This is a genomic window from Achromobacter pestifer (assembly GCF_902859625.1).
Classification (GTDB): Bacteria; Pseudomonadota; Gammaproteobacteria; order Burkholderiales; family Burkholderiaceae_B; genus Achromobacter; species Achromobacter pestifer.
In genome coordinates, this window is the sequence record NZ_CADIJX010000008.1 from 1 (window position 1) to 56584 (window position 56584).

Sequence of the window (56584 nt, forward strand, 5' to 3'; positions counted from 1 at the left end):
GGAAAACATCTGGGTGACGGATTTGGAAGGCGTGGTCTTCGAGGGCCGCACGGTCCTGATGGATCCGGACAAGGCGCGCTTTGCGCAGAAGACCGACGCCCGCAAGCTGGCTGAAGTGATCCAGGGCGCCGACGTGTTCCTGGGCCTGTCGGCCGGTGGCGTGCTGAAGCCTGAAATGGTCGCTGCGATGGGCCCGCGCCCGCTGATCCTGGCGCTGGCCAACCCCACGCCGGAAATCCTGCCGGAAGTGGCGCACGGCGTGCGCGACGACGTGGTCATGGCCACGGGCCGTTCGGACTACCCGAACCAGGTCAACAACGTGCTGTGCTTCCCGTACATCTTCCGTGGCGCGCTGGACGTGGGCGCCACGACCATCACGCGGGAAATGGAAATGGCGGCGGTGCACGCCATCGCCCAGCTGGCGGAAGAAGAGCAGAACGAGGTCGTGGCTGCCGCGTATGGCACCTATGACATTTCGTTCGGGCCGGAATACCTGATTCCGAAGCCGTTCGATCCGCGCCTGATCGTGCGCATCGCGCCGGCCGTGGCCAAGGCGGCGATGGACGGTGGCGTGGCCACGCGCCCGCTGGCTGACCTGGAAGCCTACGAAGAGCAATTGCAGCAGTTCGTGTACCACTCGGGCGCGTTCATGAAGCCGCTGTTCTCGGCAGCCAAGCGCATCGTGCGCAACGGCGGCAAGTCGCGCATTGTCTTCACCGAAGGCGAAGACGAGCGCGTGTTGCGTGCCGTGCAAGTGGTGGTGGACGAAGGCCTGGCGCGCCCCATCCTGGTGGGCCGTCCGGCGGTGCTGTTGTCGCGCATCGAGAAATTCGGCCTGCGCCTGCGCCTGGGCGAAGACGTCGAAGTGACCAATCCCGAATACGACGAACGCTTCCACCAATACTGGACGACGTACTGGGAACTGATGTGCCGTCGCGGCATCACCAAGGAAATGGCGCGCGTGGAAATGCGCCGCCGCCTGACCTTGATCGGCGCGATGATGGTGCACCTGGGCGACGCCGACGGGATGGTTTGCGGCACCGTGGGCGCCTATCACGACCATCTGCGTTTCGTGGATGAAGTCATTGGCCGCCGTCCGGGTCACAACGTGTATGCGGCCATGAACATCCTGCTGCTCAATGAGCGCACGGTGGTGCTGGTGGATACGCATGTGAACGACGAACCCACGGCGGAACAGATCGCGGAATTCACGGTGATGGCGGCGCAGGAAATGGCCCGCATGAACCTGGCGCCGAAGGTGGCGTTGCTGTCGCGGTCGAACTTCGGGTCGGGCAGCTCGGCTTCGGGCGCCAAGATGCGCCGCGCGCTGGAACTGGTGCGCGAAGCCGCGCCGGAAATCGAGATCGACGGCGAAATGCACGGCGACTGCGCGCTGGACGAGGCGCTGCGCATGCGCATCCTGCCGTCCTCCACGCTCAGGGGCGAAGCCAACCTGCTGGTGTGCCCGAACGTGGATGCCGGCAACATCGCCTACAACCTGCTCAAGACGGCAGCGGGCGGCAACGTGGCGGTGGGCCCGTTCCTGCTGGGCGCGAACGCGCCGGTGCACATCCTGACCTCAAGCTCGACGGTGCGCCGCATCATCAACATGGCGGCCATGACCGTGCTGGACGCCAACCGGGTGGACGCAGCCGTCTAAGACCCCGGCAAGCGGCGCGCAACGCGCCCGGCAGGCATCAACGCCCCGACAAGCCGCACCCGCGTGCCGCTTGCCGGGGCGTTTTTTCATGCGCGCGCGGATGCGGCGGGCGCAAGCATTCAGGGCAGGTGGGGCAACAGCCGCTGGGGCAGCGAATAGTTGTCGATATGGTCCCGGAACGCCGTAATGAACAGCTCCTCGGCCGCGCTGCGGTGCGCGTCCCCGTGCCAAAGCAGATGCAGGTCGGCGGCGCACACGCCTTCGCCCGGCGGCAAACGCCACAAGCGGCCTTCCGCAAGATCGGCCTGCACGCTGTGTTCGGGCAGGCAGCCGATGCCGAAGCCCGCCACCAGCAGGCGCTTGACCTCGTCATGCTGCGAGGACGTGGCGATGATGCTGCCCGAGAAGCCGCGCTGATCGCGAAAGATGGTCAAGGGCGACAGGCTGTCGCCCAAGGCGTCGCTGGCGAACGAGACAAAATTCTCGTTCAGCAGGTCTTCCATGCGGATGTCCGTGCGCCCGAACAGCGGATGGTGCTTGCCGCAGAACATGGCGTAGCGCTGTTGCAGGAACAGCTTGTGTTCCAACCGCTTTGGAATCTGCCGGCATAGCGCGATGCCGGCCGTCGCGCCACGCTGTTGCAGCACGTTTGCGATCTCGCTGCTGGGCAGCACGTCCATCTGGACTTCAATGCGTGGGTGTGCGCGATGAAAGCGCACCCAGAACTCGTCATACACCGCCGAATGGATGCGGCTGGCCACCAGCAGGTGGATTCTGCCCACCGTTTCTTCTTCCGCCTGCGCCACGTCACTGACCAGTTGCGACACGTTTCCATGGATGGCCAAGGCGGCCCGGCGCACCTCTTCCCCGGCCGGGGTGATGGCGAATTTGGAGTGATGCCGCTCGATCAGCCTGCGGTCCAGCTGCTGTTCAAGCCGGCGCAACGCCTGGCTGACCGCCGACTGCGTCAGGTGCAGTTTGATAGCAGCACCGCTAATGCTGCGCTCTTGGGCGATCACCAGAAAAGTCCGTAGAAGATTCCAGTCCAGGCGGTCGCCCACGCGCGCAATCGTCGCCGGAGCAATCGATGGTTCCTTCATAACACCTTGATCGATAAAGAATTGATGGGACGGCGGGCGGCCGGCAAGGGCAGTTCCGGCCATCATAGCGCAACATTAATTTAATTTAAGTCGATGATAAGAAATCAGAAATTGACCATGCCCATGGGCGCGGGCGATAAAGCCGCCATCAAATCCAAAAAATCCAAGGAGAAAACATGTCGGCCCCCGCCCCCTCATCCACCGCCAGGCAGCCCGTTCGCGCCGCTGCCGCGGCATTCATCGGAACCACCATCGAGTGGTACGACTTCTACATTTACGCCACGGCCGCCGCGCTGGTGTTCGGCAAGGTGTTCTTTCCCACCGCCGATCCGTTTGTCAGCACGATGGCGTCCTTTGGCACGTTCGCGGCGGGCTTTCTTGCGCGGCCGCTGGGAGGCCTGGTGTTCGGCCATCTGGGCGACCGCGTCGGGCGCAAGAATGCGCTGATGGCCACGTTGATCATCATGGGCGTGGCCACCGTAGGTATCGGCCTGTTGCCCAGCTATGCGCAGGCCGGCATGCTCGCGCCCGCGCTGTTGTTGCTGCTGCGCCTGGCGCAAGGCCTGGCCGTGGGCGGCGAATGGGGCGGCGCAGTGCTGATGGCGGGCGAACACGCCTCGCAGCGCCGGCGCACCTTCGCGGCGTCCTTCGCGCAGCTGGGCAGCCCGGCGGGCTTGATTCTGTCGCTGGTGGCATTCCGCCTGATCACGACCCTGGACGAAGCCGACTTTCTGGCCTGGGGCTGGCGCATCCCGTTCCTGGTCAGCGCTGTGCTGCTGGGGGTGGGCTACTTCATCCGCATCGGGGTCAGCGAATCGCCTGATTTCGCCAAGGTGCTGGCGCAACAGGAAACGTCCGAAGTGCCGGCGCGTGAAGTCCTGCGCACCGCCTGGCGCACGGTGTTGCTGTGCATGGGCGTGTGCACCGTGGCGATCGGCGGCATCTACTTCACCAACACGTTCATGCTGGCCTACACCACGCAGACGCTGGGCCTGGACCGCGCGATGATCCTGGACTGCCTGTTCGCCGTGGCCATCATCCAGCTGATCGTGCAGCCGCTGGCCGCCTGGTTCGCTGAATCGCTGGGCACGTCGCGCGTGTTGATGATCGCGGCGGCGTGCTCGGTATTGGCGCCGTATCCGATGTTCGTGTTGGTCAGCCATGCCACGCCGCTCAGCATCGTTGCCGGCATCGCGATCGTGCTGGTGTTCATGGCGACGATCTATTCGGCCATGGCTGGCTTCATCAGCGCGGCCTTCGAGACCCACGTGCGCTACTCGGGAATTTCGCTGTCGTATCAGCTGTGCGGCGCTGTCGCGGGCGGCTTCACGCCGTTGATCGGCACCTGGCTGTCGCATCAGTATCCCGGCCAATGGCTGCCGCTGGCGCTGTTCTATTCCGCGCTGTCGGCCATCACGCTCGTTTCGATATGGGGCCTGGCCAACCACAAGCCGCGCCAAGCCACTTCCCCTCGCGCCGTGACGCCCGCCGCCTGAGGCCGCGCGCGACGTTCACTTCAAGGAGACATCATGGATACCACTCAACTCCCCGCCGCATTGACGGCCGAACAGACTCGCCGCATCTTGCAGGCGGTGGATGACCGCTTCGATGCGCAGTTGGCTTTCACGCAGGATCTGGTGCGCTTTCCCTCGCTGCGCGAACAGGAGCACACCGCGCAGGACTTCTTGTACGAAGCGATGCGCCAGCGCGGCTTTGCGATGGACCGCTGGAAGATCGACGTCAAGGACATCGAGTCCCATCCGGGCTTTGGTCCCGTCACGGTCTCGTACGAGAACGCTTTCAATGTGGTCGGCACGTACCGGCCCGACGTGCAGACCGGGCGGTCGCTGATCTTGAACGGGCACGTGGACGTGGTGCCCACGGGGCCGCAGGATATGTGGAGCCGTTCACCGTGGGATCCGGCCATCATCGACGGCTGGATGTATGGCCGTGGCGCCGCCGACATGAAAGCGGGCCTAGCCGCCAACCTGTTCGCCTACGACGCCCTGCGCGCGGCGGGCTATGCACCGGCGGCACCCATCTATTTCCAATCGGTGGTCGAAGAGGAATGCACGGGTAACGGCGCGCTGGCCGCGCTGCTGCGCGGTTACAAGGCCGATGCGGTCATCATTCCCGAACCCGAAGAGAACATGCTGGTGCGCGCCAACGTGGGCGTTTTGTGGTTCAAGGTCCGCGTGCAAGGCCACCCCACGCATACACGCGAAATGGCCAACGGTTTCAACGCCATCGACGCCGCCTACGCCACCATCGAAGCGCTGCGCAAGCTGGAAACCAAGTGGAACGGGCAGCATCACTGCCACCGCCATTTCGAACACCTGGACCACCCCATCAACTTCAACATCGGCAAGATCGAAGGCGGCGACTGGCCTTCCACCGTGCCGCCGTGGTGCGAATTCGATGTGCGCGCCGCCATCTACCCCGGCACGACAGCGGACGAAGCGCGCGCCGAGATCGACGCCTGCCTGCAAGACGCCGTATCCGACCCCCGCCTGGGCGGAACGCCACCCGCCGTCACGTACACCGGCTTCTACGCCGAAGGCTACGTGCTGGAAGAAGGCTCCGACGCAGAAAACACGCTACGCGAGTGCCACCGCCAGGCGTTCCAAAGCGAACTGCAAAGCTTCACCACGCCAGGCTATCTGGACGCCCGCGTCTTCGTCATCTATGGCGATATGCCCACCTTGGTCTACGGCCCCAAGTCACTGGACATCCACGGCTTTGACGAGCGGGTGCATCTTGAATCGGTGCGCCTCATCACCAAGACCATCGCGCTGTTCATCGCGCAATGGTGCGGCGTGCAGGATTGAGTCAGGCGGGACGCTTCGTGTGGCCCTTCGCGTTGCCGTAATGAAAATGGCCCCGCTGGGGCCATTTTCCTGGTGAACGCTTCGCGTCAACACTGCATCAATTGCTGCTGGCCTTCCACGTGCCGTCGGGCTGCTTGCAGAACCAGAACTGCCACTTTTCGGTGGTGCTGGTGCGCGCAAAGTCGGCCACCAGGAAGCGACAGACGCGATCGTCCTTGACCTTCGTCGTTTGAGTGGGCGTAAGCCGCACGGTGATCGGCGCGGCCTTCTTGGGTTGTGTCTTGCTGGCCCAATCCGTGGGCTGGCCGTCGGCCGAGCTGTTCAGCGTCTGCGCGATGGCTTCATGGAACGAGGTCCTGTCGCCTTTGGGGATTTGCGTGATGAGCGAATTGTTCAGCATCACCGCAGGCGCGGCGGCCGCCGTCGCCGACATGCCGGCCGCGATGAGCAACGCGGCGAGAACGCGGGTGGTTTTCAAGATGGGCTCCCAGACTGTTGGATCAGATTGTCATGCTTATACCTGAGCCGATAGTACGCGAACCCATCCCTTTTGCAATGCGCCCGGCTTACATGGGGCGGGATTTACCCATGTACGGCGTGGCGTTCGGTTCCACGTTCGATACCTTGCCGGCGGCCTTGGCGGCGGCCAGTTCGGCCTGAACCTGGGCGCGGGTCGGGCCGTCGGACTTGGTGCCGTAGACGCCCTGGAAGGGAACGTTGTTGGGTTCCGTATTGGTCGATGCATAAGCGCTGCCGGCGCCCAGGGCGGCCAAGGACAGGATCACGGTGGTGGCAAAGGTCTTCATGGCGTATCTCCGATTTCAAAAGCGCGGGAGCGAATCCGGCGGCCTATCCGTCGATTTTCGTTGCGGTTTCCCGCAGGCTGACAAGGTGAAGCGACCTGCTGAAAAGTCCTCTGTTGAAGGAGGAACGGGGCGTTGGGCCTTATCTGGACATACGGGCCGCGAGGCCGAATGGATGCAGGGGGATAGCCAACGCCCTTCATCCATGCAAAAAAAAGGCCGCCATATTGCGGGCGGCCAAGGTACAACAAGGGGAGGGTTAAATCGTTACAGGGCAGATCAGTTGCCGTGGTAGACGCCAGCGAAGGGCATGTCGTTGGGTTCAACGTTGGACACCTGGCCTGCGGCCTTGGCGGCGGCTAGTTCGGCTTGCACTTCAGCGCGGGTCTTGCCCGACTGAGGAGCGCCGTAGACGCCTTGGAACGGCACGTTGTTCGGTTCGACGTTGGTCACCAGGCCGGCAGCCTTGGCCGTAGCCAGTTCGGCTTGCACTTGGGCGCGGGTCGGGCCTTCGTACGGGGTGCCGTACACGCCTTGGAACGGTACGTTGTTGGGTTCGATGTTTTGCGATGCGTAGGCGCCTGCGCTCAGGGCGGCCAAGGACAACATCAAAGCGGTAGCAAGGGTCTTCTTCATGGTAAATCTCCGATTTCAAGGGCCTGGGGGGCGAATCCGGCGGCCTATCCGTCGTGGTTCGTTGCTGTTTCCCGATGACTGAATTCTGCGCTAAATGAAGATAGGGATAAACCCGTATATCGGTAAAAGATATTTCCATAAATGGGATATTGATATTGAAAATAGTCAATAGTCCCTATCAATGGAACGGATAGCGCAGTCAATGCCTTGGGGGAGGCGGCATGGAACAGGTCCATCTGACGCATGAAAAGGCCACGCTGCTGATCACGCTGTACGCCAAGGCGGAGGAAAGCCGCTTGCCCGGCTCTCTATTGCAGGACCGCCATGCCGCCGAGGCGGTGACTCGCATTGACTATGACTTTTCCTCGCTGGGCATGCGCCAGGACGAAATGATTGGCCTGGCGATGCGGGCGTACACGCTGGATGCATGGGTGCGGGAGTTCATTGCCGCGCACCGTGGCGCCACTGTGCTGCATCTGGGCTGCGGTCTGGATACCCGGGTGTTCAGGGTGGATCCGCCGCCTGAGGTCAGTTGGTTCGAGGTGGATTATCCCGATGTCATCGAGCTGCGGCGCGCGTTGTATCCCGCGCGGCCGGGGGTTCAGTTGCTGGGTTCCGCGATGTCCAGCCTGGGCTGGCTATCGCAGGTGCCCACCGATAGACCGGCCTTGGTCGTGGCCGAAGGGCTGTTTCTGTATTTGCGCGAAGACGAGGTGCTGTCGTTGCTGCGCACGATTGCCACGCAGTTTCCCAGTGGTGAGATCGCGTTTGACGCCTATAGCCGGATGGGGCTTGCCCTGGCGTCGCGTAATCGCATGTTCAAGGCAACGGGTGCCGTGATGCGCTGGAGCCTGGACAATCCGCAGGATCTGGAAGCTCAGGTGCCCGGATTGCGGCTGCGTGATGAACAATGGCTCTATGAGGAAGACGATGGCAGGCAGTGGGCCAGATATTCCTGGCCCGCGCGGGCGGTGGTCTGGCTGATGCGGCGAATCGCGCCGTTGCGGCGTCTGGGCAGGCTGTTGCGCTACCGGTATTAGCCGCGCCGCGTCAGTAGTGGGGCGGCAGTTCGTCGCGCAGGCTGCGAAAAGGCGCGGCCCCTTCGGGCGCCTGCTGGCGCAGGTCGGCCACTTCGCGCAGCAGCCGGTCTATCTGCTGTTGCTGGCGGACGATGATCTGGTTCAGTTGCTCCAGCAGGTCGTCCGCGAAGCTGGACTTGACCTCTAGTTCGAGCAGGCGGCGTTCGATGTCTTGCATGGGTTCCATGGCGGCTATTAGAACCTATTCCCGCTTTGCGTTTCCAATGGCGATTGCGGGTCGATGGTTTCCACGGGAGATGAATTTGACGATGCAGGTCGGACGGCGTGGCATGACGCGGAAACCAGCGGGGCATTGGAGCCTGCGCTGGGCCGCGCGGGGTTCATTGGCGGCAGGGTTGGCGAACGGCTTGGCGGGGGGCGCCTGGGCGCAGCAGACGGAAGCCACTTTGTCCCCCGTTGTCGTGACGGGGACGCGCCTGGGCACGTCCGTGCTGGAGACGCCCGCTTCGGTGGACGTGGTCGAGGGCGCCATCATGCGCCGGAGACAGCCTGGCATCAATCTGTCCGAGGGGTTGGCTGGCGTGCCGGGTCTACAGATTCAGAACCGGCAGAATTACGCGCAGGACTTGCAGATTTCCAGCCGGGGCTTCGGCGCGCGGTCCACCTTTGGCGTGCGTGGCGTGCGGCTGTACGTGGATGGCATTCCGGCCACCATGCCGGACGGACAAGGGCAGACTTCCAATATCGATATCGGTTCGATCGATCGTGTCGAGGTGCTGCGGGGGCCATTCTCCGCGCTGTACGGGAATTCGTCGGGCGGGGTGATTCAGGTCTACACGGAAGACGGCGCACCGCCGCCCACGCTTTCGGCAAGCGGGTGGGGCGGCAGCGATGGCACCTGGCGCTACGGCGTGAAAGCCAGCGGCGGCCGTACGGACGGATTCGACTATGTGCTGGACGCCACCCGCTTCACAACCGATGGCTACCGCGACCACAGCGCGGCGCGCAAGAACCTGGCCAATGCCAAGCTGGGCCTGCAATGGGATGACGCCAGCCGCTTGACCATCGTGGTCAACAGCGTGGACTTGAAGGCGCAAGACCCGCTGGGCCTGACGTATCAGCAGTTTCAGGACGACCCGCGCGCGGCGCCCTTGGCCGAGCAATACAACACGCGCAAGACGGTGCGGCAGACGCAGGGCGGCGTGGTCTACGAGCGGCAGGTGGACAGCCGCAATACCTTGCGCGTGATGGCGTATGTCGGCCAGCGCGACACGACGCAATACCAGGCGATTCCGCCAGCCGCGCAATTGGCGCCGACGCAGGCAGGCGGCGTCATTGACCTTGCGCGCCAGTACGGCGGCGCGGATGTGCGCTGGACCTCCGAGCAGGATCTGGCCGGCCGGCCGCTGACGCTGATTGGCGGGTTTTCCTACGATTCGATGCGTGAAGACCGCAAGGGTTATCAGAACTTCACCGGCACGGGCGCCGATCAGCGGCTGGGCGTGCAAGGCGCGTTGCGGCGCGACGAAACCAACACCGTCTATAACGCCGATCCCTATGTGCAGTTGTCGTGGAAGGTATCGGCGCGTTGGACGCTGGATGCGGGCTTGCGCTACAGCACGGTCAGTTTTGATTCCAGTGACCACTACATCGTGCCTGGCAATGGCGACGATAGCGGCGATGCACGCTATCGCAAGGCGCTGCCGGTGGCCGCGCTGCGCTACGCGGTCAATCCGGACGTCAGTGTGTATGCCTCGTATGGGCGCGGCTTCGAGACTCCCACGCTGAACGAGATCTCGTATCGGCCGGGCGGTCAGCCGGGGTTGAATTTTGGGCTGGCGCCTTCGCTAAGCACCAATCTTGAAGCCGGCGTGAAGGCGCGCGTAGCGGAGGGTCTGGCGACGGCGGCCGTTTTCCACACGGGCACCGACAACGAGATCGTGTCGGCCGGCAGTTCTGGCGGGCGCACCACCTATCAGAATGCGGGCCGTACGCGGCGCGATGGCGTGGAGTTGAGCTGGTCGGGAGACATCGCTGCGCACTGGCGTACGCAGGTCGCCTATACCTGGTTGAACGCGCGCTATGCGGACGACGGCGCGGGCGCCATACGCGCCGGCAACAAGATTCCCGGTATTGCGCGGCAGGCGGTATTCGCGTCCCTGGCCTGGGCGCCGCCCGAGGGCTGGCAGGCTTCCGTGGAAGGACGCTACCTGAGCAAGATCTACGTGAACGACGCGAACGACCAGGAGGCGCCCGCCTACTTCGTGGCGGCGCTGAGCGCCGGCTATGTGAAGCGCTTGGGCGCATGGGAATTGAATGCGTATGCGCGGGTGGACAACCTGTTCGACAAACGCTATGCGGGGTCCGTGATCGTCAATGAGAGCAACGGCCGTTACTACGAGCCCGCGGCAGGACGTAGCGCCGGATTGGGGGTGGGAGTGGCGTACCGGTTCTAGCGCGCGCAGCCGTCAGTCAGGCGTATCCGGGTAGCAGACGCCGTAGTCTTCGCAAGCGGGGCAGCCGGGGGCGGCCGACGGGGGCAGCCCGGCGTGTTCACAGGCCGAATAGGCCAGGAATTTCTTCCAGCGCAAATTGTTCACGTTGCGTATCACCAGGCTGGGATAGTGGCGTGCCAGCAGGAAAGTCACGTCTTCGCGGCCAGACAGGCCCAGGTCGCGCCAGAGGTGGTCGGGTCGCAGGCAGGCGTGTACCAGCACGCCCGTGACCCAGGGCGTGGTTTCGGGGCCGGGAGCGCGATAGGCGTCCAGCAGCACGCGCAGCAGCAAGGTGAAACCCAGCTGCGGGTCGCCCCGCCCGCTCAGGGCGTACCCCGCGTACTGTTCCCGCAGCGCAGACAGCCGGGCATCGTCCGATGCCAGGGCTCCCGGAAACAGGTGGTTCAGCAAGTGCAGGAGTTCGTCGGGGCAAAGGCCGCTGCGCGCCAGGTCCTGATGCGCCAGGCTGGTGCCGATCACCGTCGCGAAGAAACCCGCGTCGGGATGGCCGGGCGGCGAATGATGCAGCAGGGCGCGAGCAAATCGCTGGGCTGGCGTGCGAGAGTCTGCCGCAGCGGGCGGGGGGGTGAGTACGGCATCCATGGGGGCAGCAGCAGGCGCAGAAGTCGTTCAAATGTTAATGAAAGCGTTATATTGCGGAATATATAACGAAAGTCACGAATGCTCGCGATATTGTGGACAAAGGTGTGTCGGGACTTACCCGGGATGGGGCTTTCCCCAGGGGTATGATCGGTGTCCCTGATTTCCTGGTTTCCGTTCCCGCATGCCGCGCCGCTTCCTTCCCGTAGTCTCCCGCATGTCCGCCGCGATCCTGGTGGCGTTGGCTGGCCTGGCGGCAGCGCCGCCGCCGGCCGTGGCCTCTGACATCGGCGCCGTCATCGAATCCGTTCGTTTGTCGCGCTACCCCTTGCGCGAGCCGGAGCGCCGTGTCTGGGGCACCGAAAATGTCCGCGACGTGGTGCTGGTCGGCCAGATGGAGAACCGCCTGTACCTGTACCGGTACGTGCGCGGAACCGGCAAGGAATTCCGCCTGGACTTCCGCTCGCAGCCGCTGGTGATCGATCCGGCTGCCTGGCAAGCGTCGCGCGAAGAGCGCGTGGCGGTCAGGGTGCCGCGCAATGACGTGCCGCTCTATTGGGTGGGCTATGCCTACAACGACACGGACGCCCCGCGCGCCGACGGCTTTCTGGTGGACGCCACGGGAAATGTCGCTACCGTTCATGCCGAGGCCGGCCTTGCCGTCGTCACTGCCAACCAGCCCTGGGACGAGGCGCGCAAGGCGCAGGCCCTGACCACCTTGCAAGAGGCGCTGAAGAGCTACCCCAGCCGCCTGAAGTCGTTTCCCGCCGAGGTGCGCTTTGAGCATCAGGCGCCGGTGGACGTGACGGCCACGTTCCGTACCTTGCACCAGGTGGCGTTTGCCATCCCGCGCGCCAAGACGGCCCAGTTCGGCCGCGCGCTGGCAGACTTGCGCCGCTTCGTGATGGAACAGGACTATCGCGAGATTGATCCCGGTGGCAAAGATCCTGACATGCTGGCGGCGTTGAATGACTACGGCTTCTGGCTGGCCGAGTCGGGTGATGCCGTGCAGGCCGACCGCATTCTCAGCGACGTGCTGCGGCGTGATCCCTCGCGCACGGCGGCGTATCTGAACCGCGGCGACGCCCGCTGGGCGCAGAGCGTGAAGGGGGGCGACAGGCGCGCTTACTTCGAGGTGCTGGCACGCGAGGACTACCGTCTGTATTGCACCAACCGCCTGGTGGAGAAAGCGCCGATCCCAAGCAATATCGCCAGCCGCATCGGCGCAGCCTTGAACGAGAAGGTACTGAATGCCGATGCCTGCCGGCCCCGGTTGGCGATCTTCAAGGCGATCCAGGCAGACGACCTGGACGCGGTGCGCGCCCAATTGGCGGCCGGACAAGATCCGAATGGCGTGAACGAGAACGGCACGTCGGCGCTGGCCGTGGCGGTGTCGCTCAAGCAGCTGGACACCGTGCGGGTCTTGTTGGCGGCGGGGGCGAAGGCGGACGGGCCCAACAATGGATTCCTGCTGTTGGCCAGCGCGTTGCCGGAGGGTAGCGACACACGACCGGCGGCCGAGCGCTATGCCCTGGCGGATGTCTTGATCGCCGCAGGTGCGCCGTTGGACGCCGGCGACTCCAACGGCACGCCACTGCTGGTGCGGCGCATTTCGTACTACAGCGAAGACAAGGACAATCTGACCTATCTGCTGGCCAAAGGCGCCAATCCGAATGTGCGCGAAAAGAATGGCCGGTCGGCGCTGCATGCCGCGATGGGGTCGCCGAAGCGGTTCTGGTTTGCCGAGCAACTGCTGGCCAAGGGCGCGGACATCAATGCCGCCTATGTCCGCATGTACTACGGCAACCGCGGCATGTGGGAAACCCCATTGCTGGAAGCCCTGCGCGAATCGATCAGCGGCGAATTGACGCCGACGGTGACCTATCCGATCCCCGAGCGCGTGAGCTTCGCGCTGGCCCACGGCGCGGACCCGGCAGTGGGCGGCTACAGCGCCAACAAGACTCCTGAGCGCAACGGTTTGAACGAGGCGTTGAGCCTGGCGGTGCGCACGATGCAGCCCGCGCTGGTGGACCAGTTGGCCAAAGCCGCTGGCCAGCCGCAGATGCCGCTGACGCCGGAATCGCTATCCAGCTTGCTCAGCGTGTGGAATCAGGTCGAGATCCGCGCGGCCATCAAGCAGAACAGTCCGGAATGGGACGGCCAACGCGCCAGGCTGCGCGCGACGGCCGAACGCCTGCTGGCGGCGGGCGTGCCGCTTGTTCGGGCGAATGATGCCACCGGCCTTGCCAACAACGGCATCGCGCCGCTGAGCCTGCCGTGGTTGCCCGATGATCTGTATCTGGCCTGGCTCACGCAGGGGGCGGACGCTTCCGACCGGACGGATCCCAACATCCGCATCCAGGACGTGGCGGACGCCGATGCCTTGCCGCTGGTGACGATGCTGCAACGGGGCAATGAAGCCAAGGCGCAAGCGTTGATGGCGCACGACGCCGGGTTGTATCGCACGCCTTGGCGTTGTGGCATGGCGGTGGCCGATGTGCTGGCCTGGCAACTGAGCAATACCGGGCCGATCAGCCCGACGGGCGCGCGCGCGGTGAGGCAAGTGCTGGAAGGGGCCGAAGCCGCGGCCAGTTGCGACCTGCGCCAGACTGCGCGCGTGCAGCCCTTCGTGGGCCGTTCCGCGATTGACCTGGCCAGGCAGGCGGGTGTCACGCTGACCGTGACGGCGCCGAAGTGACGCCGCCGAAGTGACGCCGCCGAAATAACGTTGCCAAAGCCAGGCCGCCAACGTCGCGCCGCCCCAGCGCATAAAACAAAACAGGCACCCGAAGGTGCCTGTTTTTTTGCATCAACGGCAAGCCGTCTTTACATGGCGTGACCCATGTTCACGTTCATGTTGTACAGCACCCATGCCGAACCGCCGACAATGATGGAGATGATTATCACGGTGAAGACGAAGGCGGCCAGGTTGTCGCGAGCCGACTTCGAGGCGCCCATGTGCAGGAAGTACACCAGTTGCACCAGCAACTGGAGCACGCACAGTGCCACCACGCCGATGATGGTGACGGTGTGGGACAGTGCACCGTGCATCACCAGGCCGAACGAGCCGAAGGTGAGCAACAGCGAAAGCACGAAACCGATGATGTAGGACTTCAGGCTGCCGTGATCGGCGGCGTGATCGTCGTGGCCGTGTGCGGCCGCAGCGGAGTGCGACATCAGATGGCTCCCAAAAGATAGACGAAGGTGAAGACGCAGATCCAGACGATGTCCAGGAAGTGCCAGAACAGGCTCAGGCACGCCAGACGACGCTTGTTGATCGAGTCCAGGCCATGGCGGCGAATCATGTCCAGCAGGACGATGATCCAGATCAGGCCGAAGGTGACGTGCAGGCCGTGCGTGCCGATCAGCGTGAAGAACGCCGACAGGTAAGCACTGCGGCCCGGGCCGGCGCCTTCAGTGATCAGGTGATGGAATTCCCAGACTTCCATCGCGATGAAGCCTGCACCGAACAGGAACGTCACCATCAACCAGCCCATGGCGCGGGACTTGTTGTTGGCGTGGACGTTCAGGTTGGCCATGCCGAAGGTGAAGCTGGAGAACAGCAGCAACAGCGTTTCGACCAGCACGAACTTCAGGTCAAACAGTTCTTTGCCCGTGGGGCCGCCCGCGGTGGCGTTGGACAGCACCGCGAACGTGGCGAACAGGACCGAGAAGATCAGCAAGTCGCTCATCAGATAGACCCAGAAACCGAAAACGGTCTTGGATCCATCGTCATGATGCGCGTGATCGTCGTGACCCGCGTGGGGGTGAGTGGCTACGGCTTGAATCATGGCTCAGGCGGCCTTTTGCATTTTGTCAAAGTGAGCGTTTTCGATACGTTCGACTTCCGCGGCCGGGACCCAGTAGTCGATGTCGCGGTCATAGGCGCGAACAATGAACGAACCGATCATGCCGACGAAACCGACGATCGACAGCCACCAGATGTGCCAGATCAGCGCAAAGCACATGACCAGGCCAAAGGCGCCGATGAACACGCCAACGGCGGTGTTGCGCGGCATATGGATGTCTTCGTACTTGGCGGGGCGCTTGTAGGCCTTGCCGCTTTGCTTGTCTTCCCAGAACTGGTCCAGTTCATCAACGTGAGGAACGTGGGCGAAGTTGTAGAAAGGAGCCGGCGACGAAATCGCCCATTCCAGGGTACGGCCATCCCAGGGATCGCCGGTGACGTCCTGGTTTTGCTTGCGCTGGCGAACCGACACGAACACTTGTTGCAGCAGGAACCAGATGCCCAGCATGATCAGCGCGGCGCCAGCCAGCGCGACCAGCAGGTACGGCTGCCATTCGGGGTTGTCGTAGTGATTCAGGCGGCGCGTCATGCCCTTGAAGCCCAGGATGTACAGGGGCATGAAGGCCATGAAGAAACCGACGAACCAGCAGTAGAACGAGTAGCGGCCCAGACGTTCATTCAGCGTGAAGCCGAACGCCTTCGGGAACCAGTACGTCATGCCCGCGATACAACCGAACACCACGCCACCGATGATGGTGTTGTGGAAGTGGGCGATCAGGAACAAGCTGTTGTGCAGCACGAAGGACACGCCGGGGATGGCCAGCATCACGCCGGTCATGCCGCCGATGACGAAGACGATCATGAAACCCAGCGTCCACAGCACCGGCGTCGTGATGCGCAGGCGGCCGCGGTAGATGGTGAACAGCCAGTTGAAAATCTTGGCCCCGGTCGGGATCGAGATAATCATTGTCGCAATGCCGAAGAAGGCATTGACGTTGGCCCCCGCTCCCATGGTGAAGAAGTGGTGCAGCCAGACCAGGAACGACAGCACGCCGATGGCGGCCGTGGCGTAAACCATGGACTTGTAGCCGAACAGCGTCTTGCGGGCAAAGGTGGCAACAATTTCCGAATACACGCCAAACGCCGGCAGCACCAGAATGTAGACCTCGGGGTGGCCCCAGATCCAGATCAGGTTCACGTACATCATGACGTTGCCGCCCATGTCGTTCGTGAAGAAGTGCGTGCCCAGATAGCGGTCCATGGTCAGCAGCGCGAGCGTGGCGGCCAGGACGGGGAAGGCGGCGACGATCAGCACGTTGGTGACCAGCGAGGTCCACGTGAAAATCGGCATCTTCATCAGGCTCATGCCCGGTGCGCGCATGCGCAGGATGGTCACGATGAAGTTGATGCCGCTAAGCGTTGTGCCCAGCCCGGATATCTGCAATGCCCAGATGTAATAGTCCACCCCGACGCTTGGGCTGTAGTCCAGTCCAGACAGCGGCGGATAGGCCAACCAGCCGGTCGCGGCGAATTCGCCCACGAACAGCGAGATCATCATCAGCGCGACGCCAGCACCGAACAGCCAGAAGCTCAGCGAGTTCAGGAACGGGTAGGCCACGTCGCGGGCGCCGATTTGCAGCGGCACCACGATGTTCATCAGCCCGGTAATGAAGGGCATCGCCATGAAGAAAATCATGATGACGCCGTGGGCGGTGAAGATCTGGTCGTAGTGATGGGGGGGCAGGAAGCCGGCGGAGTCGGCGGACGCGACCGCCAACTGGGTGCGCATCATGATGGCGTCGGCAAAGCCGCGCAGCAGCATGATCAGCGCGACGATGATGTACATCACGCCGATGCGCTTGTGGTCGACCGAGGTCAGCCATTCCGTCCAAAGGTACTTCCACTTGCCGAAGTACGTCACGGCGCCGAAGACCGCTAGGCCTCCCAGGCACACGGCGGCCAACGTAATCATGACGATAGGTTCATGATACGGAATGGCCTCGAGGGTAAGTTTCCCGAGCATTGTTAGTTAATTCCTGCGATCAGATTGTTCGACGTGGTGGTGCACGTGGCGTCGTCCACGCCGGCCATCTTGGACATGGTGCTGCCCAGGACGAAATCAAACATGGCGGGAGGGGCCGAGGAGTACTTGACGACCGGATTGCGCTCGCTGCGCTTGGTCAGCTCTGCATAAACCTCGGGGGTCAGCGCCGTGGGCGAAGCCTTGGCTTCCTTGACCCAGTTGTCGAACCCTTCTTGCGTCGTGGCGATGGCCTTGAAGCGCATGCCGGAGAAACCGGCGCCGCTGTAGTTGGCCGAGATGCCCGCGTAGGTGCCGGCTTCGGTCGCATTCAGGTGCAGCTTCGTTTCCATGCCGGCCATCGAGTAGATCTGGCTACCCAGCTGGGGGATGAAGAACGAGTTCATCACCGATGCCGACGTGATACGGAAGTTGACCGGGACGTCCACGGGGAACGCGATCTCGTTGACCGTGGCGATGTCGTATTCGGGGTAGATGAACAGCCACTTCCAATCCAGCGAAACCACCTCGATGGTGATCGGCTTGTGTTCGGATACGAGCGGCTTGTAGGGATCCAGCGCGTGCGTGGAGCGCCAGGTGATCACGGCAAGAATCGCCACGATGATACAAGGAACGGTCCAGACCACGACTTCGATCGACGTGGAGTGGGCCCACTTGGGCTGGTAGTCGGCTTTGGTATTGGATGCGCGGTATTTCCACGCAAACGCCACAATCATGATCAGCACTGGAATCACGACGATGAGCATGAGCCCCGTTGCCGTGAACAGTAAGGTCTTTTCCTGGGCGCCAATATCTCCCTTGGGGGAGAGGATTTCCATGTTGCAGCCGCCAAGCAGCATGACCGCGCCAACGCCGAAAATGCGCGTAAGGGTCGCAAGGAGGGGGTGTTTCACGTACAGCCTTGGATGGAAGGTTGGAAATGCTGCGAGGCAGCAGACTGGAATGCTGCCAAGCAGCAACGTCCATCCTATCGGCTTGATATCGGTCAAGCATGCGACGAATGGTCGCATTGCCTGGGAGGAATCTGCCCCCAATGGAGCAGATTCAGGGTTTTCCTAGGGGAGCAGATGCCCCGGGGCCAGGGGGTGGGGTGCGACGATATGTCGCACCTGCACATGGGGTGTTGTAAAGATGTGTCGCACCCGCACAATCAATCAACGAGGACTTCGCGTTCCGGCCCCGGTTTCTTGGCCAGCTTGCGCTGCAACGAGCGCCGGTGCATGCCCAGCAGGCGGGCCGCGGCGGACACGTTGCCGCCGGTTTCGTGCAGGGCCTGATGAATGTGTTCCCATTCTAGGCGGTGCAACGGCGTCATGGTCGTTTCGATCGTAACGGATTCTGGCTTCACCAGACCCAGCGTGCGCAGGATCATCGGCGCGGTGGCCGGTTTGGGCAGATAGTCGTCGGCGCCGCGCTTGATGGCTTCCACGGCGGTAGCCACGCTGGCGTAGCCCGTGACCAGCAGGATGCGCATGTCCGCGCGCAACGCGCGCAGGGGGCGGATCAGGGTCAGGCCGGAATCTTCGCCCAGGCGCAGGTCCACCAGGGCGAAGGCGGGGCGGATTTCCTCGGCCACGCGCAGCGCCTCGGCGATGCCCGTGGCGGTTCGGGTTTCCAGGCCGCGACGCGACAGGCTGCGCTGCAAGGTGCGCACATAGAGCTCGTCGTCGTCGATCAGCAGGCCAAGGTCGGTAGGATTCATCACTCTCAAGTTCCGGGGTTGCCCAGGGGCAGGTAAAAGCGGATGCGGGTGCCTCCCCCCACGGCGGCGGTCATGGTCATTTCGCCGCCCAGTTGTTCCACGGTGGCGTGCGACAGCGCCAGGCCCACGCCCAGCCCTCCCGGCTTGCCGCTGTTGAACAGGCTGGTCGCGGGCAGCAGGGTCTGGTCAGGGTCAAAGCCCCGCCCATAGTCCCGGACTTCGCCGCGCAAAGCGCCATAGCCATATTCCAGATGCAGGTCCACGCGGGGCGCCTCGGCGGCTTCGCCGGCATCCGCCGCATTGTTCAAGAGCGCTTGCAGCAGGTGCGCGATTGCCGGATCCACTCGCAGGCTGGTCGGAAGGGCGCCCGAGCGTTGCAGGTCGATCGTTGGCCGGATCAGACGCCATTGCCCCACCACGCGGACCAGATCCACCGCGGTTGGGACCGCCAGATTGCGGATGCGTTCCCGGCATAGGGCCAGTAATTGGCTCAAGGTGGCTACGTCGGCACGCAAGTCTTCGTCTTTGACCTCGGCCGCGATTTCGTCGGCCAGCAGGGTCATGGTGGCCAGCGGGGTATTCAGTTCGTGCGCCATGGCGGCGGCGTGGGTGGCCAGCGCGACGATGCCCTCGTTGCGGGTGAAGCGTTCGCGCAGGCGGGCCAATTCGCGCTCGCGGGCGCGCAGGTCGGATGCGAGGCGGGTGGAGAACACCAGCACGACCACCACGGAAATCAGGAAGTTGGCGCCCAGGCCCCAGAGCAGCAAGGAATGGGTGTCCACGTCGCCGCGCAGGGGCTGGCCGAAGATGCCTGCCGCCGCATAGCCGGAAATGCCCGCCACCGCCGCCGCCAGCGCCCAGTTGCGCGGCAACGCCAGCGCCGCCAGGGCCGTCAGGATCAGGAACATCATGCCGAACGGGTTGCTGATGCCGCCGCTCCAGCCCACCATCCATGACAAGACGGCCATGTCCACGAACAGATGGCCGAAGGCCGTGGCGTGGGAGAGGTCGCGCGGATGGCGCAGGCGCAGGCTGGCGTAAGCGTTGAACCCGATCAGCACGCCGACGCCTATCCAGAGCGGCTCAAGCGGCAGGGCAATGCCCAGCACGCTGCTGGCCAGCAGGATGGTGGCGGCTTGGCCGGCGATGGCGAGCCAGCGCAGGCTGCATAAGGTACGCAGGAATGAAAAGGCGGAACTACCGGGCATATCCAGACACAGAGGTGCCGGCGAGCCCGCCGGCGGGTCAAGCGCCCGGCGGCGCGGAACGCAGGCATCCGGCGCGCGGCGCGAAAGGCCGGCTACCGTCGAGCCGGACTAGGGCGTCGACGGCGGATGTGCTGGCATTGTATAGGCGATTCAGCGATGAACGCGGGCAGGGGATCGCTAAGTTTGTCCCCAATATTCGCCGGCTGATGGCCCCTTGCACTAGTGGATATCGGACATGCCGCTGTGGGCCATGGCCGGGGGCGGGTAGTCTTCCTGGTCGGACGCCATCTGGCCTTGGACTTCGGCCTGCTGCAATTCCTGCTCGACCTGGGCGCGGGATTCCGACTGCGTGGACGCGACGGGGGGCGGGTAGTCCTCCTGGCCGAAGGTGTATTGGCCGTTCGCCTTGGACTGCGCCAGTTCAGCGGCTACCTGATCCGAGGTCTTGGCGGTGGGGGCGGGGTAGGTGACGCGCCAGTCGCCGTAAAGATCGCGCTTGTATTGCGTGGTCTGGGCCTGAGCAGCCCCGGTGACGGCCAAGCCGGCGCAAAGCAACAACGTGGTGGTGAGGGTCTTCATGAAACGCTCCTGGCAAACAAAGCCTGCGGCCGGTCTGGCCGCGCCGTCATCCGCGATGCTGCCAACGGATGATTTCCTGGATGCGGGAATGCCTGGGCGGGCGCATGAAAACGGCGCTCGTCCGGTCTTTTCAATTCGACAGGGCGAGCGCCGGGGCGTTGCAGGGAAATCGGAGGCGGGCCAAGAAAGGTATTTCACGCCTGAAGTACAGGTGTCATTCCGCTTTCAGGGGGCATGGCCTGTTCGGCAGCAGCAGCGGGACCCCCGTCTTCTCAGCGAGGCGGCGGTCCAGGTTTTCCCATGCCTATATATAGAGAGATAGCGGCTTAGTGGCCGTGCTGCGCCGCCGGGGCCGCGCCGGCCTTCGCGTTCAGCGCGCGAGCGTCGGCCTGGACCGGCACGCGGCGCTGTTGCTGCTTGGCGTCTTCCACCACCAGCGTCAGCGCGATGCGGTCGCCCGGTTGGATCTGCCGGGCCAGGTCGATGAGCATGACGTGGTAGCCACCGGGCTTCAGTTCCACCGGCTGGCCGGCGGGCAGATCGATGCCGGGCACCTGGCGCATTTTCATCACGTTGTCCTGCATGGCCATTTCGTGGACTTCCACGTGCTTGGCGGCATCGGATTCCACGGCAACCAGGCGGCCGGGGACGGCCGAGGTCAGGCGCATGAAGGCGCCGGTGGCATGCTGGCTGGGCACGGTGGCGCGCACCCAGGCATCTTCCACCTTCAGCGTAGCGTCCTGCGCCAGGGCGGCGGGCGCCAGCCCGGCCAATGCGCACAGGGACAGGGCAGCGGCCAGCGACTTGAGCGACATATTCTTGGTCATGGTTTTTCTCTATCTGATGAGTGGCGTTTGGGGGTTACAGCACCGTGCGCAGGTCTTCCACGCATTGTTCCGCGGTCTGCTGGTGGCGCAGGGCAAGCCGCAGCTTGCCTTGGGCGTCGATGATGTAGGTCAGCGCGGTGTGGTCCATGGTGTAGGACGAGCCGGTGGCGACCTTTTGATAGAACACCTTGAAGGATTGGGCAGCGGCGCGGGTTTGCTCCGCATCACCGCGCAAGCCCACGAACGCCGGGTCGAAGGCCTGGGTGTAGGCCTGAAGGATCTCGGGCGTGTCGCGCTCGGGGTCGACGGTGATGAACAGGACGCGCAGCTTGTCGGCATCGGCGCCCAGCAAGCCCTTGATCTCGATGGCGCGTGTCAGCGCTGTCGGGCAGATGTCCGGGCATTGCGTGAAACCGAAGAACAACATGATGGGATGGCCGCGGTAGTCGGCCAGGCGGCGCGTCTGGCCTCCGGTGTCTTGTAATTGGAAGTCGCCGGTTGGCATGCCGGACAGGTCCATGCCGTGCAGCTTGGGGGCATCGGGCCCGCAGCCCGTCAGGGCCAGCAGGGCCAGGGAGGACAGCAACAGGCGCCGCCGGGGATCGGGCGCATGGGCATGCGCCGCGCCAGCGGGCGCGCGCAGAAAGGGAGAGAGCATGAAAACCTCTTGGGTCGACGGGTCGGCAAGGCGCGCGGCGGGGCCGCGCGGTCAGGCGAAGTCAGGCCAAGAAGGGCGGGGCGCGGGAACCGAGGGGCGGGCCTTGAGCGGCCAGCGCGGGCAGAGCGCGGTAAGCCGGCGGGGGCGGAACATACTGCCCCGCAGGCAGAACCATGGGTGTCAGCGCGGGAGTGGGCGCGGGCGCGATATGCGCAAGCAGCCCGAAGGGGCATTGCGCACCCGTCTTGGCGCCGTCATGTTCGGGCTTTTCGCCGCCGCCCGTGTTGGCAAGCGCCAAGCTCAGCGTGGACAGGTCGCCCGCAGCGGAGCAGAACGTGACTTGCAAGCGGCCGTCATGCAGTGCGCGGACGTCCGGCATGTAGCCCGTTGGCACCAGCGCGCGCAAGGTCAGGGCCAGAAGCGCCAGCCACAGCACGCCACGGGCGCGCGCGGCGCACCCCAGGCGATGGAGGCGGGTCAGGTCAGGCATGGTGCCATTTTAGTCATGCCGGCGGGTCAGTCACCTGCGTCCAGACGACGCACCAGGGCAATATAGCGGCGTTGCGCCTGGTCGACGGGCAGTCCCGCCAACAATCGCCAGGCAGCATGGCTGACCAGTGCGCGGGCGCTGGCGCCGTCGGGCGGCGCAGGCGGGGCGTCGCCCTGACGGGCCTGTTGCTCGTAGGCCGCCAGCCGGATCGCCACGGCAGTCGAGGGGGGCGGCGACAGCGATCGCAATTCGATGGCGGCGGCTTCAAAGGCGTCGGACAAGGCGTCCGCGGCCAGGGTCAGCGTGGCGTCGTCCATGGCATCGCCCTCGGGGTCGTGGCCGTTGGCGGCGGCCAGCCGGCGCCACAAAGCGTCCTCGCGCTGCGGTTCGTCCGCCCGGGCCGTGACCTTGCTGATGGCGTTGTTGCGCAGGCGCAGCGTGTGAGTGGCCGCGCCCTGGTACAGGGTGGCGCCGTCCTGCACCTGGAAACGCAATGGCAAGGCGATGGAACGGCCGGCCAACGCCGGCTGCCCCACGTCGTTGACCGCGAAGGTGTTGCGCGAATAGTCCATCAGCCGCGAGAACAGGTTGATCAGCGCGCCGCGGCCTTCGTAGACACCGCTGATGGGGTTGTCGCCTTCCTCGGTCCAGACCACATCTTCGGCGAACAGCGGAAACAGCGTTTCAAATTCCCCGGCCAACAAGGAATCGCGGTACGCGCCCAGGATGCGTTCGACATCGGCGGCGCCCATCGGCGCCCCGCGTCCGGCCGCGCGAGGCGATTGCGCGGCGGCGGGATCGCGGTCCATGAATTGCAGCACGGTGGCCGCCACCAGGTCGCGGTCGTTGTCCACGCAGATCATGTGATAGCTGTTGTCCAGCAGCACCATTCGGCTGTCCGGGATGGCGTTATGCAGCAAGTGCGCCGACCGCACCGACGTAAGCTCGTCCTCATGCGCATGCATGATCAGCGTGGGGCAGGCGATGGCGTCCAGCCCTTGCTTGACGGCGGCACGCAGCCGGTCGACTTCGCGCACGCAGGCCAGCGGCACCCAGCGGTAGTGAAAGTTCTCGCCCCGTTCAAACTTGGCTTTGACGATGGACCGCACCAGCTCGTTCTTGATGCCGTAGGGCTCTTCCTCTTCGACGCGCATGCGCGCGGCCAGGCCCGGGATGCGGTAGACCAGCTGGCGCAGGCCGCGGTACCAGGGCGTGCTCCAGCCATCGATGAAGACGGGGGCCGCCAGTGTCACCAGCTTGCCCTGCTTGTGCCCGACCCGTTTGCATAGCTCGACCGCCAGCAGCGCGCCCAGACACATGCCCATGACGTGCAGGGTTTCGTGGCGCGCGGCGACTTCGTGGTACTTCCGCGTGACCGCCTCCAGCCAGTCTTCCATGCGCACCGACAGCAGATCTTCGGGCTGGGCGCCGTGGCCGGGCAGGGTCAGGCTGTGTGTTTCGATGCCGGCCCGCTTCAGGACTTTGTGCATCGACCCCAGGTCGTACTCGGTCCCGCCCAATCCGTGGATCAGGAGGGCGCCCGTGCCGGACGGCGCGTCGGGACTACTGGCCGCCATCGGTGGGCTCGTGCTCGATTTCACCCAGCCGCCACATGCCGGCCACGACGGCGACGCTGCCATCGAAGTCGGACAGGGGCGAGCCCCGGTCGCTGACCAGGCGCCAGCCGCCCGCCGCATGCGCCACGCGGAAGAGCAACGGCGAGCGGTCCTGGGCGCCGGCGCGTCGCGCCGCCCAGTGCATCGTCAGGCGCGACCGGTCTTCCGGATGCGTATGCGCAGCCAGGGATTCCAGGCTGGTGATGGCGTTGGCGGGCAGGCCGAATGCGTCTTGCAGGTCGCCCGCCAGTTCCAGCTTGCCGTCATGGGGGTTGAAGCGATACATCAGCTGGCGGCTGCCCGCCAGCGCCAGGTCGAAACGGCCGCGCCATTGTTCCGCGTTTTCAAGCGCTTGCGCGCGTGCGCCGCGCAGCGTGTTGACGAGCAGCAGCAGCAGCGCCGTGACCACCAGGTAAACCTGAGTGGCCAGCAGCACGTGCCAGGGATCGTTGGCTTCAACAAACGGGCCTTCGCCCTGGGCGCTCTGGTAAAGCGCCATCAGCATCAGGGTGACCATGGCCAGCGTGCCGCCCGGCGTGCCCCACACCAGAGCGATCAGCACCGCGAACACCAGCGGCAGATAGGTCAATTCAAAGGTGACGACGTAGGGCAGGTTCTGGATCATGTCGCCGTCGAACGTCATGAAGGTCGACACGATCATCAGGGCGTAGGCCACCGCGCCGATCAGCAAGTCCCGCATCCGGGGGCCGCCCGAGCGGCGGGGCCGGAACTGCGCCCAACCGGTCAGCGCGGGCGCCAGGATCAGCACGCCAGCCAGATACGCCGTGACCCAGGTGCGCAGCCGGACCACCGCGTGTGCGTCCTGCGTCAGCCAGAGCCAGCCGCCGCCCAGCAAGGCGCTGCTGGCCGCCCCGGCGACCGCGCCGGCCAACAGCGCGGCCACGAACCCCGGCCCTTCGGCGCGTGGCGACAAACGCTGCACCGTCCAGGCCGCCAGCATCGAGGACAGGGCGCCCGTCACCGCGAAGACAATGGCGGTGGCGGGTTGCCCGCGTGAGACGAGCGTCAGGAGCAACTGGGCGCAGAAGAACCCCGCCATCAGCAGCAGCCAGTCGCGGCGCGGCGACAGCAGGTAGGCGCCAACAGCCACCCCGGGCGGCAGCCAGACGAACAGGGCGTGGCTGACGGGATCGTTGAGCAGGTGCGAGAACACGCCGCACAGCAGATAGGGAATAGTCCAGAGCAGGCAAAGCGGATTCTTTCTAACCGTGTCGGTCATACCCATGGCGGTCCTTGCATTGCATTGATTCGTGGCGAAGCGGGTTCACCGTGATCAGCGGGTTATACACGGCCCGGACGCCGCTGCGAAGCACCCGCGCCACACTGGCATCCGAAAATCTTGGTACCCTTGAATGCACTTTCGCTTCCAACACCATTTCAGTGCCCCAGGTTTCAGTGCTTTCCTTGTCCGCCCCGACCTTGTCCGCGCCTGCCTCCCAGATTCCTTCCGTGGCGTCGGCCCGCCCGCCCGGGCATGGGCCGCGCCTGCTTGGCCGGCTAGGGATGTGCCTGTGCATCGTGCTGCTGCTGGCGTTGCTGTCGGCGTGCGGCACCACCAAGGTCCAGCCGGGCTACTACCGCGTCCAATCGGGCGACACGCTGACCCAGATCGCCCGCAAGCAGGGCACAAGCGTCAGCAACCTGGTGCGATGGAATAGTTTGTCGAATTCAAATGCCATCGAGGTTGGGCAGATGCTGCGCGTGCAAGCGCCGGGGGGCCAGGCCAGCGCGTCGTCGTCGTCGGGCAAGTCCCGGGCCAAGCCCGCTGCCTCGCCGCCGCGGGCCTCCACGTCGACGGCCAAGCGGCGCACGGCGCCGCCGGGCGCGATTTCACTGGTGTGGCCGGCCCAAGGCAAGGTCACGCGCGGCTATGACGGATCGGGCTCCAACGGCATCGTTATTTCCAATTCCTCGGGGACGCCGGTGGTGGCTGCGGCGGGCGGCACGGTGGCCTATTCAGGCAGTGGCCTGCGTGGCTATGGCCACTTGGTCATCGTCAAGCACAACGCCAGCTTCCTGAGCATCTACGCCCACAACAGCAAGCTGCTGGTCAAGGAAGGCCAGAGCGTGAAGCAGGGGCAGAAGATCGCCGAAATGGGCAATAGCGACAGCAAGCAGGTCGGGCTGTACTTTGAATTGCGCTATGACGGCCAGGCCGTCGACCCCGCCGGGACGCTACCGCCGAAGTAATCCGGCGGCGGGGCCTACAGCGCCATGTCCTGCGTCAACGTTGAAATGAAGGTGGCGGTGCGCGGGTCGTCGGGCCGCGAGAAAATCGTGCGCGACTCTCCGGCTTCCACCACCACGCCATCCAGCAGGAACACCACTTCGCGCGATACGCTGGCGGCCAGGCGCAGGTCGTGCGTGGCCATCAGCATGGTCATGCCCTCGGTTGCCAGTTGGCGCAACACGTCCACCACTTCGGCCGCCAAGCCGGGATCCAGCGCGGAGGTCGGCTCGTCGCACAGCAGCACGCGCGGCGCGGGCGCCAGCGCACGGGCAATCGCCACGCGCTGTTGCTGACCGCCCGACAAGTTGGCGGGCCAGGCCTCGGCCTTGTCGGCCATGCCGACTTTTTTCAACAGTTCTTCGGCACGCGCACGGGCGCGGTCCAGCGGCCACTTCTGCACCGTCAGCAGGCCTTCCATCACGTTGCCGATCACCGTCTGGTGCGGGAACAGCTGAAAGTTCTGGAACACCATGCCGGTCTGCTTGCGCACACGCTGCACCTGATCGCGCGCGAGCTTGCGGTCGGGCGCGAATTCAACCGTTTCCGGCCCGATGACAAGCGTGCCGCGATCAGGCACTTCCAACAGGTTCACGCAGCGCAGCAAGGTGCTCTTGCCGCTGCCAGACGGGCCGATCAGGGCCGTGACGCTGCCTTCGGCGATGCTCACGTCCACTTGCTTCAGCACCGGATTGCCGCCAAAGGACTTTTCGATTTTCTGCAAGCGGATCATCGGCTCTTCTCGGAAAAAACGGCGTGCTGGCCAAAGCGCTTTTCCAGACGGACCTGGGCTGCGGACAAGACGGAACTGAATACCAGGTAGATCAGCGCGGCCTCGGTATAGAGGATCAGCGGTTCATAGGTGACCGCGGCGATGCGTTGCGCGGCCTGGAAGATTTCGGGCACTGTCAGCACCGCCGCCAGCGAGGTGTCCTTGACCAACGCGATGAAGGAGTTCGACAGGGGCGGCACCGCCACGCGAGCCGCTTGCGGCAGAACGGTTCGGCGCAACGCCTGGCCGCGCGTCATGCTGAGCGAATAGGCCGCTTCCCACTGGCCCTTGGTAATGGACTCGATGGCGCCGCGGATGACTTCCGAGTTGTAGGCGCCCACGTTCAGCGTGAAGCCGATCAGCGCGGCGGGCAGCGGATCCAGCACGATGCCCACGCTGGGCAGGCCGTAGAAGATCACGAACAACTGCACCAGCAGCGGTGTGCCGCGGATCAGCCAGACATAGAAGCGCACCACCGCCACCAGCGGCGCCGGCCCAAACAACCGGATGAGCGCCACGACGAATGCAAGCGCCAGGCCCAGCGCGAAAGACATCAGCGTCAGCGGCACCGTGAACACCAGCCCGGCGTGCAGCAGCGGCCAGAACGAGTCTGCCATCAACTGCACCCAGGCCGGCACGGCCCACGACGCGATTTGCGCCAACAGCCAGTCGGGCATGACGGCTTGCAGCCAGGTGGGTAGCGTCATGTGCGTGCCTGCCGCTTACTGCGCCGACAGGTCCGTGCCGAAGTATTTGACCGAAATGGTCTTGTAGGTGCCGTCGGCCTTGATGTCGGCCAGGGCCTTGTTGATGGCGGCCTGCAACTCGGGGTTGCCCTTGCGCAACAGCACGCCGGAATTGCTGAATTCAGCGGTCTTGTCGGTGGCGGCGATCTTCACCTTCGCATTGGGCTTTTGCTTCTTGAAGTCCAGGTACGACAGGTTGTCGTTGACCGTGGCTTCCACGCGGCCTGACGTCAGCAGGTCGATGGCTTCGTTGAAGCCCTGCACGGCGATCACTTCCGCGCCATGGCTTTGCGCCAGTTTGCCGAAGTTGCTGGTCAGCGTATTGGCGGACTTCTTGCCCTTCAGGTCGTCGAAGGACTTGATGGTGGTGTTGTCCTCGCGCACGATCAGCACGGCGGCGGACGAGATATAGGGATCGGAAAAATCGTATTTGGCTTTGCGCGCGTCGGTGATGCCAACCTGGTTGATCACCGCGTCATAACGCTTGGCGTCCAGCCCGGCGATCAGGCCGTCCCATTTGCCTTCGACGAATTGGGCCTTCACGCCCAGGCGTTCGGCGATGGCACGCCCAATGTCCACGTCAAAACCGGTAAGCTGGCCCGATGCATCGTGGAAGGTGAAGGGCGCGTAGGTGCCTTCGGTGCCGATCTTGAACGTGCCGGCGGATTTGATTTGATCCAGGCCAGACTGGGCGTGGGCAGCGGTCAGGGCGGCGGCCTGGATAAGGCCGGCGATGAACAGCGAGCGGAAGAGTTTCATGGCAATGCTCCACGGATGATCGGTGTCATTCTGGAGAGCTTGCGGGTGTGCAATGCCCTCCGGCGTAGCCGCACTCTAACAACGCGCCTATTTTTCCACAAAGCATAAGGAATAGTAAAAATATAGCTGCAAGTCATATGGCTACCCCCCCGCCCGGGGCAATCCGCACCGGGCGCAATCAATCAGCAAGGTGAGGGAGATCGGTGTGGAACAGCAATGGAACAGGCGGGCTTTCATGATGGCGGCCGCGGGTGCTGCGGCGTTTGCCGGGGTGATGCCTGCACAGGGCGCCAACGGCTTGCGGCTGACGCCGGGTGGAGGCAGCATCACCCAGGTGTCGGGCCTGCGGGTGGGCCACTTCACCGACACGCGGCGCCCGACCGGTTGCACCGTCATCATCACCGAGGCGGGCGCCACGGGTGGCGTTGACGTGCGCGGCGCGGCGCCGGGCACCCGTGAAACCGATCTGCTGAACCCCGTGAACATGGTGGAAAAGGTGCATGCCATCGTGTTGTCCGGCGGCAGCGCTTTCGGCCTGGACGCCGCCTCGGGCGTCATGCGCTACCTGGAAGAGAAGAAGATCGGCTTCGATGTGGGCGTGGCGCATGTGCCCATCGTGCCGGCCGCTATTTTGTTCGACCTGGGTGTGGGTGACGCATCCATCCGGCCGGATGCGGCGGCGGGTTATCAGGCCTGCAAGTCAGCCACCACCGCCGCCCCGCAAGAAGGCAACGTGGGCGCTGGCGCCGGCGCCACGGTGGGCAAGCTGTACGGTCCCAAGCGCGCCATGAAGGGCGGCATCGGCAGCGCATCGTTGACAGTGGCGGGTGTGACGGTGGGGGCGATCGTTGCCGTCAATGCGGTGGGTGACGTGCTGGACCCCGCCACGGGCCGCATCCTGGCGGGGGCGCGCACGCCGGACGGCAAGCATCTGCTGGATACCCGCGCCGCCATCCTGGCGGGCGATCTGCCCACGTCGATGCGCGAGGGCACCGCCACCACCATCGGGGTGGTGGCCACCGACGCCAAGCTGACGAAGGCGCAGGCGCAGAAGATCGCGGGCATGGCCCATGACGGCCTGGCCCGCACCATCAATCCCATCCACACGATGATGGACGGCGACACGATTTTCGCGCTGGGCACCGGCACGTCCGGCAGGCCGGGCAACGTGATGTTGCTGGGCGTCATGGCGGCCGAAGTCATGGCGATCGCGGTGCAGCGCGCCATCCTGGCGGCGCGCGCGGTGGAAGGCTTTCCCGCCGCGGTGGATTTCATCGCCTGACGCGCATCGGCTGACTGCCGGGCGCAAGCCCTTGCCCCGCCCTGACCTCACTTTGTCACAGGGCGGGGGCATCATCACAGGCACCGGGTCACCGGTCCTGGGAGAACGTATGTACGAAGGCGAACGATTCAACGGCGCCACGCATCTGGCCGGGCTGGCGCTGGCCGTCGGCGCGTCCGGCATGCTGATCTCTCGCGCTGCCGAACTGAACGTGGACACCAGGCAGATCATCAGTTGCGCGGTCTTCGCGGCGTCGATGATCGCGGTGTATGCGTCATCGGTGCTGTATCACTGCACCCGGGGCCGCTACAAGGCCCGCTGGGCCAAGGCTGACCATTGCGCGATCTACCTGCTGATCGCGGGCACGTACACCCCGTTGGCGTTCGGGCCGGTGGAACATGGCTGGGGCGCGGCGATGGGCGTGGCGATCTGGCTGCTGGCCGCCATTGGCATCAGCCGCGAACTCTGGTGGGCGCGCGGCGCCGCGCCGGCCTTGCCGTTGTATCTGGCGATGGGGTGGCTGGGGGTGATGTTCGCCGCCCCGATTGCGGGCGCCTTGTCCACGGCGGGCCTGGCCTGGTTGCTGGCCGGCGCGGCGGCCTACACCGTGGGCACGCTGTTCTATGTGAACGACAAACGCTGGCGCCACGCCCACGGCATCTGGCATTTGTTCGTGATGGGCGGGTCGGCCTGCCACTTCGTCACGGTCTTTGGCTTTCTGCGCTACGGCACGCCTGCCTGAGCCCGGCGCCTGGCCGGCGGGGCGGCTTTACCGCCAACTGGCCAATGGCAGCATGCCGCCCCGGTCTTTCACTTTCCGCATGACGATATGCGAACACAGGTCGCGCACCCCGGCGATCTTGCTGAGCTTGTCCTCCACGAACTGCGAAAACGCCGATAAATTGCGCGTGCGCACCGTCAGGATGTAGTTGGAGGCGCCCGTGACGATGCTGGCTTCGGTGATTTCGTCATGTGCGGCAATGCCGGCCAGGAACGCTTCGTGCCAGCCCGGGCGCGATTGGTCCAGCGACACATGGACAATGGCTTCCAGCTCGAACCCCAGTTTTTCGGCGTCCAGCACGGCCCGGTATTGCCGGATCATCCCGCCTTCCTCCAGGGCTCGCACGCGGCGCAGGCAGGCCGACGGCGACAGCGCCACCTGTTCGGCCAAGTCCTGGTTACTGATCTGGCCGTTCTCTTGCAGGCGGTACAGAATGCGCTGGTCAATCGCGTCTATGTGCATGATGCAATCCAATGCTGAAAAATCTGGTTTGGTGCAATTTACTGCGGAATCCTAGGGTAAGCCACGCCTGATTTTGCAATATTTCGGCTGAACGGCGCTGCTATCCTGTTTGCAGGATATTGCCCGAAGGAGCATTGCATGACTACGCGCGAAGACTGCGTTGCCGCAGACCGGAAAGACCCCCTGGCCCCGCTGAAAGAGCGGTTCGAGCTGCCGCCTGGCGTGCTCTACATGGATGGCAACTCGCTGGGCGTGATGCCGAAGGCCGCAGCCGCGTGCGCTGCCAGCGTCATCACGCAGGAGTGGGGCACGGGCCTGATCCGCAGCTGGAACACGGCGGGCTGGTTTGAACTGCCCATCCGCCTGGGCGACAAGCTGGGTAGCCTGCTGGGCGCCCGCGAAGGCGAACTGGTCGTGACCGACACCACGTCGCTGAATATTTTCAAGGCGCTGGCGGCCGGACTGCGCATCCAGCAGCAGAAGCAGCCGGCACGCCGCGTCATTCTTTCCGAGCGTGACAACTTCCCGACCGATCTCTACATGATCCAAGGCATGATCGACCTGCTACAGCAGGGCTACGAGATGCGCCTGATCGATGACGAGCTGCCGCTGGACAAGGCGCTGGACGAGTCCGTCGCGGTGATGTTGTTGTCGCACGTGAACTACCGCAGCGGCCAGATGCACGACATGGCCGCCGTGACCGCGCTGGCGCACGAGCGCGGCGCGCTGACCATCTGGGATCTGGCGCACGCCGCAGGCGCGGTGCCGGTGGACCTGACCGGCTCCAACGCTGACTTCGCTGTCGGCTGCACCTATAAGTATCTGAACGGCGGCCCGGGTTCGCCGGCCTTCATCTGGGTGGCGCCGCGCCACACCAAGGACTTCTGGCAGCCGCTGACCGGCTGGTGGGGCCATACGCGCCCGTTCGACATGGCCGTGGCCTACGAGCCGGCCGGCGGCATCCGCCGCTACTTGTGCGGCACCCAGCCCATCGTGTCCTTGTCGCTGGTGGAATGCGGCCTGGACGTGGCCCACGCCGCCGACATGGAGGAAGTGCGCAACAAGTCGCTGGCCTTGGGCGATCTGTTCATCGCACTGGTGGAAGAACGCTGCGAAGGCCATCCGCTGACGCTGGTCACCCCGCGCAAGCACGCCGACCGTGGCAGCCACGTCAGCTTTTGCCACCCGAATGGCTACGAGGTGATGCAGGCCCTGATCGCACGTGGCCTGATCGGTGATTACCGCGAACCCGAGGTGTTGCGTTTCGGCCTGACGCCGCTGTATTTCGGTTACGCCGACGTGTGGGATGCTGTGGATATCCTGAAGGACGTGTTGGATAGCCGCGCCTGGGACAAGCCCGAATTCAAGCAACGGTCTGCCGTGACTTGAGTGCGCTGATGCGTTGCCTTATCGCGCAGGTCATATCGGCCTTACATCCATAAAGAGAGCGCAGTACAAGGAGGAGACAATGCAACAACAACCGGGATTCGGCGACATCGCCGAACGCGAAAAGGGGCTCAAGCGGCGCCTGACCTCCAGCCAGATGAGCATGATCGCCATCGGCGGTGCCATTGGCACGGGCTTGTTCCTGGGCAGCAAGTTCGCCATCGGCTTTGCCGGGCCCAGCGTGATCATCAGCTACGCCATCGGCGGGCTGATCACGCTGCTGCTGATGGGCTGCCTGGCCGAAATGACGGTGGCGCATTCCACGTCAGGTTCTTTCGGCGCCTATGCCGAACACTACATCGGCCCGCTGGCGGGCTTTCTGGTGCGGTATGCGTACTGGTCCTGCGTGGTGCTGGCGGTGGGAACCGAAGTCACGGCGGTGGCCGAGTACATGCACTTCTGGTTCCCGGGGGTGCCGGGCTGGCTATGGGTGTGCGTGTTTTCAGCGGCGCTGATCGTGATCAACGCGATGAGCGTCAAGGCCTTTGGCACCATCGAGTACTGGTTCTCGACGATCAAGATCACCGCCATCGTGGCCTTCATCATCCTGGGCGCGTATGTGGTCTGGGGCAATCCGCAATACGGCGTGGCGCAGTACACCTCGCACGGCGGATTCTTCCCGAACGGCATGTGGGGCATGTGGATTGCCGTGGTGATTTCGATCTTCAGCTACCTCAGTGTGGAAATGATCGCCGTGGCCGCGGGCGAGGCCGAAGACCCCGAGCGGGCCGTCAAGAAGGCGTTCCGCGCCACGATCGTCCGCCTGGTCGTTTTCTACTTGCTGACCTTGGCGTTGATCCTGGCGATCGTTCCCTGGAACGAAGCCGGCAAGGAAGGCAGCCCGTTCGTGAAAGTGATGCTGGCGCTGGAGATTCCGGGCGCGGCGGGCGTCATCAACTTCATCGTGCTGGTCGCCGCGCTGTCAGCCATGAACAGCCAGCTCTACATCACGACGCGCATGATGTTCAGCCTGTCGCGCGCAGGCCATGCGCCGTCCTTGTTCGGCCGGCTGACCAAGAGCGGCACGCCGCTGAATGCGCTGCTGCTGTCCACCAGCGGCATCGCCATCGCGGTGGTGCTGAAGGTGCTGTATCCCGATACGGCATTCACATTGATGATGGCGATCTCGATGTTCGGCGCGCTGTTCACCTGGATGATGATTTTCGTGACGCACTACTTCTTCCGCCGCCGCTGGGCGCGAGAGGGTGGGGCCGCGTTGTCGTTCCGGATGCCGGGTTTCCCGGTGCTGACCTTGCTGGGCGCATTGGCGATGCTGGCTATCTTGTGCACGACGTACTTCACCAATGTGTTCAAGATGACGCTGGTATTCGGCGTGCCGTTCCTGCTGATCCTGGCCGCGCTGTATTTCCTGTTGTTCAAGAAGCGCGGCGAGACCGTGGTGCTTCAGGCCCGCGGCCAGCGCAGTTGACCCGTCCGGGGCGCTAGCGCCCCGGGCCGCCCGCGCATTGCCGGATCGCCGCCAGCATCGCGCGGGCACGGGCGGGCAGGGACCGCGACGCATACACCGCGTGCATTTGCGGCGCAATGCCCTGGGCCGAAGTCACCGTATAGCCCGGGCATACCCGCACCAGGGCGCCACGGTCGATTTCGGGCTGTGCGGCCCAGTCCGCCAGCCGCGCGATTCCCATCCCTTGCAGCACCATTGCCATCAAGCCGCTGCCGCTGCTGACGCGCACGGCGGGTTCGGCATGCAGCCGCACAATGCGCTTGTCTTGCCGCAAGTGCCAGTCCTTCAGCACGCGCGGCCCGGTATGCATGACCAAGCGATGCACGGACAAGTCTTCGGGCTCACGCGGCAGGCCCATCCGGCGCACATAGTCGGGGCTGGCGCACAACAGCCGGTCATAGGGCCAGAGACGCATGCCCAGCAAGTCGCTGGACGCCGGAAAACCACCCCGGATCGCGAAGTCCAGGCCCTCGGCAACGGGGTCCACCCATTTATCGGTGTACAGAATGTCCAGGCTGACGCCGGGGTGCGCGTCGGCATAGCGGCGCAGCACGGCGGGCAGCAGGGCGACGCCCAGCAGGTCCGGCGCCGAAAAACGCAGCCGTCCTTGCACGCCACCCTGCGCATCCTGCAAGTCGTCGCGCGCTTGCGCCTCCAGGCGCAGCAGTTCGCGCGCCGATTGAAAATAGCTTTCGCCCTGCGGGGTCAGCACCACGCTGCTCTTGCTGCGTAACAGCAGTTGCGCGCCGACTTGGCGTTCCAGTGACTGCACCGCGCGCGTGACGGCGCTGGGCGAGGCGCCCAGGGCGCGCGCGGCCAGCACGAAGCTCTGGCGTTCGGCCACGGCGCAGAACACTTGGTATTCCCACAGCGCGCCTCGTTCCATGCGAATTCTCCATTGCGTTTATCGCAACATGATATTGCAACGCATGGCCGCGCGTCCGGCCTAGACTGGCGGTTTCCCCGGTATTTCACGACCCGTCATGCCCACCCCTCACTATCTTGACCCGCTGACCGGCGGCCACTATCCGATCACCGACGCCCGCTGGTGTTCCGACGCCGGGACGCCGCTGATGGTCTCGCCCTTGCCGGGCATCTCGCGCGATGACATTGATACCCGCGAGCGTTCCATTTGGCGGTATCGCGCCGCGTTGCCGCAGGATATTGCAATGCCGGTGTCGATGGGCGAGGGGGGCACGCCGATGGTCGAACGCGCCTGGGGCGGCTTGCGGCCGCATTTCAAATTGGAGTGGTTCAACCCGACTTGCAGCTTCAAGGATCGGGGCGCGGCGGTCATGCTGTCGTGGTTGCGCCAGATCGGCATTTCCGCCGTGGCCGAGGACAGCTCGGGCAACGGCGGTGCGGCCATCGCGGCGTTTGGCGCGGCGGCGGGCATGGGTGTCACCATCTTTGCGCCGGCCTACACGTCCACGGCCAAGGTGGCGCAGATTCGCGCGTTTGGCGCCGATGTGCGTCTGGTGGAAGGCCCGCGCGAGAATTCGCAGACTGAAGCCATCCGCGCTTCCCAAGATATTTTCTACGCCAGCCACAACTGGCAGCCGTTCTTCTTGCAGGGCACCAAATCCATCGCCTACGAGATGTGGGAGGACTTCGGTTTCCAGGCCCCTGACAACATCGTGATTCCGGCCGGTGCGGGCAGCAATGTCCTGGGTTGCGCGATCGGGTTTGCCGAACTGCTGGCCGCTGGCCAGATCCGCCGACTGCCGAGGCTATTCGTGGCGCAGCCATTGAACTGTTCGCCGGTGGATGCCAGCTTTCAAGCTGGCGTGGACGAGGCAGTCCCGCGCGACGTGCTGCCGACGGTGGCGGAAGGCACCGCCATCAAACACCCGGTGCGCCTGCGCGAGGTGCTGCAAGCGGTGCGAGTCAGCGGCGGCCAGACGGTCGCGGTGCCCGAGGCCGATATCGTGGCCGCCGTGAAGCGCCTGGCGCTGTCAGGCCTGTACGCGGAACCGACCAGCGCCACGGCGGCCGCGGCGCTGGAGATGCTGGAGGCGCGGGGGGCGATTCAAGCGGGCGAACGCACCGTCGTCTTGCTGACCGGAACGGGTATCAAGTCCACGCAATTCATGACGGATCTATATTCGCCCATGCCTTGAGCACGACGCGGGCGGTGCCCGTGCCGTTGGTCAGCTGACCAGGGCTGCGGCAGCCGCGACGGGTTCCGCTGCGACGGCGGGTTCCGGCGTTGGCGCGAAGACGCGCAGCCGATGGCCGTCGGGGTCCAGCGCGACAAAGGTGCGCCCGAAATCCATGTTGGTGGGGGCTTGCAGGATGGGCAGGCCGCGCAGGCTCCAGTCCACATGGCGCTGGTTCAGGGTGTCGGCGTCGGCCACGGTAAAGGCCAGTTCAGAGGCGCCGCCGCGTCCGGCGGCAGCCGGCTCCACGGCGTGGCGCGACCACAGGCCCAGCATCAGCCCGGAATCCAGTTTGAACAAGGCAAACGTGGGCGAGCTGTCGATGGGAGACCGTTGCAGCAGCGCGCTGTAGAACGTCGCGCTGGCCTGGGGCTTTTCGACGTAGAAGATGACAAAGTTGGTGTCGGACATGATGCGCTCCTGGTGGTTGATGCGCTCATGGTAGGCAGGGGTACTGTCAGTTTTTGGCAGTAGTCTGAATCAGCATTTCTTCGGTTCGTGGTTGATCGCGCGCCAATCCTTCAGCAAGGCGTGCCGCCGTCTCGGGTAGCGGTCACCCAGGGTCAGGGTGGCGATGCGATCGGTGCGGAAATGCCGGAAATCCTGGCGTAGTTCGCACCACGCCATGACCAGGCGCACGCTGTCGAAAAACCCTAGCGCAAAGGGCCAGACCACGCGGGCGGAATCCGATCCCTTGTCGTCGCGGTAGTGGATTTCCAGCTTGTGCTCGGTGCGGATTGCCTGGCGGATCAAGGCCACGTCGACCCGGTCGATGACTGGGAACGTAGTGGGGCCGACCAGAAGCGGGATGGCGTCCAGCTCGTCGCGCAGTTCCTGCGGCAGCACGGCGCCAATCTTGGCCAGCGCGTTGCTTGCGGCCAGGCCCAGCCGTTCGTCCGAGCGGCCGGCCACCCAGCGGGTGCCCAGCACCAGGGCTTCGATTTCCTCGGTGCTGAACATCAGGGGCGGCAGCATGAAGCCGGGGCGCAGCACATAGCCCACCCCGGGCTCGCCCTCGATCTCGGCGCCCTGGCATTGCAGCGTTGCAATGTCCCGGTAGAGCGTGCGCAGGCTGATGCCCATTTCATCGGCCAACCGATGCCCGCTGACGGGCAGGCGGTGGCGGCGCAGGGTCTGGAGCAATTCCAGCAGTCGTTCAGTGCGGGACATGGCGGGGTGGAGGCGTTGAATGGCGTAATGCTGCCATGAAATGGCAGCAAGCGTTCACTCGAACGGCAGGCCGATCAGCCAGTCGTGCACGCGCGCCGCCAGGTCCAGGCTGTTGCGGTCCATCATCAGCATGTGGGAATTGCCGGCGATGCCCACGTCCGGCAGCGACAGCACGGTGACGCAGGGGTAGCGCTGCGCGAATTGCCGTATCCGCTCGCGCATGTGCGGCCAGCGCGGGTCGGTATCCATGTTGTCGCCCATCACGATCAGCGTGGGCGTGCGGTAATCGGCGTCGGGCGCAAGCAGGGGGATGCTGGCGGGCTCCAAGGCCACGACGGCGCACACGCGGTCGGGCTGGGCCAGCGCCGCACGGATGCCGAAGACGCCCGCTTGCGAGTGGCAGACAACGATCATGCGCCCGACGTGTTCCAGCAAGGCCAGATAGCCCCGCAGGATGGCTGCGTCGGTGTGAACCCAGCGCGGCACCATCTGGGCGGCCAGCCGGTCGAAAGCGTCCACCGGGAACTGCGTGTTCGGATAGGCGCTGTCCGGCCCCGGGCGCGTGCCGGGCTGGCCGATGCGGAAGCGGGTGTAGCAGTCTTCGCGCGTTTGCACGATTGGGGCGGCGGGCCAGATTTCGGGCACCAGGGCATAACCCGAGCGGCCGCGTTCTACTGCGTCGCACAAATAGGCGTCCCAACCGCGTCGCAAAAAGGCGTTCAGCCATCCCTCACGCCCATCCGGCGTGGTTTCCCAGGCGGCGCCCGTCATGCCGCCGCCATGCCAGAAGGCCAAGGGCGGCCGGCCGCTGGCGGGTTCTGACAGGAAGTACTGCGCATACATCTGTTCAACGCGATAGGTGCCGTTCGGGTCGAGCGCGACCGGCTGGCCGCCTTCCGCCATGACGACCTGGCGCGACGGCAGGCCCGACAGCCGCACGTCGTGACCGCCGACGTGGAACGAGCCCATGTCGCGCAGACGGATGGGCGCCAGCCCGTCTGCTTGGCGCGTGCCTTGCGTGGCGTCCGCCGCCATCACTCTGCCTTGATGTGGTTGGCCTGGATGACGTCCTTCCAGCGGGCGGTTTCGGCAAGGACGAAATCGCCCAGCGCCTGGCGCGACCCGGCGGCGGTTTCCACGCCCAGTTCGCGCATCTTGGCGGCGACTTCGGGCGCGGTCAGCGCACTGGTGAATGCATCGTGCAGGGTGGCCAGCGTGGCGTCGGGCGTGCGGGCCGGGGCCATGACGCCGAACCAAGGGGTGATCAGGAAATCAGGAACACCGCTTTCCGCGAAGGTCGGCACGTCCGGAATCGCGGGTGCGCGCTTGCTGCTGGCCACGGCCAACGCACGCAGCTTGCCCGCGCGGATGTTCGCCAGCGACGCCGGCAGGTTGTCGAAATACATGTCCACCTGCCCGCCCAGCAGGTCGGCGGCAACTTGTCCCGCGCCCTTGTAGGGAATATGCGCCAGGTCGATGCCGGCACGCTGCTTGAGCAGTTCAGTGGCCAGATGGGCTGAGCCGCCCACGCCGGACGAGGCCGAATTCAGCTTGCCGGGGTTGGCACGGGCATAGGCCAGTAATTCAGGCAGCGTTTTGGCGGGCACGTTGGGGTTCACGACCAGCACGCTGGGCACGGTGCCAATCATGGCGACGGGCTCGAAATCCTTGACGATGTCGTACGGCGCAGGTTGATAGAGCGAAGGCGCCACGGTGCAGCCGAACGCGCACATCAGCAGCGTATAGCCGTCTGGCGCGGCGCGCGCCACGGCCTGCGCGCCGATGTTGCCACCGGCGCCCGCGCGGTTCTCCACGATCAGGGGCTGCCCCAGGCGCTTGGCCAGGTTTTCGCTCAGGATGCGCGCCAGGATGTCCGGCGTGCCACCGGCGGGGAACGGCACCACCAGCGTGATCGGCCGGGCCGGAAAGTCAGCGGCGGCGGCTGGCGGGGCGGCGCCCAGCACCAAGGCCGCGCCGGTCAGCGCGAAGCGGGCGGCAAGCACCCAATGGCGGGGGGAGGCCGCGCGCCAACGCGCGGCGATCAGGCGTAGAGGGCCCATTGGGAAAGTCTCCTGCGTGTCGGGTGCAAAATGCCCGATCTGGCGGCGACTGTAGCCAAGCCCGGCCGCGCTGCCCAATGCCGGAAATGCAAGCAGGCTATATCAATATCGATATAGCACTTTAAATACATGCGTTTCACGCATAGCATGCGGGAATGAGCGACACCCAACCCCTGCCCCATCTGCGCCGGCTGGACATGAACCTGCTATTGACGTTCGATGTCCTGATGCGCACGCGCAGCGCCACGGCCAGTTCGGCCTTGCTGCACAAGACCCAGCCCGCCATCAGCCGCGATCTGGCACGCTTGCGCCACCGGCTGGAAGACCCGCTGCTGGTGGTGGTGAAAGGGCGCTTCATCCCGACTGAGCGGGCGCTGGAACTGCATGCGACGGTACACGACGCGCTGGCGCAGATTGAATCCGTGCTGCGTCCGCCCGAGGCCTTCGATCCCGCGCGGGCCAGCGGCGTGGTCAACATCGGAACCGGCGCGCATAGCGAGATTCTGCTGGCCGCGCCCTTGCTGGAGCGCTTGCATCGTCTGGCGCCGGGCCTGACGCTGCGTTTCCAGTCGGTGCATGGGGATTTCGTGCCAGACGATCTGGACGCCGAACGGCTGGACATCGCCATCGGCTTGTTCGGCAAGGTGCCCGCGCGATTTCACCGCGACACGCTATTGCACGACCGGCGGGTGTGCGTCGTATCGTCACGGCATCCCTGGGCCGGCCGCAAAGCCTTGACCCTGGCCGATCTGTCCGCCATCAAGTGGTTCGCGTTTGCGCAGATGTATGGCCGGGAAACCAACTTTGACCGGGCCTTGAAGCCGGACGCCGCGCGCCTGGAGTTCTCGGCGTACTTATCGGGCTTCGGCATCACGCCCTATGTGCTGCTTGATACGGACTACGCCACCACCATGCCAGCCTGCGTGGCGCAGGCGCATGGCCGGCATTTTCCGCTGGCGGTGCTGGAACTGCCCGCGCGCTTGCGCAAGATCGAGTTCGTGATGGTGTGGGCGCGGCGCCAGCACACGTCGCCGCAACAGGCGTGGCTGCGCGACCAGATCCGGCAGGTGCTGCAAGAGCGCGTGGGCGCTCTTGCAGCCGAGGCGGCTTAAGAGCCGATCTTCTTGCCCGTGGCCACGTCGATGACCGAGCCGTCTTCCAGGCTGACGCGATAGATCTCGCGGACGACGTTGCCGGCAAAGCCGATCTCGACGATGGACACGTCCTTGAACGTGGTGTTGATGCCGTCAGGCAGCACGGCGTTGAACTTGTCGGACTCCTGCTTCATGGCGTCCTGCAAGCGGGTGTCGTAAAGGGCCATGCTGTAGACCAGCGTGGTGTGCGGGTTGTGGGCGCGCACTTCCTTGCCGTCCTGCATGATGTTGACGCCGCTGACGCCCAGCGTCTTCACCAGATCGCGGCCAGCGTCGCTCATCTTGGCGTAGACCGGGCCCGTCACGCGCGGCAGCGGGCCGTCGCGCAAGGGAGCCATCGCGGCGGTGGCGACGGTGTTGTAGCGCATCATGTCTTCAAAGCCCTGGCCGCTTTTGACCACGCCCAGGTCCAACCACCACGGGTGGCCCGCGCCCTTGGCGGCTTCCGTCGGGTAGAAGGTCTTCAGCGTGACCTGCAACGGGGCGGGGGGCTTGGGCAGCGCCTTGAGCATGCGGGCAGGTGTTTCCGCGTCGGCGCTGTGGATGTGGACCACGGTGACGTGCGGCATGTTGGGTGTTTCGGCCTCGGTCTTCAGGCCCAGCGCCAGCAGGTCTTGCTTGAGCGTGCCGTTGATCTTGGCGTCCAGTACGGCATTGACGTCTTGCGGCAGGCGGTAGACCACGCCGTAGGTGGCCTTGTGGGCGCGGAACTCCGGCTTGTCCAGGGCGCTGTTGTCGATGGGGGCCGCAGCGTGGGCGGCGAACGAGGTGGCGAACAGGCCGACAGCGGCCAGGTGGAATGCACGTTTGATCATGGGGAATCCCTTATCGTTGTTGACGTGACCCGCGAGAGTCATCCGCAGTGTGGCCACAGCGGATGTACGGGGTATTGCACCAGTCAAAAGAATTCCGATACCAGCCGTCATCTGGCCGATAGGTGGCGGGCGCGGCCGGTATCCGGCTAGACCAGAAAGACGACAGCCACGATGGCAATGCCCAGCACCAGATTCACGCCGACCCAGCGGCGGATGCCCGCCATGGCCTGGCCGCCCTTCGGCCAATCGGACGCGGCCACTGCGGCGGACAGGCGCTTGTAAAGCGCGAACCGGATATGGCCGAAGATGGCCATCATCACCACGCCGCCCGCCGCCATCAGCGTCCAGCCCAGCGGCATGAAGAAGGCGCCGCCCGTTTGCACGGCCCGGCTGGCTTCCTGCCCGATCAGCGACATGCCGGTCAGCAGGATCACCACGATGGCCACCAGCACGGCATTCAGGAAGGGGCCCAGCACCGACGCCATCAGCTTCAGGCGCACCGGCGGTTCCAACTGCGCGGCCGCCGGCCGCAGGAAACAGTGCGCAAACAGCATGCCGCCGACCCACAGGATCACGGCGATCACGTGGATGAACTTCAAGACGCTATAGAACATGGGGGGCAGCCTGTAAGAGAAGGGCCGCAGGATGCGGCCCGGTCTGTCCCCATCATATCGCCGCAACAGAATCTCGCTTGGACTTGACCCGGATCATGGTTTTGCATTTAGAATGAGATTGATTTCTATTTGTACATAGCGTTATGGGAGCCGTCGTGCCGAATCCTGTGCTCGCTTCAGGCGACGCCGTCCAACTTTTGTATCGCACTCATCATGGATGGCTGCACAACTGGTTGCGCGCGAAACTGGGCAATACCTTCGATGCGGCCGACTTGGCCCAAGATACGTTCGTCCGGGTGCTCCGCCATCGCCATGAATTGGAAGCCTTGCGCGAACCGCGCGCGTATCTGACGACGATCGCCAAGCGCCTGCTGCTGAACCATCATCGCCGCCGCTCGGTCGAGGACGCCTACCTGGAAGCGCTGGCCCTGATGCCGGACGCCGTGGCGCCATCGGCCGAACACCGCTTGATCATCCTGGAGACGCTGCAAGAGATCGACGAGATGTTGTCGGGCTTGCCTCTGGCTGCGCGTCAGGCATTCCTGTTGGCGCAGTTGGAAGGGTTGAGCCACGGCGAAATCGCCGAGCGACTGAACGTGTCGCTGCGGACGGTGCATCGCTATATCGCTCGCGGTTTCGAGCAATGCATCATGGCGGTGACGTGAGCGAGCCGGCGGGTGAGCTGCCCCCCGTCGCCCGCAATGTGGCGCGTGAGGCCGCGCGTTGGCTGCTGCGGCTGAGTTCTGGCCGCGCGACCGACGCGGATGTGCACGCTTGTGACCAATGGCGCGCCAGCAAGGCGGAACATGAATACGCCTGGCAGCGCGCGCAGCGCGTCAATGAACGCTTCGGCCTGATCCCGTCGGCACTCGGCATGGCGACCTTGAACCGGCCCCAGCTGCAACAGCGCCGTGCGGCCTTGAAAGCGCTGGTGGCGCTGATGGTGGCGGGCCCCCTGGGATGGGCCGCCTGGCGTGCCGATCCCCTGGACTGGACGGCCGACTATCGCAGCGGCGCCGGCGAGCGGCGCGATGTGACGCTTGCCGACGGGTCCTCCCTGCATCTGAATACCGCCAGCGCGGTGGACATCGCGTTCGATGCCACGACGCGCCTGGTGCGACTGCGTTCGGGTGAGATCGCCGTGCATGCCGTGGCGGATGCCTTGCCGCACTCCCGGCCTTTCGTGATCCGCACGAGGCTGGGTGATATCGAGGCGATGCCATCGCGCTTTTGCGTGCGCCAGGATGGCACGCAATGCCAGATCAGCGTGCAGGAAGGCCAGGTGCGCGTCAGCAGCGGTGCGCATCCCGGACGCATGCTAAGCCTGGTGGCAGGCGAACAAGGCCGGCTGACCGATGACGGCGTGTCCGAACCATCGCCGGCCGATCCGCATGCCAGTGATTGGACGCGCGGCGTGCTGTACGCCAATCAATTGCGTCTGGACGCTTTTGCTTCCGAGCTGGGGCGGTATCGCCGGGGCATTCTGCGCTGCGATCCCGACATCGCGCACCTGCGCCTGTCCGGCGCGTTCCAGTTGAACGACACGGACGCGGTGCTGGCCGCGTTGCCCGCGACCTTGCCGGTGGAGGTGCGCTATCGCAGCCCCTACTGGGTGACGATCGGGCCGCGTCAAGCCGCGGCGTGATTTTTTTCGTTGTTACAAAATACCGGCGCCCCAGCTGTCCGATTCGCGATTCACGAGGGTCATGGTCTGTATAGGCAAACAAATGCCGATACCCGTTGGATCGAAAGGACGACCATGGTTTATTTCCCTGCCGGCCGCGCAAGCGGCTCTCGAACCGCTCCGGACGCGCAGGTCCGGCTGACCCGCCTGACTTGCGCGGTGCATGCCGCGCTGGCGTTTGCCGCCGTGTCCGGCGCCATGCTGCCGATGGCCGCCGCGCAAGCGCAGGCCGTCGCACAAGCGTCTGGCCAGCCGGCCGCGCGCAGTTATCGCATTCCGGCAGGCGCCTTGGCCGACGTGCTGCCGCGCTTTGCCGACAGCGCTGGCGTGACCGTGCTGTTCGATGCCAAGCTGGTGGGGCAGCGCCGCACGGGCGGGCTGGACGGCACGTACTCGGTGAATGACGGCTTCGCGCGGCTGCTGGCCGGCAGCGGTCTTGCCGTGCAGGAACGCAGCGCAGGGGTATTCGTTCTGCTGGCCACGCCACAACCCGGCGTGACGCAGCTGACGCCGGTCAAGGTGGAAGGCGAGGGGGCCGTCGTGGTGCCCGCGTGGGAAACCAGCACCGACCGCAAGCGCATGGACGATCTTCAAATCAAGAACTGGACCGATCTGGGCAAGCGCGCCGAAGCGGGCGTGGGCTTCAACCGGTCGAACAACAGCATCAACATCCGTGGCCTGGATCAAGACCGTGTGCTGACGCGCGTGGACGGCATTCGCCTGCCGTGGCTGGATGACGGCGCGCGCGGCGTGAAGGGCGGCCTGGAAGCCGTGGACTTCAACAGCCTGTCGCGGCTGGATATCGTGCGGGGCGCGGACGCCAGCGGCGGCGGTTCCGGCGCCATCTCCGGCATAGCCGACCTGTACACACTGGACCCTTCGGACCTGCTGACCGACGGCAAGACCTTCGGCGCGCTGGCCAAGACCGATTACGATTCCGCCGATACCAGCTGGGGCGCCAATGCGGCATTGGCGGGGCAAATCCACAGCAATACGTTCTGGCTGGTGCAAGCGGGCGTGCGCAATGGGCATGACCTGGACAACCGCGGCGACGTGGGTGGCTATGGCGCCAAGCGCAGCGAACCCAGCCCCGAAGACTACGACCAGCAGAGCTTCCTGATGAAGCTCCAGCAGCGTGTCGATGGCGGCCATCGTTTCGGCCTGACAGGCGAATACTTCAAGCGCCGCGCCGATATCGACAACATGTACGAGCAGGGCGCCGGCACGTCCTATCTGTACGGCGAAAACAGCACCAAGAAAGAAACCGAACGCCAACGTGTGTCCTTCGATTATTCGTACAAGGCACCCAGCGAGGGCAGCCTGATCGACACCGCCACCGCCGTGGTCTATTGGCAGCGGCTGCGTCTGGATAACTCGCTGGACGGCGTGCGCAGCGTGGATAGCCGCGCTGGCATCATCCCCGGCGATCCCTTCCGCTATGGCTTCCCCAGTGGCCCCTACGGCCGCAGCAATTCCATCCAGCAGACGCTGTTCGGCGTGAACGGCGAACTGACCAAGCGGTTGGCCGGCGCCTCGGTGTCGCAGCTGTGGACGGTGGGCGGCGAGTGGTATGGCAACAAGACCGAGCAGAACTCCACCGGTTACGACAATTGCCCCACGGTGCGTCCGGGCACGCCCGCGCTATTCGGCCCGCGTGCGTGCGACATGCTGCACACCAACCAAGCCGATGTACCGCAATCCAAGGGCAACCAATGGGCCTTGTGGGTGCAGGATGAATTCAGCTTCGCCGACGGCCGCTACACGGTCATGCCGGCCGTGCGCTATGACCACTACGAGCAAAAGCCGCAAGCCACCGCCAGCTACGAAAGCAATCCCAACGCGGGCGTCCTGCCGTCGTCCAACAGCGGCAGCCGTTTTTCGCCCAAGTTGCTGACCACGTGGAAAGCGATGGACGAACTGAGCGTCTACGCCCAGTACGCCTACGGCTTCAAGGCCCCCAGCGCCACGCAGCTCTACACCAACTACGGCGGCCCGGGAACCTATCTGCGCGTGGGCAATCCCTATTTGAAGCCCGAAACCAGCAAGGGCTGGGAATTGGGCGCGAAGATGGGTTCCGATGATCTGGGCGGTGCGGTATCGTTGTTTGATAATCGTTATCAGAACTTTATTGATGGCGATGTGCCGTTGAACGCCAGTTCGCCGCAGTGGCAGCCCGGATGGACGGGGCAGTACCCGTTGGGCGTCACGGGTAACGTGAACCGCGCCAAGGTCCGCATCTACGGTGCCGAGGCCAGCGCGCATTGGAAGTTCGCGCCGGGCTGGCGTACCTGGGGCTCGCTGGCGTGGGCCGTAGGCAAGGACGAAGGCACGGGGCAGTACCTGAATTCGGTTGCGCCGCTGAAGGGCATCCTCGGCGTGGGCTATGGCCGCGACGCATGGGGCGTGGACGCCATGCTGACGACCGCCCTGAAGCGCGACAAGGTTGAATACCCCGAAGGTGCGCCGGGAGCACCCAATGCTGACTTCCAGGCGCCGGGCTACGGGGTGGTGGACTTGATGGGTTATTGGCGCCCCGCAGCGGTGAAGGGGCTGCAAGTGCAGGCTGGCGTGTTCAACCTGTTCGACAAGAAGTACTGGGAGGCCATCAACGTGCCGACCGCAGGTTCTCAAGTGCTGCCGCGCGCGGTGGATTGGTACACCGAACCGGGTCGCAGCGTGCGCGTGTCGCTGACCTACCAGTATTGATCTCGACCCGCCGCCGCCCGCTTGCCGCGGGCCCGGCGGCGGTTTTTCGTAATGCTTGGCACTGGCCGGAGGGCCTACGATGACGAATACCGATTTCACCACCCGCGCGGAAGCGCTGCGCGCCCGCAACGAAACGCTGGCTGCATCGCAGCCCGGCTTGCGGGCTCGCAACCTGGCCCAGACACTGGGCGTGTCTGAAGCGGAATGGGTTGCCGCCGGCTGTGGCGGCGTGAAGGCAACGGCGCTGCATGGCTCGCCGCAAGCCATCTTTCGCGAACTGGGCACGCTGGGCGAAGTGATGGCGCTGACCCGCAACGACTGGTGTGTGCACGAGCGTCATGGCGCATACCTGGACATCCAGGCCGACGGCCCGGTGGGCCTGGTCTTGGGGCCGGACATCGATTTGCGCGTGTTCTTCACCGCCTGGAAGTCCGCCTGGGCCGTTGAGCAGGATGGCCGTCACAGCCTTCAGTTCTTCGACGGCGCAGGCGTGGCCGTGCACAAGGTCTACCGCACCGACGCCACCGACGCGGCTGCCTACGACGCCCTGATCGCCAAGTTCGCGGGCGAATCGCAATGGCCGGAAACCCAGGCCTATGCCCCCGCCACCGATGCCGAACAAGTTGAAGACGCGGCCGCCTGGCGCGAGGCCTGGCTGGGCATGAAGGACACGCACGAATTCTTCCCGCTGCTGCGCAAGTTCAAGGTGTCGCGACTGGCCGCGCTGGCTGCCGCCGGTGAAGACCTGGCGCAGCCCGTGCCGGCGGAATCCGTTGAACGCATGCTGCAATCCGCCGCGGAATCGGGCCTGTCGATCATGTGCTTTGTGGGCAACCGCGGCATGATCCAGATCCACTCCGGCCCCGTGCAGCAGTTGCGCCGCACCGGCCCCTGGTACAACGTGTTGGACCCCAAGTTCAACCTGCACCTGGATACCACCGCCATCGCGTCGGCCTGGGTGGTGAACAAGCCCACGTCCGACGGCTGGGTGACGTCGCTGGAGGTGTATTCGGCCACCGGCGATCTGATCGTGCAATTCTTTGGCGAACGCAAGCCGGGCAAGCCGGAACTGACTGGCTGGCGCGAACTGATGGTTGGCTTGTGCGGTGCGCCCTTGGCTGTCTAAGGACTCTTTGATGAAAAAGTGGTTGGCAATTGCGTTGGGCTGGGTCGTGGCGGCAGGGGTTCATGCCGCGGAACCCAGCCGGGTGGTGACCCTGGGGGGCAGTGTGACGGAGATCGTCTACGGCCTGGGGCAGGGTGACAGGCTGGTGGGGGATGACCTTTCCAGCCTGTATCCGGAGGCTGCCACCAAGCTGCCCCGCGTCGGCTACTACCGCGCCGTGCCGGTGGAAGGGGTGTTGTCCTTGAAGCCGGACCTGGTGCTGGCGTCAGAGCAGGCCGGGCCGCCGGATGCGCTCAAGCGTCTGGCAAGCGTCGGCGTGCGGGTGGTCACGGTGTCGGACGCGCCGTCGGTGGATTCGCTGAAGTCGCGCATCCGCAGCGTGGCCGACGCGCTTGGGGTGGCGCCGGCCGGCGAACGCATGGTGGACGAGGTCACGCGCGAACTCGCCCGGGCCGAGGCCCTGCCCGCCACGCAAGCGCGGGCACTGTTGCTGATCAACCGAACCGGATCGCCGCAAGGCGCGGGCCGGGACACGGCCGCCAACGAAGTCATGCATCTGGCCGGCCTGGTCAACGTGCTGCACGACCAGCAGGGCTACAAGCCTTTGTCGGCCGAGGCGGTCGGTGCGCTGGCGCCCGACCTGATCGTGGTGACGCAGGCCTCGCTGGACGCGGGCGGCGGCATGGATGCCTTCCTGCGCCTGCCGGGCATCGCGTCCACCCAAGCGGCAGCCAAGCGGCGGGTGGTCGTGATGGACGACCTGCTGATCCTCGGCATGGGGCCGCGCCTGCCGTTGGCACTGACCCAGCTGAAAAAGGAAGTCGCCGATGTCATGGCGCGTTAGCGCGCCATGGGCATTGGGCTTGCTGACCGCGGCGTTGGTGTTGGCGGCGCTGGCCGCCATTGCCCATGGCGCGGTGGCGATCCCCATGCGCGAACTGCCGTCCCTGTTGTGGGGGCCTTCCACGCCCGACAACGCCTTGTGGCGCAACGTGCTGATCGACATCCGGTTGCCGCGCGTGCTTTTTGCGATGGTGACGGGGGCGGGGCTGGCGATATCGGGGGCGGCGATGCAGGCCTTGTTCCGCAATCCGTTGGCGGAACCCGGCCTGATCGGCATCTCCGCGGGCGGCGCGCTGGGGGCGGTGGCGGCCATTGTGCTGCTGTCGGGCGGGTTCTGGGTCACGGCGCCCTCCGCGTTCGTCGGCAGCCTGCTGGCCACGCTGTGCGCCTACGCGGTGGGCCGGCGGGTGCCGGGCGTGGCCGGCCTGCTCTTGGCCGGGGTGGCCATCACCGCCATGGCATTCAGCCTGATCGGCATGTTGACCTTCATCGCCACCGACGCGCAACTGCGCGACCTGACTTTCTGGAACATGGGCAGCCTGGGCGGAGCCAGCTGGAAGCTGCTGGCGTTCCTGGGCCCCTGGGTCCTGCTGGTCAGCGCGTGGATGATTACCCAATGGCGCGTCATGAACGCCTTGTTGCTGGGCGAACGTGAGGCCCAGCACCTGGGCTATGCCCTTAAGCGCGTGCGGGCCAAGCTGGTGCTGGCCAGTGCGCTGATTGTCGGCCCGCTGGTCGCTGCCACGGGCACCATCGTCTTTGTCGGGCTAGTCGTGCCGCACTTGGTGCGCATGACCTTGGGCGCCAACCATCGCTGGCTGCTGCCTGCCACCGTCCTCGCGGGCGCCTTGGCGCTGGTGCTGGCGGATTGGGCGGCCCGCACCGTGGTCGTCCCCGCGGAATTGCCGATCGGCCTGGTGACAGGTCTGGTGGGTGGCCCGTTCTTCCTGTGGCTGCTGGCACGCGGAAGGAGAATTGGATGATGCTTGCCGCACAGAACCTGACGCTTTCCCGTGGCGGCGCCCGTATCCTGACCGATGTGTCGCTTGAGGTCCGCCCGGGCGAAGTCGTGGGCTTGCTGGGCGCCAACGGCGCCGGCAAATCGACCCTGCTGGGGGCGCTGGCCGCCGAACTCGCGCCCGACTCGGGCCAGGTCCGCCTGGACGACACCCCGTTGGCCGCCATGCCACACCGGCAGCAAGCGCGCCGCCGCGCCGTGCTGCCGCAAAAGCCGGGGCTGACCTTCGACCTGGACGTACGCGAGGTCGTCGCCATGGGCGCCTACCCGTTTCCCGAACTACCGCCCAGCCAAGTGGACACCCTGGTCACGCAGGCGCTGGAGCTGGCCGACGTGGCGTATCTGGGCGGGCGCCGCTATCCTGAATTGTCCGGCGGCGAACAGCAGCGCGTGCAGTTCGCGCGGGTGCTGGTGCAGTGTCACGCGGCGCGGGCGCCAGACGAAGCCCGCTATCTGCTGCTGGACGAACCCACCGCCAGCCTTGACCCCAAACACCAGGGTGACCTGCTGCGCCGCGCCTGGGAACTGGCGCACACGGGCGATACTGGCGTACTGGTGATCTTGCATGACATGAACCTGGCCGCGCGCTGGTGCGATCGCCTGCTGCTGCTAAGTGGTGGGTGCGGCATCGCGCGGGGCACGCCCGCCCAGGTGCTGACACCCGCCAACCTGTATCTGGCCTACGGGATCGATGCACAGGTGATTCCGCATCCCCTGCAATCGGGTCGGTTGCTGGTGCTGACGACGTGATGGGGACACGGGCCGTGGGGCCGGTAAAATAGGCGATACGCATGTATTCGCTTAATTTCACTTCTCATCCAATAGGACCCGTGTCATGCCTACTTTTGACGTCGTCTCCGAAGTCGACAAACACGAACTCAGCAACGCCATCGACCAGGCAAACCGCGAACTCGTTACCCGTTTCGACTTCAAGGGTACCGATGCCAAGTTTGAACTGGACGGCTTCGTCGTGACCCAGATCGCCTCCAGCGCGTTCCAGTTGAAGCAGATGCTGGACATCTTGCGCGGCCGTCTGTCGGCTCGCGGCATCGACGTGCGCTGCCTGGACGTGGCCGACCCCTTGGAAAACCTGGGCGGCGCGCGCCAGAAGGTCACGATCAAGCAGGGCATCGAACAGCCGGTGGCCAAGAAGCTGATCGCCGCCATCAAGAACGCCAAGCTCAAGGTGGAATCCCAGATCAACGGCGACAAGCTGCGCATCACCGGCAAGAAGCGCGATGATCTGCAAACCGCCATTGCGTTGCTGAAGAAGACCGACGTCGACCTGCCTTTGCAGTTCGAGAACTTCCGCGATTGATGTTCCCAGCCCATGGGGCATTCAACGGAACTGCAACTGGTCGTTGAACTCGCGCGCGCCGGCGGCATGTCGGCGGCGGCGCGGGAACTGGATGTCACGCCGGCCGCCATCAGCAAGCGGCTGGCGCAGATTGAAGCGCGCCTGGGCGTGCGCTTGTTCAACCGCAGCACGCGGCGCCTGAGCCTGACGGCCGAAGGCGAGGTCTACCTGGAAAGCGCCCGGCGCATCCTGGGCGAGATCGAAGACCTGGACCAGTTGATCGCCAGCCGCCAGGCCAGCCCCCGCGGCCTGTTGAAGGTCAACGCGCCATTGGGCTTTGGCCGCAGCTATATTGCGCCCGCCATCGCGGAATTCGCCGCGAAATACCCCGAGGTATCGCTGCAATTGCAGCTGACCGACAGCCCAGCCGACTTCGTGCAGGATGCCTTCGACGTTGCCGTGCGTTTTGGCGACCTGCCCGACACCCGCCTGATCGCCCGCAAGATCGCACCCAACCGACGCTTGGTCTGCGCGTCTCCCGCCTATCTGAAAGCGCACGGCGTACCGGCCACGCCACATGACCTGACGCGCCACCAATGCATCGTGCTGCGGCAAAATGAAGCCGCCTACGGGCTCTGGCGCTTCACCAAGGGTCGCCGCAGCGAAACCGTGAAAGTGCGCGGCAATCTCAGCAGTAACGACGGCGAAGTGACGCTGACCTGGGGCCTGGCCGGCCTGGGCATCCTGCAACGCGCGGAATGGGATTTGGCGCGCTACCTGCGCAGCGGCCGGCTGGTGCGCGTGCTGGAAGACTACGCGCTGCCGCAAGCAGATATCTACGCCGTGTTTCCAGAAAGGCACCACCTGTCGGCCAAGGTCCGCGTATTCGTGGATTTTCTGGTGGGGTATTTCCAGAAGGCGGCCGAGAGCACGTGGTGAGGGGGGCCGAATACATCAATTTGCAGTGTTCGGCAGATAGGATTGAATGCGGGTTAACACCAAGTAGCGAAGCCGGAATACGCTCTAGATAATGCATTGAGTCAAAAAAAGCGTGTTGAACGGAAGGCAGCCCAGTATGGTTGCTACCGTGACATCGCAAGGAATTGCAGAAAGATCCAGATTTGCCGAATCGGCCGCCGCATTGGCTTCCCTCTGACGGGCGTCATCCATGAGCATCATCGACTGGATTGTTTTCCCGACGTTCATTCGTCTGCCGTCAAGGCGACAGGGCGCCGCTTGCATGCTGAGCGTCCTGCTGGTTTTCCTGGTAGCGCCGGTCGCGGCGCAAAATGGTCTGCGATTGGTAAAGCCAGACCTGCAAAAGCGCGCCAATGGCGTGCTGGCCCTCATGTCTTTTTCGATTGTTCCCGACATCACCACCAGTTCGTTGTCGATCGGCAGTGCCGGAGCGGGCACCAGCGGCTCCACCGAGTTCGGCATGACCCAACTGGGCGGTGGAGACACCATCAGCAAATCGGTCCCGATCTATCTGGAAGGCGTCTTGGCGGCAAGTCGTTATGACCCGGCATTTATCGCTTCGGATGGAGCGGAGTCCAGAAGGATCCCCGCCAAGTGGACCAGCGTATCGGCCACGGGCGGCATTGGATGGGACTTTGCATTGACCGATGAATTGAAACTGCGGCCCATCTTCAATTTCGCGCTTGGCAATGTCACCAGCGATTTGCGGGCAGCCAGTTGGTATGTGGGCCGCAAGACGGACACCGATATTGATTTTCTCGATCGTGGGTCGCTTAACGCCTATGGGCTTGGCGGATCCATCATGCTCGACTACGAACACTATCGGGAAAAATACGAAGTCGACGTGGAGCTTCGGTATTCAGACATGCGGCTTCAGAGCTTTTCCAGTTCAAATGCCGTCACCGGTCACGCTACCGCGCAATCCCTGAATCTGTGGACCCGTTATCGTGCGCCAACAGGGTTGATCGCCCTGCAACGTCCGCTGCGGTATGTCCTGGAACTGACTCACTCCGAGTTTCTGGGAGACCAGAAAGGCATCCTGGGTTTTGATCGCTTGACCACGGTGGGCGCGGGCCTTGAGCTGGACTCCAGCGCCTATAACGTTTTCATCACCCGCACGCGCCTGGTGGGACGATACGTATTCGGCAACAACGTTTCCGGTTTCTCAGTCGGGCTGGCGGTCAGTTTCTAGGCACATACTTGTGGGCGGCGCCGTCTGCGGCCGTCCCTCATAGGCGGAACAGACATGAATGAAGATCGTTCGTCCAGGTTGGACATCGAGCTGTTTTCCCTTGTCCGCAATGATTGGTTCTTCCGAATCCAGAAACGAATTGGTCTGATTCCGCCGAACGGCAGCGGGGTAGTTCGGCGTGCGGTGCTGTATGCCCTGATCAGCTGGTTGCCTTTGCTGGTGGCATCCTGGTTTGACGGCACCTTGCTGCTGGATGGCGTGCAGGAGCCGCTGCTGGGGCACTTCGGCATACAGGTGCGCTGTCTTGTGGCGATTCCCGTTCTGGTGCTGGCGGAGGGCATCGCGCACAGGATTGTGCCGATGTGTCTGGATCAATTTTGGCGCACGGGTCTGGTGGATGAAGCGCTGGCGCCACGCTTTCGCCAAGTCATCGCCGATAGCGTCAAGCTGCGCAACACCTCGCTGCCCTGGATCATCATCGCGGGGCTGGTGCTGGCGTGGACCGCGGCAGTATGGATTTCCCCGAATCCCGACGAATTGATATGGACGGGAGCGGCGGGAGAGGCAAGGTCGTTCGCCGCTTGGTGGTTCCTTTTGGTGACGCGGCCGCTGTTTTCGGTCTTGTTGCTGGCCTGGGTGTGGCGGCTGGTGCTGGCCAGCGTGGTGCTGCTGCGTATTGCGCGCTTGCCGCTCAGGCTGGTGCCATCCCATCCCGACAGGGTGGGCGGCCTGGGGTTTCTTAGCCGCTTTCCCATCGTCTTCAGCCCTTTCATTTTTTCAGTGTCGGCCGTGGTCGCCGCCTCCTGGGCGCATGGCGTTTTCTATCACGAGGTGCCGGTGCCTTCGCTGTATGTGCAGATGGCGACACTCGTCGTTGTGCTGGTGATCGTCGGTCTGGCGCCGCTGATGGTCTTCACGCCGATACTGGCGCGTCATAAGAAGCTGGCCATGTTGGAGTACGGCGTGCTGCTTGCACAACATGGCCGTGCGGTGGATGCCCGCTGGATCCAGAAGCAGGAAATACCGGACTATCCCATGCTGGACGCGCCGGAACTTGGGCCGGTGGCCGACATACAGACGCTTTACCAGGCCGTGGAGGCGATGCGTTCCGTACTGATCAACAAGGGCGTGCTGTTCAAGGTGGCCATTCCCGCCGCAGTACCGCTGCTGGTGGTCGTTGCCACCCAGTGGCCGTTGAAAAGCACATTGTCCAAGCTGCTGTTCACCTTGCTGTAATTCGGCGCGGCTTAAAAAAATGCCCCCGTAGCGAACTCCGGGGGCATTGCTCGCGCTTAACGCTCAGGTTACGTACGGATCACGGTTCGGCAATGGTGAACCAGAAGTCGAACTTATCGAAGTTGGTCAGCATATCCTTGAATTTGGCTTTGTCTCCGTCGATCTTCACTTCACCACTATCGGCCAGATTGCCCAGTTTCAGCTTGCCCAACGCGATGTCGTCCAGCGTGCTGCGGTTCAGCGTGACCGTGCCATCGGCCTTATCCAGCTGCTTGTCCTTGCTGTAGTTCATCACGCCGTTCTTGACCGTCAAGATGTACTTTTGCTTGATGTCGGGAAAGTTCAGGTTGTAGGCATAGGTCTTGCCACCCGCCTCGGGGCCGTTCAGGTGAATCGCCAGGAAGTCCAGGAACATCTCGGTGGTCATGCCGCGGATGATGTCGGGCGAACTGGTGTTGGGTGTGGCCATCTTCTTCACGCCACCGCGCAGTTCCTGCGCGCCAGACAAGTAGAAGTTGCGGGCCGGGCCGGATTCCGCTTGATAGCCCATCTGTTCCAGCGCGTCTGCCTCGACCTCGCGCGCCGCCTGATTCTTGGGGTCTGCAAACACCACCTTGTTCGCGACGGTGGCCGCCCAACGGTATTCGCCCTTGTCGTAGGCCGCCTTGGCTGTCGCGATCATCTTGTCGGCGCCTACCATTTCCACATACTTGATGGCCTCTTCCTTGGGAGGAAGCGGGTCGAAGTTGGCAGGGTTGCCGTCCCAGAATCCCAAGTACAACTGATACGTGGCGCGCACGTTGTGCTTCAGATCGCCGTAATAGCCCCGGTTGAAGAACTCCTTGGCCAAACTGTCGGGCAGCACGAAAGCGTCGGCGATTTCATGCATCGTCATGCCTTGATTGGCCATGCGCAAAGTCTGGTCGTTGATGTACTTGTAGAGGTCGCGCTGTTTTTCCAGATGCGCGACGACGTTCTCATTGCCCCACTGCGGCCAGTGGTGGCTACCAAAAGAGACAACCGCATCCTTGCCCCAGAGGTCGATGGTTTCGTCCAGCGTTTTCGTCCATTTTTGCGCGCTGCGCACCTTGGCGCCGCGCAGCGTCAGGATGTTATGCAGCGTGTGGTTCGCGTCCTCGGCCAGGTCGATGGCCTTGAACTGCGGGAAATAGAAGAGCATCTCTGCCGGGGCTTCGGTACCGGGCGCCATCTGGAACACGATGTCGACGCCATCGAGCGTGATCGTCTCGCCGGTCTTGTTGATGATCTTGCTGGGTTCAAACAGCGTGATCGTTCCCGCGGCCGTCGTCAGCCCCAGGCCGCCGCCCACGGTGCCCTGCGCATTCTTTGGCAGCAGGTTTCCGTACATGTAGGACGCCCGGCGGCTCATGACGTTACCGGCAAAGACGTTCTCGCTGACGGCTTCCTCCATGAAGCCTTCGGGCGCAACCACCGGTATTTTCCCGGCGCGCACATCCTTTTCATCGACGATGGCCCGTATCCCCGCGAAGTGGTCCACGTGTGAGTGCGTGAAGATCACCGCCGAAATCGGGAGCTTTTCGACCTTTTCGTTGATCAGGTCCAGGGCGGCCTTGGCGGTTTCGGTCGAGGTCAGGGGATCGATGACGATCCACCCTGTTTTCCCTCGCACAAAGGTCATATTGGCCAGATCAATGTTGCGGACCTGATAGATGCCGTCGACCACCTTGAATAGGCCGCGAATCGCCAACAGTTGGGACTGGCGCCAAAGACTGGGGTTGACGGTGGCGGGCGTAGGCCCGTCCTGCTTCAGGAAGTCGTACTGGGCCAGGTCAATGACCGTGTTGCCGTCCTGGCCTTTAATGGTCGGAGTGGGCAAGTCCGCGATGAAACCGCGTCTTGCATTCTCGAAGTCTTGCTTGTTGGAGAAAGGAAGATATTTGGCCAATACGTCGTTGGCCTGCCGAGTGGCCTCTGTCGCGTCATTGGGCGCCGCTGACGCGGCTCCCGTTATCAGCGTTGCCGAAAGTACCGCGAATGCAAACCTGGTGCCGAATGACTGAAACATAACTGACCTCTCAATAATTACGCATGGGTAAGATTGAAGCGGGATATATGTCGGATGTCGTGAGTGTTCGGGGAGTTAAGGGAATTTGCGGTATTGCAGTTGAAAAATAGAAATTCCGGCGCCATGAAAGCGCCGAATTTCGGCAAAATGCCTGAGCCAAGACTACTGATGTTCAGTAGCGCTTTCCATAAATAATTTTCCAAATATTAAAAAAATAGAAACTTTTTGTTAATCGTTGGATGTGCTCTGAATGGAATGTGGAATTGGCGGAACCCGGGTAGTTACGCCAAAACGGGACAGTAGAACTACCCGGGCAAGGCTGGGCTTGGATAACCGTCAAGGCCCCTAGGCCGTCCACAAATGTTGCGCGGCATAAGCACGCCACGGACGCCATTGTTCGGATCGCGCCAACAATTGCGCGGGCGTCACTTCCCGGGATTCCAGTTTCTCCAGCGCGCGGATCAATCCGATATCGGCCGACGGGAACGCA

54 protein-coding genes and 1 pseudogene (1 of these 55 cut by a window edge) are annotated in these 56584 nt (G+C 64.3%); 24 read left to right on the forward strand and 31 right to left on the reverse strand.

Annotated elements, in window-relative coordinates; genetic code table 11:
* On the forward strand, positions 1-1660 hold a 1660-nt coding region (locus HV753_RS24915), incomplete at its 5' end, for a phosphate acyltransferase (RefSeq protein WP_175177267.1).
* A 119-nt stretch (positions 1661-1779) separates the two neighbouring features.
* Here HV753_RS24915 and HV753_RS24920 read toward each other — a convergent pair.
* The gene (locus HV753_RS24920) at positions 1780-2760 is read right to left on the reverse strand and encodes a LysR family transcriptional regulator (protein ID WP_175177268.1); all 981 of its coding nucleotides are present in this window, start codon (positions 2758-2760) and stop codon (positions 1780-1782) included.
* A gap of 176 nt (positions 2761-2936) precedes the next feature.
* Between HV753_RS24920 and HV753_RS24925 the strand changes: the two genes are divergently transcribed.
* Both HV753_RS24925 and HV753_RS24930 read left to right on the forward strand, forming a co-directional pair.
* The gene (locus HV753_RS24925; RefSeq protein ID WP_175177269.1) at positions 2937-4256 is read left to right on the forward strand and encodes an MFS transporter; all 1320 of its coding nucleotides are present in this window, start codon (positions 2937-2939) and stop codon (positions 4254-4256) included.
* 33 nt (positions 4257-4289) lie between these two features.
* A complete protein-coding gene (locus HV753_RS24930; protein ID WP_175177270.1) occupies positions 4290-5588 on the forward strand; it encodes an ArgE/DapE family deacylase in 1299 nt (432 codons plus the stop codon).
* Positions 5589-5685: 97 nt separating this feature from the next.
* On the opposite strand, the gene HV753_RS24935 is transcribed toward HV753_RS24930, so the two are convergent.
* The 3 genes and pseudogenes from HV753_RS24935 to HV753_RS24945 all read right to left on the reverse strand — a co-directional run bounded on the left by HV753_RS24935 (position 5686) and on the right by HV753_RS24945 (position 7027).
* Positions 5686-6066, reverse strand: coding sequence for a hypothetical protein (locus tag HV753_RS24935; RefSeq protein ID WP_175177271.1), 381 nt, complete (start codon positions 6064-6066; stop codon positions 5686-5688).
* A gap of 139 nt (positions 6067-6205) precedes the next feature.
* A pseudogene (locus tag HV753_RS24940) lies at positions 6206-6394 on the reverse strand (DUF4148 domain-containing protein); the annotation flags it as partial.
* Between the two features lie 276 nt (positions 6395-6670).
* Entirely contained in the window at positions 6671-7027 is a 357-nt protein-coding gene (locus HV753_RS24945; RefSeq protein WP_175177273.1) for a DUF4148 domain-containing protein, read from the reverse strand.
* A 221-nt stretch (positions 7028-7248) separates the two neighbouring features.
* Between HV753_RS24945 and HV753_RS24950 the strand changes: the two genes are divergently transcribed.
* Complete coding sequence (locus HV753_RS24950; protein WP_175177274.1) at positions 7249-8067, forward strand: class I SAM-dependent methyltransferase; 819 nt, start codon at positions 7249-7251, stop codon at positions 8065-8067.
* Between the two features lie 10 nt (positions 8068-8077).
* On the opposite strand, the gene HV753_RS24955 is transcribed toward HV753_RS24950, so the two are convergent.
* Positions 8078-8293 (reverse strand): SlyX family protein, encoded by a 216-nt coding sequence (locus HV753_RS24955; protein WP_175177275.1) that lies wholly within the window; start codon positions 8291-8293, stop codon positions 8078-8080.
* 103 nt (positions 8294-8396) lie between these two features.
* Between HV753_RS24955 and HV753_RS24960 the strand changes: the two genes are divergently transcribed.
* The gene (locus HV753_RS24960; RefSeq protein WP_246288391.1) at positions 8397-10523 is read left to right on the forward strand and encodes a TonB-dependent receptor; all 2127 of its coding nucleotides are present in this window, start codon (positions 8397-8399) and stop codon (positions 10521-10523) included.
* Positions 10524-10535: 12 nt separating this feature from the next.
* Here HV753_RS24960 and HV753_RS24965 read toward each other — a convergent pair whose 3' ends face one another.
* Complete coding sequence (locus HV753_RS24965) at positions 10536-11165, reverse strand: nitrogen fixation protein NifQ (protein WP_175177276.1); 630 nt, start codon at positions 11163-11165, stop codon at positions 10536-10538.
* 214 nt (positions 11166-11379) lie between these two features.
* On the opposite strand from HV753_RS24965, the gene HV753_RS24970 reads away from it, so the two are divergent.
* Positions 11380-13860: an ankyrin repeat domain-containing protein gene (locus tag HV753_RS24970; RefSeq protein WP_175177277.1), complete on the forward strand. Its 2481-nt coding sequence runs from the start codon at positions 11380-11382 to the stop codon at positions 13858-13860.
* A gap of 128 nt (positions 13861-13988) precedes the next feature.
* On the opposite strand, the gene cyoD is transcribed toward HV753_RS24970, so the two are convergent.
* The 12 genes from cyoD to HV753_RS25030 all read right to left on the reverse strand — a co-directional run bounded on the left by cyoD (position 13989) and on the right by HV753_RS25030 (position 25271).
* The gene (gene cyoD, locus HV753_RS24975; RefSeq protein WP_175177278.1) at positions 13989-14339 is read right to left on the reverse strand and encodes a cytochrome o ubiquinol oxidase subunit IV; all 351 of its coding nucleotides are present in this window, start codon (positions 14337-14339) and stop codon (positions 13989-13991) included.
* Positions 14339-14953: a cytochrome o ubiquinol oxidase subunit III gene (gene cyoC, locus HV753_RS24980; protein WP_175177279.1), complete on the reverse strand. Its 615-nt coding sequence runs from the start codon at positions 14951-14953 to the stop codon at positions 14339-14341. Before cyoC ends, cyoD begins: the two co-directional genes overlap by 1 nt.
* A 3-nt stretch (positions 14954-14956) precedes the next feature.
* On the reverse strand, positions 14957-16933 hold the full coding sequence (gene cyoB, locus HV753_RS24985; RefSeq protein ID WP_175177280.1) for a cytochrome o ubiquinol oxidase subunit I: 1977 nt from the start codon (positions 16931-16933) through the stop codon (positions 14957-14959).
* A gap of 2 nt (positions 16934-16935) precedes the next feature.
* On the reverse strand, positions 16936-17844 hold the full coding sequence (gene cyoA / locus HV753_RS24990) for a ubiquinol oxidase subunit II (protein WP_175177281.1): 909 nt from the start codon (positions 17842-17844) through the stop codon (positions 16936-16938).
* A gap of 257 nt (positions 17845-18101) precedes the next feature.
* Positions 18102-18653, reverse strand: coding sequence for a response regulator transcription factor (locus tag HV753_RS24995; protein WP_006221322.1), 552 nt, complete (start codon positions 18651-18653; stop codon positions 18102-18104).
* 5 nt (positions 18654-18658) lie between these two features.
* Positions 18659-19861: an ATP-binding protein gene (locus HV753_RS25000; RefSeq protein ID WP_175177282.1), complete on the reverse strand. Its 1203-nt coding sequence runs from the start codon at positions 19859-19861 to the stop codon at positions 18659-18661.
* A 219-nt stretch (positions 19862-20080) separates the two neighbouring features.
* Complete coding sequence (locus HV753_RS25005) at positions 20081-20440, reverse strand: DUF4148 domain-containing protein (RefSeq protein WP_175177283.1); 360 nt, start codon at positions 20438-20440, stop codon at positions 20081-20083.
* A gap of 326 nt (positions 20441-20766) precedes the next feature.
* Entirely contained in the window at positions 20767-21267 is a 501-nt protein-coding gene (locus tag HV753_RS25010; RefSeq protein ID WP_175177284.1) for a copper chaperone PCu(A)C, read from the reverse strand.
* A 34-nt stretch (positions 21268-21301) separates the two neighbouring features.
* Positions 21302-21925, reverse strand: a complete 624-nt coding sequence (locus tag HV753_RS25015) for an SCO family protein (protein ID WP_175177285.1) — start codon at positions 21923-21925, stop codon at positions 21302-21304.
* Positions 21926-21986: 61 nt separating this feature from the next.
* Positions 21987-22415: a DUF2946 family protein gene (locus HV753_RS25020; RefSeq protein WP_175177286.1), complete on the reverse strand. Its 429-nt coding sequence runs from the start codon at positions 22413-22415 to the stop codon at positions 21987-21989.
* A gap of 26 nt (positions 22416-22441) precedes the next feature.
* Positions 22442-23992 carry an acyl-CoA-binding protein gene (locus HV753_RS25025; RefSeq protein ID WP_175177287.1) on the reverse strand — a complete coding sequence of 517 codons (1551 nt, stop codon included), beginning with the start codon at positions 23990-23992 and terminating at the stop codon, positions 22442-22444.
* Positions 23979-25271, reverse strand: coding sequence for an MASE1 domain-containing protein (locus HV753_RS25030; RefSeq protein ID WP_175177288.1), 1293 nt, complete (start codon positions 25269-25271; stop codon positions 23979-23981). The genes HV753_RS25025 and HV753_RS25030 overlap by 14 nt, the downstream gene beginning before the upstream one ends.
* Positions 25272-25555: 284 nt before the next feature.
* Between HV753_RS25030 and HV753_RS25035 the strand changes: the two genes are divergently transcribed.
* Complete coding sequence (locus HV753_RS25035) at positions 25556-26242, forward strand: peptidoglycan DD-metalloendopeptidase family protein (RefSeq protein ID WP_175177409.1); 687 nt, start codon at positions 25556-25558, stop codon at positions 26240-26242.
* 14 nt (positions 26243-26256) lie between these two features.
* On the opposite strand, the gene HV753_RS25040 is transcribed toward HV753_RS25035, so the two are convergent.
* The 3 genes from HV753_RS25040 to HV753_RS25050 form a co-directional block, all read right to left on the reverse strand.
* Positions 26257-27012 (reverse strand): amino acid ABC transporter ATP-binding protein, encoded by a 756-nt coding sequence (locus tag HV753_RS25040; RefSeq protein WP_175177289.1) that lies wholly within the window; start codon positions 27010-27012, stop codon positions 26257-26259.
* Complete coding sequence (locus tag HV753_RS25045) at positions 27009-27689, reverse strand: ABC transporter permease subunit (protein WP_175177410.1); 681 nt, start codon at positions 27687-27689, stop codon at positions 27009-27011. Before HV753_RS25045 ends, HV753_RS25040 begins: the two co-directional genes overlap by 4 nt.
* Before the next feature lie 84 nt (positions 27690-27773).
* Complete coding sequence (locus tag HV753_RS25050) at positions 27774-28556, reverse strand: amino acid ABC transporter substrate-binding protein (RefSeq protein ID WP_175177290.1); 783 nt, start codon at positions 28554-28556, stop codon at positions 27774-27776.
* A 235-nt stretch (positions 28557-28791) separates the two neighbouring features.
* Between HV753_RS25050 and HV753_RS25055 the strand changes: the two genes are divergently transcribed.
* A complete protein-coding gene (locus HV753_RS25055; RefSeq protein ID WP_175177291.1) occupies positions 28792-29838 on the forward strand; it encodes a P1 family peptidase in 1047 nt (348 codons plus the stop codon).
* Positions 29839-29947: 109 nt separating this feature from the next.
* Positions 29948-30580: a PAQR family membrane homeostasis protein TrhA gene (gene trhA, locus HV753_RS25060; RefSeq protein WP_175177292.1), complete on the forward strand. Its 633-nt coding sequence runs from the start codon at positions 29948-29950 to the stop codon at positions 30578-30580.
* 27 nt (positions 30581-30607) lie between these two features.
* Here trhA and HV753_RS25065 read toward each other — a convergent pair whose 3' ends face one another.
* Positions 30608-31081: an Lrp/AsnC family transcriptional regulator gene (locus tag HV753_RS25065; RefSeq protein WP_175177293.1), complete on the reverse strand. Its 474-nt coding sequence runs from the start codon at positions 31079-31081 to the stop codon at positions 30608-30610.
* A 138-nt stretch (positions 31082-31219) separates the two neighbouring features.
* Between HV753_RS25065 and kynU the strand changes: the two genes are divergently transcribed.
* Together kynU and HV753_RS25075 are read left to right on the forward strand one after the other, a co-directional pair.
* On the forward strand, positions 31220-32470 hold the full coding sequence (gene kynU / locus HV753_RS25070) for a kynureninase (RefSeq protein ID WP_175177294.1): 1251 nt from the start codon (positions 31220-31222) through the stop codon (positions 32468-32470).
* Between the two features lie 79 nt (positions 32471-32549).
* Positions 32550-33956, forward strand: a complete 1407-nt coding sequence (locus tag HV753_RS25075) for an amino acid permease (RefSeq protein WP_175177295.1) — start codon at positions 32550-32552, stop codon at positions 33954-33956.
* Positions 33957-33969: 13 nt separating this feature from the next.
* On the opposite strand, the gene HV753_RS25080 is transcribed toward HV753_RS25075, so the two are convergent.
* The gene (locus HV753_RS25080) at positions 33970-34881 is read right to left on the reverse strand and encodes a LysR family transcriptional regulator (protein ID WP_175177296.1); all 912 of its coding nucleotides are present in this window, start codon (positions 34879-34881) and stop codon (positions 33970-33972) included.
* Between the two features lie 97 nt (positions 34882-34978).
* Between HV753_RS25080 and HV753_RS25085 the strand changes: the two genes are divergently transcribed.
* On the forward strand, positions 34979-36115 hold the full coding sequence (locus HV753_RS25085; protein WP_175177297.1) for a threonine synthase: 1137 nt from the start codon (positions 34979-34981) through the stop codon (positions 36113-36115).
* Between the two features lie 30 nt (positions 36116-36145).
* Here the strand turns inward: HV753_RS25085 and HV753_RS25090 are convergent, their stop codons facing one another.
* From HV753_RS25090 to HV753_RS25105, 4 genes are all read right to left on the reverse strand, one after another.
* Positions 36146-36565 carry a VOC family protein gene (locus tag HV753_RS25090; protein WP_175177298.1) on the reverse strand — a complete coding sequence of 140 codons (420 nt, stop codon included), beginning with the start codon at positions 36563-36565 and terminating at the stop codon, positions 36146-36148.
* A gap of 69 nt (positions 36566-36634) precedes the next feature.
* Positions 36635-37324, reverse strand: a complete 690-nt coding sequence (locus HV753_RS25095) for a helix-turn-helix transcriptional regulator (RefSeq protein WP_175177299.1) — start codon at positions 37322-37324, stop codon at positions 36635-36637.
* Between the two features lie 54 nt (positions 37325-37378).
* Complete coding sequence (locus HV753_RS25100) at positions 37379-38359, reverse strand: alpha/beta hydrolase (RefSeq protein WP_175177300.1); 981 nt, start codon at positions 38357-38359, stop codon at positions 37379-37381.
* On the reverse strand, positions 38359-39384 hold the full coding sequence (locus HV753_RS25105) for a tripartite tricarboxylate transporter substrate binding protein (protein WP_175177301.1): 1026 nt from the start codon (positions 39382-39384) through the stop codon (positions 38359-38361). Before HV753_RS25105 ends, HV753_RS25100 begins: the two co-directional genes overlap by 1 nt.
* A 155-nt stretch (positions 39385-39539) precedes the next feature.
* On the opposite strand from HV753_RS25105, the gene HV753_RS25110 reads away from it, so the two are divergent.
* Positions 39540-40496 (forward strand): LysR family transcriptional regulator, encoded by a 957-nt coding sequence (locus HV753_RS25110; RefSeq protein WP_175177302.1) that lies wholly within the window; start codon positions 39540-39542, stop codon positions 40494-40496.
* Here HV753_RS25110 and HV753_RS25115 read toward each other — a convergent pair.
* Both HV753_RS25115 and HV753_RS25120 read right to left on the reverse strand, forming a co-directional pair.
* A complete protein-coding gene (locus tag HV753_RS25115; RefSeq protein WP_175177303.1) occupies positions 40493-41353 on the reverse strand; it encodes a hypothetical protein in 861 nt (286 codons plus the stop codon). The two genes, HV753_RS25110 and HV753_RS25115, sit on opposite strands and share 4 nt — an antisense overlap.
* A 146-nt stretch (positions 41354-41499) precedes the next feature.
* Positions 41500-41967: a CopD family protein gene (locus HV753_RS25120; protein WP_175177304.1), complete on the reverse strand. Its 468-nt coding sequence runs from the start codon at positions 41965-41967 to the stop codon at positions 41500-41502.
* Positions 41968-42122: 155 nt separating this feature from the next.
* Here HV753_RS25120 and HV753_RS25125 point away from each other — a divergent pair, with 155 nt between their 5' ends.
* The 11 genes from HV753_RS25125 (at position 42123) to HV753_RS25175 (ending at position 54047) form a co-directional block, all read left to right on the forward strand.
* Positions 42123-42632, forward strand: coding sequence for a sigma-70 family RNA polymerase sigma factor (locus HV753_RS25125; RefSeq protein WP_281370987.1), 510 nt, complete (start codon positions 42123-42125; stop codon positions 42630-42632).
* Positions 42629-43612, forward strand: a complete 984-nt coding sequence (locus HV753_RS25130) for a FecR domain-containing protein (protein ID WP_246288392.1) — start codon at positions 42629-42631, stop codon at positions 43610-43612. The genes HV753_RS25125 and HV753_RS25130 overlap by 4 nt, the downstream gene beginning before the upstream one ends.
* Positions 43613-43726: 114 nt before the next feature.
* A complete protein-coding gene (locus HV753_RS25135) occupies positions 43727-46357 on the forward strand; it encodes a TonB-dependent receptor (RefSeq protein ID WP_175177307.1) in 2631 nt (876 codons plus the stop codon).
* Between the two features lie 79 nt (positions 46358-46436).
* Complete coding sequence (locus tag HV753_RS25140; RefSeq protein WP_175177308.1) at positions 46437-47483, forward strand: hemin-degrading factor; 1047 nt, start codon at positions 46437-46439, stop codon at positions 47481-47483.
* 10 nt (positions 47484-47493) lie between these two features.
* Complete coding sequence (locus tag HV753_RS25145; RefSeq protein WP_175177309.1) at positions 47494-48327, forward strand: heme/hemin ABC transporter substrate-binding protein; 834 nt, start codon at positions 47494-47496, stop codon at positions 48325-48327.
* Positions 48311-49309 (forward strand): FecCD family ABC transporter permease, encoded by a 999-nt coding sequence (locus HV753_RS25150; protein WP_175177310.1) that lies wholly within the window; start codon positions 48311-48313, stop codon positions 49307-49309. The genes HV753_RS25145 and HV753_RS25150 overlap by 17 nt, the downstream gene beginning before the upstream one ends.
* Positions 49306-50094, forward strand: a complete 789-nt coding sequence (locus HV753_RS25155) for a heme ABC transporter ATP-binding protein (protein ID WP_175177311.1) — start codon at positions 49306-49308, stop codon at positions 50092-50094. The genes HV753_RS25150 and HV753_RS25155 overlap by 4 nt, the downstream gene beginning before the upstream one ends.
* A gap of 85 nt (positions 50095-50179) precedes the next feature.
* Complete coding sequence (locus tag HV753_RS25160; RefSeq protein ID WP_175177312.1) at positions 50180-50662, forward strand: YajQ family cyclic di-GMP-binding protein; 483 nt, start codon at positions 50180-50182, stop codon at positions 50660-50662.
* A 12-nt stretch (positions 50663-50674) separates the two neighbouring features.
* Positions 50675-51580, forward strand: a complete 906-nt coding sequence (locus tag HV753_RS25165; RefSeq protein WP_175177313.1) for a LysR family transcriptional regulator — start codon at positions 50675-50677, stop codon at positions 51578-51580.
* Between the two features lie 301 nt (positions 51581-51881).
* A complete protein-coding gene (locus HV753_RS25170; protein WP_175177411.1) occupies positions 51882-52811 on the forward strand; it encodes a hypothetical protein in 930 nt (309 codons plus the stop codon).
* Positions 52812-52865: 54 nt separating this feature from the next.
* Positions 52866-54047 (forward strand): hypothetical protein, encoded by a 1182-nt coding sequence (locus HV753_RS25175; RefSeq protein WP_175177314.1) that lies wholly within the window; start codon positions 52866-52868, stop codon positions 54045-54047.
* Positions 54048-54126: 79 nt separating this feature from the next.
* On the opposite strand, the gene HV753_RS25180 is transcribed toward HV753_RS25175, so the two are convergent.
* Both HV753_RS25180 and HV753_RS25185 read right to left on the reverse strand, forming a co-directional pair.
* Positions 54127-55974 carry an alkyl/aryl-sulfatase gene (locus HV753_RS25180; protein ID WP_246288393.1) on the reverse strand — a complete coding sequence of 616 codons (1848 nt, stop codon included), beginning with the start codon at positions 55972-55974 and terminating at the stop codon, positions 54127-54129.
* Positions 55975-56439: 465 nt separating this feature from the next.
* Positions 56440-56584 carry the final stretch of an AlkA N-terminal domain-containing protein gene (locus tag HV753_RS25185; RefSeq protein WP_175177316.1) on the reverse strand. The gene runs 1301 nt beyond the window's last position, so the window shows 145 of its 1446 coding nt (coding positions 1302-1446); the start codon falls outside the window, past its right edge; the stop codon is at positions 56440-56442.

Bases quoted from the DNA above. Each gene is read 5' to 3' on its own strand.
- HV753_RS24970 (WP_175177277.1), top strand. From the start codon at position 11,380: ATGTCCGCCGCGATCCTGGTGGCGTTGGCTGGCCTGGCGGCAGCGCCG.
- HV753_RS24995 (WP_006221322.1), bottom strand. From the start codon at position 18,653: ATGAATCCTACCGACCTTGGCCTGCTGATCGACGACGACGAGCTCTAT.
- HV753_RS24960 (WP_246288391.1), top strand. From the start codon at position 8,397: ATGACGCGGAAACCAGCGGGGCATTGGAGCCTGCGCTGGGCCGCGCGG.
- HV753_RS24925 (WP_175177269.1), top strand. From the start codon at position 2,937: ATGTCGGCCCCCGCCCCCTCATCCACCGCCAGGCAGCCCGTTCGCGCC.
- HV753_RS25035 (WP_175177409.1), top strand. From the start codon at position 25,556: ATGTGCCTGTGCATCGTGCTGCTGCTGGCGTTGCTGTCGGCGTGCGGC.
- HV753_RS25160 (WP_175177312.1), top strand. From the start codon at position 50,180: ATGCCTACTTTTGACGTCGTCTCCGAAGTCGACAAACACGAACTCAGC.
- HV753_RS25005 (WP_175177283.1), bottom strand. From the start codon at position 20,440: ATGAAGACCCTCACCACCACGTTGTTGCTTTGCGCCGGCTTGGCCGTC.
- HV753_RS24950 (WP_175177274.1), top strand. From the start codon at position 7,249: ATGGAACAGGTCCATCTGACGCATGAAAAGGCCACGCTGCTGATCACG.
- HV753_RS25000 (WP_175177282.1), bottom strand. From the start codon at position 19,861: ATGCCCGGTAGTTCCGCCTTTTCATTCCTGCGTACCTTATGCAGCCTG.
- HV753_RS25165 (WP_175177313.1), top strand. From the start codon at position 50,675: ATGGGGCATTCAACGGAACTGCAACTGGTCGTTGAACTCGCGCGCGCC.
- HV753_RS25135 (WP_175177307.1), top strand. From the start codon at position 43,727: ATGGTTTATTTCCCTGCCGGCCGCGCAAGCGGCTCTCGAACCGCTCCG.
- HV753_RS25110 (WP_175177302.1), top strand. From the start codon at position 39,540: ATGAGCGACACCCAACCCCTGCCCCATCTGCGCCGGCTGGACATGAAC.
- HV753_RS24965 (WP_175177276.1), bottom strand. From the start codon at position 11,165: ATGGATGCCGTACTCACCCCCCCGCCCGCTGCGGCAGACTCTCGCACG.
- HV753_RS25025 (WP_175177287.1), bottom strand. From the start codon at position 23,992: ATGGCGGCCAGTAGTCCCGACGCGCCGTCCGGCACGGGCGCCCTCCTG.
- cyoD (WP_175177278.1), bottom strand. From the start codon at position 14,339: ATGTCGCACTCCGCTGCGGCCGCACACGGCCACGACGATCACGCCGCC.
- HV753_RS25090 (WP_175177298.1), bottom strand. From the start codon at position 36,565: ATGTCCGACACCAACTTTGTCATCTTCTACGTCGAAAAGCCCCAGGCC.
- HV753_RS25100 (WP_175177300.1), bottom strand. From the start codon at position 38,359: ATGGCGGCGGACGCCACGCAAGGCACGCGCCAAGCAGACGGGCTGGCG.
- HV753_RS25010 (WP_175177284.1), bottom strand. From the start codon at position 21,267: ATGACCAAGAATATGTCGCTCAAGTCGCTGGCCGCTGCCCTGTCCCTG.
- HV753_RS24920 (WP_175177268.1), bottom strand. From the start codon at position 2,760: ATGAAGGAACCATCGATTGCTCCGGCGACGATTGCGCGCGTGGGCGAC.
- cyoB (WP_175177280.1), bottom strand. From the start codon at position 16,933: ATGCTCGGGAAACTTACCCTCGAGGCCATTCCGTATCATGAACCTATC.
- HV753_RS25075 (WP_175177295.1), top strand. From the start codon at position 32,550: ATGCAACAACAACCGGGATTCGGCGACATCGCCGAACGCGAAAAGGGG.
- HV753_RS25080 (WP_175177296.1), bottom strand. From the start codon at position 34,881: ATGGAACGAGGCGCGCTGTGGGAATACCAAGTGTTCTGCGCCGTGGCC.
- HV753_RS25155 (WP_175177311.1), top strand. From the start codon at position 49,306: ATGATGCTTGCCGCACAGAACCTGACGCTTTCCCGTGGCGGCGCCCGT.
- HV753_RS25115 (WP_175177303.1), bottom strand. From the start codon at position 41,353: ATGATCAAACGTGCATTCCACCTGGCCGCTGTCGGCCTGTTCGCCACC.
- HV753_RS25105 (WP_175177301.1), bottom strand. From the start codon at position 39,384: ATGGGCCCTCTACGCCTGATCGCCGCGCGTTGGCGCGCGGCCTCCCCC.
- HV753_RS25065 (WP_175177293.1), bottom strand. From the start codon at position 31,081: ATGCACATAGACGCGATTGACCAGCGCATTCTGTACCGCCTGCAAGAG.
- HV753_RS24930 (WP_175177270.1), top strand. From the start codon at position 4,290: ATGGATACCACTCAACTCCCCGCCGCATTGACGGCCGAACAGACTCGC.
- HV753_RS25120 (WP_175177304.1), bottom strand. From the start codon at position 41,967: ATGTTCTATAGCGTCTTGAAGTTCATCCACGTGATCGCCGTGATCCTG.
- HV753_RS25085 (WP_175177297.1), top strand. From the start codon at position 34,979: ATGCCCACCCCTCACTATCTTGACCCGCTGACCGGCGGCCACTATCCG.
- HV753_RS24955 (WP_175177275.1), bottom strand. From the start codon at position 8,293: ATGGAACCCATGCAAGACATCGAACGCCGCCTGCTCGAACTAGAGGTC.
- HV753_RS25040 (WP_175177289.1), bottom strand. From the start codon at position 27,012: ATGATCCGCTTGCAGAAAATCGAAAAGTCCTTTGGCGGCAATCCGGTG.
- trhA (WP_175177292.1), top strand. From the start codon at position 29,948: ATGTACGAAGGCGAACGATTCAACGGCGCCACGCATCTGGCCGGGCTG.
- HV753_RS25015 (WP_175177285.1), bottom strand. From the start codon at position 21,925: ATGCTCTCTCCCTTTCTGCGCGCGCCCGCTGGCGCGGCGCATGCCCAT.
- HV753_RS24945 (WP_175177273.1), bottom strand. From the start codon at position 7,027: ATGAAGAAGACCCTTGCTACCGCTTTGATGTTGTCCTTGGCCGCCCTG.
- HV753_RS25020 (WP_175177286.1), bottom strand. From the start codon at position 22,415: ATGCCTGACCTGACCCGCCTCCATCGCCTGGGGTGCGCCGCGCGCGCC.
- HV753_RS25055 (WP_175177291.1), top strand. From the start codon at position 28,792: ATGATGGCGGCCGCGGGTGCTGCGGCGTTTGCCGGGGTGATGCCTGCA.
- HV753_RS25145 (WP_175177309.1), top strand. From the start codon at position 47,494: ATGAAAAAGTGGTTGGCAATTGCGTTGGGCTGGGTCGTGGCGGCAGGG.
- HV753_RS25030 (WP_175177288.1), bottom strand. From the start codon at position 25,271: ATGACCGACACGGTTAGAAAGAATCCGCTTTGCCTGCTCTGGACTATT.
- HV753_RS25050 (WP_175177290.1), bottom strand. From the start codon at position 28,556: ATGAAACTCTTCCGCTCGCTGTTCATCGCCGGCCTTATCCAGGCCGCC.
- HV753_RS25150 (WP_175177310.1), top strand. From the start codon at position 48,311: ATGTCATGGCGCGTTAGCGCGCCATGGGCATTGGGCTTGCTGACCGCG.
- cyoC (WP_175177279.1), bottom strand. From the start codon at position 14,953: ATGATTCAAGCCGTAGCCACTCACCCCCACGCGGGTCACGACGATCAC.
- HV753_RS25170 (WP_175177411.1), top strand. From the start codon at position 51,882: ATGCTGAGCGTCCTGCTGGTTTTCCTGGTAGCGCCGGTCGCGGCGCAA.
- HV753_RS25175 (WP_175177314.1), top strand. From the start codon at position 52,866: ATGAATGAAGATCGTTCGTCCAGGTTGGACATCGAGCTGTTTTCCCTT.
- kynU (WP_175177294.1), top strand. From the start codon at position 31,220: ATGACTACGCGCGAAGACTGCGTTGCCGCAGACCGGAAAGACCCCCTG.
- HV753_RS25095 (WP_175177299.1), bottom strand. From the start codon at position 37,324: ATGTCCCGCACTGAACGACTGCTGGAATTGCTCCAGACCCTGCGCCGC.
- HV753_RS25140 (WP_175177308.1), top strand. From the start codon at position 46,437: ATGACGAATACCGATTTCACCACCCGCGCGGAAGCGCTGCGCGCCCGC.